At 66.5% G+C, this 57,671-nt stretch carries 48 protein-coding genes (2 of these 48 running past the window's edge); 30 read left to right on the plus strand and 18 right to left on the minus strand.

Going from position 1 to position 57,671, the window contains the following annotated elements; all coding sequences use genetic code 11:
• The 3 genes from leuA to RIT73_RS00265 all read left to right on the plus strand — a co-directional run.
• Positions 1–1,255 carry the 3' portion of a 2-isopropylmalate synthase gene (gene leuA / locus RIT73_RS00255; RefSeq protein ID WP_309130045.1) on the plus strand. 500 nt of this gene lie to the left of the window's left edge, so only the last 1,255 of its 1,755 coding nucleotides appear in the window; the start codon falls outside the window, past its left edge; its stop codon occupies positions 1,253–1,255.
• A 146-nt stretch (positions 1,256–1,401) separates the two neighbouring features.
• Positions 1,402–2,130 carry a DNA repair protein RecO gene (gene recO / locus RIT73_RS00260; RefSeq protein WP_309130046.1) on the plus strand — a complete coding sequence of 243 codons (729 nt, stop codon included), beginning with the start codon at positions 1,402–1,404 and terminating at the stop codon, positions 2,128–2,130.
• Positions 2,127–2,903 carry an isoprenyl transferase gene (locus tag RIT73_RS00265; protein WP_309130047.1) on the plus strand — a complete coding sequence of 259 codons (777 nt, stop codon included), beginning with the start codon at positions 2,127–2,129 and terminating at the stop codon, positions 2,901–2,903. Before recO ends, RIT73_RS00265 begins: the two co-directional genes overlap by 4 nt.
• Positions 2,904–3,218: 315 nt before the next feature.
• Here RIT73_RS00265 and RIT73_RS00270 read toward each other — a convergent pair whose 3' ends face one another.
• Positions 3,219–5,060, minus strand: a complete 1,842-nt coding sequence (locus RIT73_RS00270; protein ID WP_309130048.1) for a DEAD/DEAH box helicase — start codon at positions 5,058–5,060, stop codon at positions 3,219–3,221.
• Positions 5,061–5,414: 354 nt separating this feature from the next.
• Here RIT73_RS00270 and RIT73_RS00275 point away from each other — a divergent pair, with 354 nt between their 5' ends.
• Positions 5,415–6,797, plus strand: coding sequence for a glycine--tRNA ligase (locus RIT73_RS00275; RefSeq protein WP_309130049.1), 1,383 nt, complete (start codon positions 5,415–5,417; stop codon positions 6,795–6,797).
• Between the two features lie 114 nt (positions 6,798–6,911).
• On the plus strand, positions 6,912–8,285 hold the full coding sequence (locus RIT73_RS00280) for a YibE/F family protein (RefSeq protein WP_309130050.1): 1,374 nt from the start codon (positions 6,912–6,914) through the stop codon (positions 8,283–8,285).
• A 320-nt stretch (positions 8,286–8,605) separates the two neighbouring features.
• Here the strand turns inward: RIT73_RS00280 and RIT73_RS00285 are convergent, their stop codons facing one another.
• Both RIT73_RS00285 and RIT73_RS00290 read right to left on the minus strand, forming a co-directional pair.
• Positions 8,606–9,997, minus strand: coding sequence for an aspartate aminotransferase family protein (locus RIT73_RS00285; protein WP_309130051.1), 1,392 nt, complete (start codon positions 9,995–9,997; stop codon positions 8,606–8,608).
• Positions 9,994–10,479 (minus strand): Lrp/AsnC family transcriptional regulator, encoded by a 486-nt coding sequence (locus tag RIT73_RS00290; RefSeq protein ID WP_309130052.1) that lies wholly within the window; start codon positions 10,477–10,479, stop codon positions 9,994–9,996. Before RIT73_RS00290 ends, RIT73_RS00285 begins: the two co-directional genes overlap by 4 nt.
• 174 nt (positions 10,480–10,653) lie before the next feature.
• On the opposite strand from RIT73_RS00290, the gene RIT73_RS00295 reads away from it, so the two are divergent.
• Positions 10,654–11,982: a M24 family metallopeptidase gene (locus RIT73_RS00295; protein ID WP_309130053.1), complete on the plus strand. Its 1,329-nt coding sequence runs from the start codon at positions 10,654–10,656 to the stop codon at positions 11,980–11,982.
• Positions 11,983–12,023: 41 nt separating this feature from the next.
• Here the strand turns inward: RIT73_RS00295 and RIT73_RS00300 are convergent, their stop codons facing one another.
• On the minus strand, positions 12,024–13,412 hold the full coding sequence (locus RIT73_RS00300) for an L-lactate permease (protein WP_309130054.1): 1,389 nt from the start codon (positions 13,410–13,412) through the stop codon (positions 12,024–12,026).
• 61 nt (positions 13,413–13,473) lie between these two features.
• Between RIT73_RS00300 and RIT73_RS00305 the strand changes: the two genes are divergently transcribed.
• The 9 genes from RIT73_RS00305 to RIT73_RS00345 all read left to right on the plus strand — a co-directional run bounded on the left by RIT73_RS00305 (position 13,474) and on the right by RIT73_RS00345 (position 24,470).
• Positions 13,474–14,022 carry an XRE family transcriptional regulator gene (locus RIT73_RS00305; RefSeq protein WP_309130055.1) on the plus strand — a complete coding sequence of 183 codons (549 nt, stop codon included), beginning with the start codon at positions 13,474–13,476 and terminating at the stop codon, positions 14,020–14,022.
• Positions 14,023–14,191: 169 nt separating this feature from the next.
• On the plus strand, positions 14,192–15,919 hold the full coding sequence (locus RIT73_RS00310) for an ATP-binding cassette domain-containing protein (protein ID WP_309130056.1): 1,728 nt from the start codon (positions 14,192–14,194) through the stop codon (positions 15,917–15,919).
• A complete protein-coding gene (gene dusB, locus RIT73_RS00315) occupies positions 15,916–17,100 on the plus strand; it encodes a tRNA dihydrouridine synthase DusB (RefSeq protein ID WP_309130057.1) in 1,185 nt (394 codons plus the stop codon). Before RIT73_RS00310 ends, dusB begins: the two co-directional genes overlap by 4 nt.
• A 35-nt stretch (positions 17,101–17,135) precedes the next feature.
• Entirely contained in the window at positions 17,136–18,407 is a 1,272-nt protein-coding gene (locus tag RIT73_RS00320; RefSeq protein ID WP_309130365.1) for a deoxyguanosinetriphosphate triphosphohydrolase, read from the plus strand.
• A 3-nt stretch (positions 18,408–18,410) separates the two neighbouring features.
• Complete coding sequence (dnaG, locus tag RIT73_RS00325; protein ID WP_309130058.1) at positions 18,411–20,426, plus strand: DNA primase; 2,016 nt, start codon at positions 18,411–18,413, stop codon at positions 20,424–20,426.
• Positions 20,427–20,571: 145 nt separating this feature from the next.
• Positions 20,572–21,213, plus strand: a complete 642-nt coding sequence (locus RIT73_RS00330) for a TetR family transcriptional regulator (protein ID WP_309130059.1) — start codon at positions 20,572–20,574, stop codon at positions 21,211–21,213.
• A gap of 8 nt (positions 21,214–21,221) precedes the next feature.
• Positions 21,222–22,973, plus strand: coding sequence for an MDR family MFS transporter (locus RIT73_RS00335; RefSeq protein ID WP_309130060.1), 1,752 nt, complete (start codon positions 21,222–21,224; stop codon positions 22,971–22,973).
• Positions 22,915–23,880: a D-2-hydroxyacid dehydrogenase gene (locus RIT73_RS00340; protein ID WP_309130061.1), complete on the plus strand. Its 966-nt coding sequence runs from the start codon at positions 22,915–22,917 to the stop codon at positions 23,878–23,880. Before RIT73_RS00335 ends, RIT73_RS00340 begins: the two co-directional genes overlap by 59 nt.
• Positions 23,877–24,470, plus strand: coding sequence for a hypothetical protein (locus tag RIT73_RS00345; RefSeq protein WP_309130062.1), 594 nt, complete (start codon positions 23,877–23,879; stop codon positions 24,468–24,470). Before RIT73_RS00340 ends, RIT73_RS00345 begins: the two co-directional genes overlap by 4 nt.
• A gap of 175 nt (positions 24,471–24,645) precedes the next feature.
• Here RIT73_RS00345 and RIT73_RS00350 read toward each other — a convergent pair whose 3' ends face one another.
• Genes RIT73_RS00350 through RIT73_RS00360 form a run of 3 tightly spaced genes read right to left on the minus strand, consistent with a single transcriptional unit; the run spans position 24,646 to position 27,874 of the window.
• Entirely contained in the window at positions 24,646–26,073 is a 1,428-nt protein-coding gene (locus RIT73_RS00350; RefSeq protein WP_309130063.1) for a glyceraldehyde-3-phosphate dehydrogenase, read from the minus strand.
• A complete protein-coding gene (locus RIT73_RS00355) occupies positions 26,070–26,843 on the minus strand; it encodes a DNA-3-methyladenine glycosylase (RefSeq protein ID WP_309130064.1) in 774 nt (257 codons plus the stop codon). The genes RIT73_RS00350 and RIT73_RS00355 overlap by 4 nt, the downstream gene beginning before the upstream one ends.
• Entirely contained in the window at positions 26,840–27,874 is a 1,035-nt protein-coding gene (locus tag RIT73_RS00360; protein WP_309130065.1) for a YhjD/YihY/BrkB family envelope integrity protein, read from the minus strand. Before RIT73_RS00360 ends, RIT73_RS00355 begins: the two co-directional genes overlap by 4 nt.
• Positions 27,875–28,010: 136 nt before the next feature.
• Between RIT73_RS00360 and RIT73_RS00365 the strand changes: the two genes are divergently transcribed.
• The gene (locus tag RIT73_RS00365) at positions 28,011–28,757 is read left to right on the plus strand and encodes a DedA family protein (protein ID WP_309130066.1); all 747 of its coding nucleotides are present in this window, start codon (positions 28,011–28,013) and stop codon (positions 28,755–28,757) included.
• Between the two features lie 66 nt (positions 28,758–28,823).
• Here the strand turns inward: RIT73_RS00365 and RIT73_RS00370 are convergent, their stop codons facing one another.
• Together RIT73_RS00370 and RIT73_RS00375 are read right to left on the minus strand one after the other, a co-directional pair.
• Complete coding sequence (locus RIT73_RS00370) at positions 28,824–29,858, minus strand: glutathione S-transferase C-terminal domain-containing protein (RefSeq protein WP_309130067.1); 1,035 nt, start codon at positions 29,856–29,858, stop codon at positions 28,824–28,826.
• Between the two features lie 16 nt (positions 29,859–29,874).
• On the minus strand, positions 29,875–31,683 hold the full coding sequence (locus tag RIT73_RS00375; protein WP_309130068.1) for a long-chain fatty acid--CoA ligase: 1,809 nt from the start codon (positions 31,681–31,683) through the stop codon (positions 29,875–29,877).
• A 182-nt stretch (positions 31,684–31,865) separates the two neighbouring features.
• On the opposite strand from RIT73_RS00375, the gene leuS reads away from it, so the two are divergent.
• Positions 31,866–34,820 carry a leucine--tRNA ligase gene (gene leuS / locus RIT73_RS00380; protein ID WP_309130069.1) on the plus strand — a complete coding sequence of 985 codons (2,955 nt, stop codon included), beginning with the start codon at positions 31,866–31,868 and terminating at the stop codon, positions 34,818–34,820.
• Between the two features lie 30 nt (positions 34,821–34,850).
• On the plus strand, positions 34,851–35,678 hold the full coding sequence (gene nadE / locus RIT73_RS00385; RefSeq protein WP_309130366.1) for an ammonia-dependent NAD(+) synthetase: 828 nt from the start codon (positions 34,851–34,853) through the stop codon (positions 35,676–35,678).
• Positions 35,679–35,788: 110 nt separating this feature from the next.
• Here the strand turns inward: nadE and RIT73_RS00390 are convergent, their stop codons facing one another.
• The 3 genes from RIT73_RS00390 to RIT73_RS00400 all read right to left on the minus strand — a co-directional run bounded on the left by RIT73_RS00390 (position 35,789) and on the right by RIT73_RS00400 (position 37,757).
• Positions 35,789–36,484: a hypothetical protein gene (locus RIT73_RS00390; protein ID WP_309130070.1), complete on the minus strand. Its 696-nt coding sequence runs from the start codon at positions 36,482–36,484 to the stop codon at positions 35,789–35,791.
• A 283-nt stretch (positions 36,485–36,767) separates the two neighbouring features.
• A complete protein-coding gene (locus tag RIT73_RS00395) occupies positions 36,768–37,196 on the minus strand; it encodes a hypothetical protein (protein WP_309130071.1) in 429 nt (142 codons plus the stop codon).
• 27 nt (positions 37,197–37,223) lie between these two features.
• Positions 37,224–37,757 (minus strand): hypothetical protein, encoded by a 534-nt coding sequence (locus RIT73_RS00400; protein WP_309130072.1) that lies wholly within the window; start codon positions 37,755–37,757, stop codon positions 37,224–37,226.
• Positions 37,758–38,296: 539 nt separating this feature from the next.
• Here RIT73_RS00400 and RIT73_RS00405 point away from each other — a divergent pair.
• From RIT73_RS00405 to holA, 6 genes are all read left to right on the plus strand, one after another.
• Positions 38,297–38,599 carry a hypothetical protein gene (locus tag RIT73_RS00405; RefSeq protein ID WP_309130073.1) on the plus strand — a complete coding sequence of 101 codons (303 nt, stop codon included), beginning with the start codon at positions 38,297–38,299 and terminating at the stop codon, positions 38,597–38,599.
• A gap of 466 nt (positions 38,600–39,065) precedes the next feature.
• Positions 39,066–40,373 (plus strand): UDP-glucose/GDP-mannose dehydrogenase family protein, encoded by a 1,308-nt coding sequence (locus RIT73_RS00410; RefSeq protein WP_309130074.1) that lies wholly within the window; start codon positions 39,066–39,068, stop codon positions 40,371–40,373.
• A complete protein-coding gene (locus RIT73_RS00415) occupies positions 40,370–41,239 on the plus strand; it encodes a DegV family protein (protein ID WP_309130075.1) in 870 nt (289 codons plus the stop codon). The genes RIT73_RS00410 and RIT73_RS00415 overlap by 4 nt, the downstream gene beginning before the upstream one ends.
• 176 nt (positions 41,240–41,415) lie before the next feature.
• Entirely contained in the window at positions 41,416–42,351 is a 936-nt protein-coding gene (locus RIT73_RS00420; RefSeq protein WP_309130076.1) for a ComEA family DNA-binding protein, read from the plus strand.
• A gap of 37 nt (positions 42,352–42,388) precedes the next feature.
• The gene (locus RIT73_RS00425) at positions 42,389–44,656 is read left to right on the plus strand and encodes a ComEC/Rec2 family competence protein (protein WP_309130077.1); all 2,268 of its coding nucleotides are present in this window, start codon (positions 42,389–42,391) and stop codon (positions 44,654–44,656) included.
• 122 nt (positions 44,657–44,778) lie between these two features.
• Entirely contained in the window at positions 44,779–45,762 is a 984-nt protein-coding gene (gene holA / locus RIT73_RS00430; RefSeq protein ID WP_309130078.1) for a DNA polymerase III subunit delta, read from the plus strand.
• A 105-nt stretch (positions 45,763–45,867) separates the two neighbouring features.
• On the opposite strand, the gene rpsT is transcribed toward holA, so the two are convergent.
• Together rpsT and RIT73_RS00440 are read right to left on the minus strand one after the other, a co-directional pair.
• Positions 45,868–46,128: a 30S ribosomal protein S20 gene (gene rpsT / locus RIT73_RS00435; protein WP_113904578.1), complete on the minus strand. Its 261-nt coding sequence runs from the start codon at positions 46,126–46,128 to the stop codon at positions 45,868–45,870.
• Between the two features lie 190 nt (positions 46,129–46,318).
• Complete coding sequence (locus RIT73_RS00440; protein WP_309130079.1) at positions 46,319–47,278, minus strand: helix-turn-helix domain-containing protein; 960 nt, start codon at positions 47,276–47,278, stop codon at positions 46,319–46,321.
• A gap of 52 nt (positions 47,279–47,330) precedes the next feature.
• Between RIT73_RS00440 and RIT73_RS00445 the strand changes: the two genes are divergently transcribed.
• A complete protein-coding gene (locus tag RIT73_RS00445; protein WP_309130080.1) occupies positions 47,331–48,611 on the plus strand; it encodes an amino acid permease in 1,281 nt (426 codons plus the stop codon).
• On the opposite strand, the gene RIT73_RS00450 is transcribed toward RIT73_RS00445, so the two are convergent.
• Both RIT73_RS00450 and RIT73_RS00455 read right to left on the minus strand, forming a co-directional pair.
• A complete protein-coding gene (locus tag RIT73_RS00450; protein ID WP_309130081.1) occupies positions 48,583–49,200 on the minus strand; it encodes a type II toxin-antitoxin system PemK/MazF family toxin in 618 nt (205 codons plus the stop codon). The genes RIT73_RS00445 and RIT73_RS00450 overlap by 29 nt on opposite strands.
• Positions 49,201–49,211: 11 nt before the next feature.
• Positions 49,212–49,979: an endonuclease/exonuclease/phosphatase family protein gene (locus tag RIT73_RS00455; protein WP_309130082.1), complete on the minus strand. Its 768-nt coding sequence runs from the start codon at positions 49,977–49,979 to the stop codon at positions 49,212–49,214.
• Positions 49,980–50,076: 97 nt separating this feature from the next.
• On the opposite strand from RIT73_RS00455, the gene lepA reads away from it, so the two are divergent.
• Entirely contained in the window at positions 50,077–51,930 is a 1,854-nt protein-coding gene (lepA, locus tag RIT73_RS00460; protein WP_375294954.1) for a translation elongation factor 4, read from the plus strand.
• Positions 51,931–53,163, plus strand: coding sequence for a radical SAM family heme chaperone HemW (hemW, locus tag RIT73_RS00465; protein ID WP_309130084.1), 1,233 nt, complete (start codon positions 51,931–51,933; stop codon positions 53,161–53,163).
• A gap of 152 nt (positions 53,164–53,315) precedes the next feature.
• Here hemW and RIT73_RS00470 read toward each other — a convergent pair whose 3' ends face one another.
• Both RIT73_RS00470 and RIT73_RS00475 read right to left on the minus strand, forming a co-directional pair.
• On the minus strand, positions 53,316–54,197 hold the full coding sequence (locus tag RIT73_RS00470; RefSeq protein ID WP_309130085.1) for a DUF4870 domain-containing protein: 882 nt from the start codon (positions 54,195–54,197) through the stop codon (positions 53,316–53,318).
• 120 nt (positions 54,198–54,317) lie between these two features.
• Positions 54,318–55,175, minus strand: coding sequence for a DUF3097 domain-containing protein (locus RIT73_RS00475; RefSeq protein ID WP_309130086.1), 858 nt, complete (start codon positions 55,173–55,175; stop codon positions 54,318–54,320).
• A 162-nt stretch (positions 55,176–55,337) separates the two neighbouring features.
• On the opposite strand from RIT73_RS00475, the gene hrcA reads away from it, so the two are divergent.
• The 3 genes from hrcA to RIT73_RS00490 all read left to right on the plus strand — a co-directional run.
• The gene (gene hrcA, locus RIT73_RS00480; protein ID WP_309130087.1) at positions 55,338–56,390 is read left to right on the plus strand and encodes a heat-inducible transcriptional repressor HrcA; all 1,053 of its coding nucleotides are present in this window, start codon (positions 55,338–55,340) and stop codon (positions 56,388–56,390) included.
• Positions 56,391–56,483: 93 nt separating this feature from the next.
• Positions 56,484–57,596 carry a molecular chaperone DnaJ gene (gene dnaJ, locus RIT73_RS00485; RefSeq protein ID WP_309130088.1) on the plus strand — a complete coding sequence of 371 codons (1,113 nt, stop codon included), beginning with the start codon at positions 56,484–56,486 and terminating at the stop codon, positions 57,594–57,596.
• A protein-coding gene (locus RIT73_RS00490; protein WP_309130089.1) for a 16S rRNA (uracil(1498)-N(3))-methyltransferase crosses the window boundary here: on the plus strand, positions 57,593–57,671 show its 5' end (the start). 737 nt of this gene lie beyond the right edge of the window; only the first 79 of its 816 coding nucleotides appear in the window; its start codon is at positions 57,593–57,595; its stop codon lies off the right edge, out of view. Before dnaJ ends, RIT73_RS00490 begins: the two co-directional genes overlap by 4 nt.

The raw sequence follows: 57,671 nt of genomic DNA on the forward strand, positions 1-57,671 counted from the left end.
GGCGGTCATGAAGCACGCGGAGACGCTGCTGTCCGACTCTGACTTCGGCTACCAGTACTCGCCGGAGATCTTCGTCGACACCGAGCCGGAGTTCGCGCTCGACATCGTCGGCAGCGTGCTCGACACCTGGCAGCCGGCGGCCGGACGCGAGACCGTGGTCAACCTGCCCGCCACGGTGGAGCGCGGCACCCCGAACACCTACGCCGACCAGATCGAATGGTTCTGCCGGAACATGCCCTACCGCGACGATGTGGCAGTGTCCCTGCACCCTCACAATGACCGGGGAACCGGTGTGGCCGCGGCAGAGCTCGGGATCATGGCCGGCGCCGATCGCATCGAAGGCTGCCTGTTCGGCAACGGCGAGCGGACCGGCAACCTCGACCTGGTGACCATCGCCCTCAACCTCTACACCCAGGGAATCGACCCGGAACTCGACTTCTCCGACATCGACGAGGTCATCCGCACCGTCACCGAATGCAACCAGATCGGCGTTCACGAACGCCACCCCTACGGCGGGGACCTGGTCTTCACCTCCTTCTCCGGCTCTCACCAGGACGCCATCAACAAGGCCTTCGCCGACCGGGAGCGGAAAGCCAAGGCGCAGGGCGTTCCGGTCGATCTGATGGAATGGGACATGCCGTACCTGCCCGTCGACCCGAAGGACCTCGGGCGCTCGTACGAGGCGATCATCCGCGTGAACTCGCAGTCCGGCAAGGGCGGTGTGACCTACCTGCTCAAGAGCGAGTACGGTCTGGACCTGCCGCGGCGGATGCAGGTGGAGTTCTCCCGCGCCGTGCAGCAGCACACCGAGGCGGGGGGAGAGGTCTCGGCCGAGGAAATCCGTCGGATCTTCAACCACGAATACCTGCCCAGCGACGATCCCGACCACGTCTGGGGCCGGTTCCAGATCGTGGGCCTGCGGACCGAATCGGGTGCCGTCGATGACAGCGGCGAGTCCGAACGCGTCGAGGTCGACCTCATCGTCGACGGCCAGGAACGGACCTATGAAGGGATCGGCAAAGGTCCCATCGACGCTCTCGTCGGCGTCCTCAACAACAACTTCGACCTCGACGTGAGGCTGCAGGACTACACCGAGCACGCCATCGGCTCCGGCGCTGACACGATGGCGGCGGCTTACGTCGAGCTGGCCTACGAGGACCGCGTGGTCTGGGGCGCGGGACTGCACTCGAACATCACGAAGGCCTCGCTCAAGGCAGTCGTCTCCGCCGTCAACCGCGCAGTGCGCGACCGCTGACGTCGTTCGGGCGGTGCATCGGGTACCGGGAACCGCCTCGGCGCCTCCCTTCCGATCTGAGTGAGAGGTGCGCCGAGGCCGATCTCACGACCGCGATGTGAGCGCGGCGGGGAGCCGTCCCCGCCGCGCTCTGCGATAATGGACGGGTGCACAGTTATCGTGATGAAGGCATCGTCCTCGGCGGGCACAAGCTCGGCGAAGCCGACCGCATCGTCACTGTTCTCACCCGCAGCCATGGGCTGATCCGAGCAGTGGCGAAGGGCGTGCGGCGCACCAAGTCGCGCTTCGGATCCCGGCTCGAACCGTTCATGTTCGTCGACATTCAGTGTCATGTCGGTCGCAGCCTCGACATCGTCACCCAGGTCGAGCTCATCGAACCCTTCGCCCGCGGAATCGGCGCCGACTACGACGCGTACTCCGCCGCCACGGTGATGGCTGAGACCGCCTCCCGGATCACCGAGGCAGAACCCCAGTCCCGCACGCAGTTCCTGCTTCTCGTGTCCGCGATCCGGTCCCTGTGCAAGGGTGAGCACCCACCGAGGCTGGCCCTCGACGCCTATCTGCTGCGGGCGATGTCGGTGGCCGGGTGGGCGCCGAGCCTGCTCGACTGCGCGCAATGCGGACGACCGGGCCCCCACCGTGCCTTCTCGGCTTCCCTCGGCGGAGCCGTGTGCACCAACTGTCGTCCGTCCGGCGCCGCCCTGCCCGACACGGATGCGCTCGACCATCTGGCGGCGCTGCTCTCCGGGGACTGGGAGCGGGCGGAGGCCTCGGATCTCCATGACCAGATGGACGGGTCGAAAATGGCGTCGGACTGGGTGTCGTGGCATCTGGAGCGCAATATCCGATCCCTGAGAGTCCTGGAGCGCACATGAGCTATCCTGCACCACCGCCCCACCCCAGTGGGGCTCGTCCGCCGCAGATCGACCGGAAGTTCGTCCCGCGCCACGTCGCCGTCGTCATGGACGGCAACGGCCGGTGGGCCAATCAGCGCGGACTGCCCCGCACCGAGGGGCACAAAGCAGGGGAGGCGTCCCTCCTCGACGTCATCCACGGAGCCATCGAGGCCGGCGTGGAGTACCTCTCGGCCTACGCCTTCTCCACCGAGAACTGGAAGCGCTCTCCCGAAGAGGTCCGGTTCCTCATGGGCTTCAATCGCGACGTCATCCGTCGCCGCCGGGACGAGCTCCATGCCCTGGGGGTGCGGATCGTGTGGTCGGGCCGGCGCGGCAGATTGTGGCGCTCGGTCATTGACGAGCTGGAGACCGCGGCCGAGATGACGAAGCACAACACCGGTCTCATGCTCCAGTTCTGCGTCAACTACGGGGGACGCTCCGAGATCATCGACGCCGTCAATGAGATCACCGCCGAGGTGGCCGCCGGGAAGCGTCGCCCGGGCAAGATCACAGAGAAGACGCTGCGGTCGCGGCTCTACGCCCCGGAGGTGCCCGATGTGGACCTGTTCCTGCGCTCGTCGGGGGAGCAGCGGATCTCGAACTTCCTGCTGTGGCAGACCGCCTACGCGGAGATGGTCTTCCAGGACGTGCTGTGGCCGGACGTCGACCGGCGGACCCTGTGGGCCGCGATCGAGGAATACGCTCGCCGGGACCGCCGCTTCGGCGGAGCTGTCGACAAGCCCAGCGCCTGAGCGATCAGTTCGGGTCGGGCGCCGAGCGCTGACGCTCACCGCCCCACTTCGCCGCATGAGCCCCAGTTGCTCCCGTCCGTTTCCCCACTTGACAGCGTGGGACCCACATATATGTGGGGCCACCGTGGCGAAATGGCGCAATGGCGCAATGGCCAAGTGGGGCCATGGCCAAATGGGGCCACCGTGGCCAAGTGGGGCAGTGGTAGGGCTGGCCGGGCACAGAAACGGGCCCGCATCCACGTGGGATGCGGGCCCGTTCTTGCGTGTCAGGGACTCAGCACGGATCAGCCGTCAATGAGTCGCGCCGTCGGCGTCTCAGTAGCGGTCGCGGGGGCGGTCACTGCCGAAGCGGTCCTCGCTGAACCTCTTGTTGCCACCGGAGCGACGGTCGCCGCGGAAGCTCTTCCCGGCGCCGGGCTGCTTGTCGAAGTTGCGCTTCTTGGTGAAGGTGCGACCTGAGCTCGAACCCGGGCGTCCGTTGTCCGGACGGATGTCGATGGGACGACCCTGGATCTCGGTGTACTGCAGCTTCCTGAGCACGGAGGGATCGAGATCCTGCGGCAGATCGACGAGGGTGTGGTTCGAGCGGATGTCGATGTGACCGATCTGCTTCGAGGTGATCCCACCTTCGTTGGCGATGGCGCCGACGATCGAACCCGGCTGGATGCGCTCGTTGCGCCCCACGGCCAGACGGTAGGTGACCATGCCCTCGCGGCTGCGCGGAGTGCGTTCACGGCGAGCACCGTCACGACCGGCCGGACCGGAATCGCGACCGCCATCGCGCTCACGACCTTTGCCGGGCACCGGCATCGGCTCGGCCTGCAGCGAGTTGCCGTCGAGGACAATCGAGGCCAGGGCGGCGGCGATGTCGGTGGCGGGAACGTTGCGGCTCAGCTCGTACTGCTCGATGATCGTGGCGAGCTCGGTCAGCTCGGTGCTGGCCAGAACGTCGTCGATGCGCTTGGTGAACTTCTCGACCCGGGTGTTCGTCAGCTCCTCGACGCTGGGCATGACGAGCTGTTCGACCTTCTGCTTGGTCGCACGCTCGATCGAGCCGAGCAGACGCTGCTCACGCGGGGTGATGAAGAGGATCGCCTCACCGGAGCGTCCGGCACGACCGGTGCGGCCGATGCGGTGGACGTAGGACTCGGTGTCGTGCGGGATGTCGAAGTTGACGACAAGTGAGATGCGCTCGACGTCAAGGCCACGCGCTGCGACGTCGGTGGCGACGAGGATGTCGATCTTGCCCTCACGCAGCATCTCGACCGTGCGCTCACGGGCCTGCTGCGGAATGTCGCCGTTGATGGCCGAGGCCTTGAAGCCGCGGGCGCGCAGCTTCTCCGCGAGCTCCTCGGTGGCCTGTTTGGTGCGGACGAACATGATGATGCCGTCGTACTGCTCGACCTCGAGGATGCGGGTGAGCGCATCGAGCTTGTGGGAGTGCTGGACCATGAAGAAGCGCTGGCGGATGTTCGAACCCGTCTGCGACTTCGAAGCGACCCGGACTTCCTTCGGGTTGTTGAGGTACTTGCCCGTGATCCGGTGGATCGAGGACGGCATGGTGGCGGAGAACAGAGCCACCTGACGCGAATCGCCGGTCTGCTTGAAGATCTCTTCGATGTCCTCGGCGAAGCCCATCTTGAGCATCTCGTCGGCTTCGTCGAGCACGAGGTGCTCGAGGCTTGAGAGCTTGAGCGAGCCCTTCTTCAGGTGGTCGATGATGCGACCGGGGGTGCCGACGACGACCTGCGCACCGCGCTTGAGGCCGGCCAGCTGCGGGCCGTAGGACTGACCGCCGTAGATCGGCAGGACGGAGAAGTCGTCGAGGTTCGTCGCATACGCGGTGAACGCCTCGGCGACCTGGAGCGCGAGCTCACGGGTGGGGGTGAGCACGAGGGCGAACGGGCCATCGAGAGCACGACCCGACTCGGCGAGGTGAGACAGGACCGGCAGCGCGAACGCTGCGGTCTTGCCGGTGCCGGTCTGGGCCAGGCCGATGACGTCGCGTCCCTCGACGAGGGCGGGAATGGTCTCCGCCTGAATCGGGGAGGGGGTCTCGTAGCCGAGGGATTCGACGGCCGCGAGGACGGAGGCGTGGAGGCCGAGCTCGGAGAATGCCGGGATTTCGGCGGTGACGGACTGTGCTGTTTCGGTCATGAGTTTTTCTCTCTCACGTTGACACACACTTGATCGCAGATGACTGTAGTGGCGATCTACCCTGCGGCCGCTTGTGCAATCATCGTGAGCAATCCGGGCCGAAACCGTACAACGTCCAAGCGCGGCTTGGACGTGACCATCCGGTGTGAACCAGGGACAGTCGTGACGGAGAAAGGTTTGGGTGTACCCCTAAGTCTACATGGCCGACCCGCGCCGAGGTGGCTGCAGGGTGGATCCGGGATGTGAGTTCCGTCGCCTGCCGCACTGACGGCAGGGGAGCGGCGCAGACGCTAGGCTTGGCTACGCGCGCCACGGCAGCCGGCCGTCGGCGATCTACCCCAAGGAGCAGCACAAGTGGCACAGTCCAAACTCGACGCCGTCATCGCCCTCGCCAAGCGCAGGGGATTCGTCTTCCAAGCCGGAGAGATCTACGGCGGTTCCCGGTCGGCCTGGGATTACGGACCGTTGGGAGTGGAGCTCAAGGACAACATCAAGACCGAGTGGTGGCAGACCTTCGTGCGCGGACGCGAGGACGTCGTCGGACTCGACTCCTCGATCATCCTCCCCAAGCGTGTGTGGGAGGCGTCGGGTCACGTCGAGACATTCGTCGACCCGCTCGTCGAATGCCTCAGCTGCCACAAGCGCCATCGCGAGGACCACCTCATCGAAGCGTACGAGGCGAAGAACAAGAAGGCGCCCGAGAACGGGATGGCCGACGTCGTCTGCCCCGACTGCGGCACCCGCGGTCAGTGGACCGAGCCGCAGCAGTTCTCCGGACTCGTCAAGACCTTCCTCGGCCCCGTCGACTCCGAGGCGGGCCTGCACTACCTGCGCCCCGAGACCGCGCAGGGCATCTTCGTCAACTTCAACAACGTCGTCACCGCGGCGCGCAAGAAGCCGCCGTTCGGCATCGGGCAGATCGGCAAGGCCTTCCGCAACGAGATCACCCCGGGCAACTTCATCTTCCGCACCCGCGAGTTCGAGCAGATGGAGATCGAGTACTTCGTCCATCCCGACGAGGCGGACAGGTTCTACCGGGAATGGGTCGAGGACTGCTGGAACTGGTTCATCGACCTCGGCATCTCCGAGGACAACGTCCGTCGCCTCGACGTTCCGGAAGAGGACCGGGCTCACTACTCCTCCGGCACGATCGACGTCGAATACCGCTTCGGATTCCAGGGTTCGGAATGGGGCGAGCTGATGGGCGTCGCGAACCGGACCGACTACGACCTCGGCACCCACACCGAGTCCTCCGGCGCGAAGCTGCAGTACTTCGATCAGGCCAGCGGCGAACGCTACACCCCCTATGTGATCGAACCGTCCTTCGGACTCACCCGGTCGATGATGGCGTTCCTCGTCGATGCCTACACCGAGGACGAGGCCCCGAACACCAAGGGCGGAACCGACAAGCGCATCGTCCTCAAGCTCGACCCGCGTCTGGCCCCCGTCAAGGCCGCCGTCCTGCCGCTGAGCCGCAACGAGAAGCTCTCCCCGCAGGCGCGTGAGCTCGCGGCTCGACTGCGCAAACGCTGGAACATCGACTTCGACGACGCCGGAGCGATCGGCCGCCGCTACCGCCGCCAGGATGAGATCGGCACGCCCCTGTGCATCACCTTCGACTTCGACTCGCTCGATGACCAGGCCGTGACGATCCGCAAGCGCGACGACATGAGCCAGGAGAGGGTGAGCCTCGACCGCGTCGAGGACTACCTCGCCGCGGCGCTCAGCGGAGCCTGATCCGAACCCGCGCGGAATCGCCTCGGCGAGGGCCTGCCTCTCCGCCGCACCGGTTCCGCGCGGAACCGCCTCGGCGGGAGTGATCGCCTTTTCGCACTCGACAATGGAGCCGACATGCATATGACATTGCACCAGGCGCCCAGGGCCTCGGCCCGGGTGCGACTGATCATGACCGTCTGCCTCGTGCCGCTGTTCGGGCTCACGCTCGTCGGGCTCTTCCTCCTGTGGCCGGGCGGTCCGGACAAGGATCTGCCCGGAGGCGGTCCGACGACGAACTCGGCGGAGGGCGTCTCGGACACCGTTGCGACGGTGACGGCCGTCGACGCCTCGAAGTGCGCCGAGGCGGGGGACGACCCGATGCTGCTCGCCGAGTGCACGACGTTCAAGGCCGAGGCCAACGGCGTCACGGGCAGCCTCTACGTGACTCCCGATGCGATCGAAGCCGGAGTCGGCGTCGGCGACTCCGTCAAGGTCCTCGACTTCACCAAATCGCCGGACCGGGCGGAGACGGGCACCGACTACGTCTTCATCGACTACGATCGCGAAGTCCCGCTGCTGGTGCTGGCGATCCTCTACGCGGTCGTGGTGCTCGCCGTCGCCGGCTTCCGCGGACTCCGGGCGCTGGTCGGCCTCGGTTTCGCTGGGGTCGTGCTGCTCGTCTTCATGCTCCCGGCGATCCTCGACTCGAAGCCCCCGGTCCTCGTCGCCATGGTCTCGGCGAGTGCGATCATGATGATCGCGCTCTATCTGGCCCACGGGATCTCGACGCGGACGACGACCGCACTGTTCGGCACCGTGCTCGGGATCGTCCTCACGGGAGTGCTGGGAGCGTGGATGACGTCCTGGGCGAACCTTGGGATCGCCTACACCGAGGACGGGTTCCTGCTGGCCGACACCACGGACCTGGCAATGGCCGACCTCATTGTCTGCGCGATCCTCATCACCGGCCTCGGCGTGCTCAACGACGTCACCATCACTCAGGCCTCGGCGGTGTGGGAGCTGGCGACGGTCGCGCCCGATCTGCGGGCCAGCCAGCTGTTCGCCCGCGCGATGCGCATCGGAAGCGACCACATCGCCTCGACGGTGTACACGATCACCTTCGCCTACGTCGGGTCGGCGCTGATGACGCTGATCATCGTCTCGGCCTACGACCAGTCGTTCTTCGAGACGCTGACGCTGGGGGAGATGTCGATCGAGGTCGTCAGCATCCTCGTCTGTTCGATCGGGCTGGTCATCGCCATCCCGCTGACGACCGGGCTGGGCGTGCTCGTGGTCCGCTCGGGAGTGCGGCCGCCGCGAGACACACCGCAGACTGCCGACCCGGATGAGGCCGAGCACTTGGCCGTCGCCGCAGCGGCGGGCCTCACCGCGACCGAGACCGCACCGGGGCAGCCCAGGAGTCAGCGTCCCGACGCACCGGGGCAGCCTGCGGGACAGCCGTTGACCCGCAGGGAGCGCCGTCACCGCGAGGAGAACAGCGGACGCTGACGGAATGAGCCATGGTTTCTGCTCGGAGGTTCGCGCTCGGGCGCGAGAACTTATTTCGGCAAGGACTTGTTCCTGCTGATTTCATCCCTTCCTGTCGGATGGGGCGCGGCTGGAACTTCTCATTGCAGAAACGACTTCCGACTGTCGTTCAGGTGGTGCACACGCCGAAGGCGGCTGCACCACCTCAGTGATGCAGCCGCCTTCGTGGCTGTTGTCGGTCGGAGCCGACGCCATGGCCGCAGCCGCAACTGGCGCCATTCAAAGCTGGCGCCATTCGCAGCCAATTCCGAACGGAGTCGAAGCTCAGTTCCCGAACGGGGTCAGAGCTTGGTCCAGGCCTCTTCGAGGACTCCGCGGATGGTCTGCTCCATGAAGTCGAAGTCCTCCTGGCCGACGGTCAGCGGGGGCGAGAGCTGGATGACTGGGTCTCCCCGATCGTCCGCACGGCAGTACAGACCGTTCTCGTACATCTTCGCGGACACGAAGTTCTTGAGGATGCGCTCCGACTCCTCCTCGGTGAAGGACTCCTTGGTGTCGCGATCCTTGACCAGCTCGATGCCGTAGAAGAATCCCTCACCGCGGACGTCGCCGACGATCGGGAGGTCCTTGAGCTTCTCGAGCGTGAACTTGAACGCGGCGGCGTTCTCGTGCACGTGGTCGTTGAGCTTCTCCTTCTCGAAGACGTCGAAGTTCGCCATGGCCGCGGCACAGGCGACGGGGTGTCCACCGAAGGTGTAGCCGTGGTAGTAGGTCTCGTCGCCGCCGGGGCCGAAGGGCTCGAACAGGCGATCGTGGGCGATCATCGCACCGAGCGGAGCATAACCGGAGGTGATGCCCTTGGCGCTGGTGATGATGTCGGGGACGTAGCCGAAGTCGTTGCAGGCGAACATGTCGCCGATACGACCGTAGGCGCAGATCGTCTCGTCCGAGACCATGAGCACGTCGTACTCGTCGCAGATCTCGCGCACACGCTCGAAGTATCCGGGAGGCGGCGGGAAGCAGCCGCCGGAGTTCTGCACAGGCTCGAGGAACACAGCGGCGACCGAGTCGGCGCCCTCGAACTCGATCACTTCGGCGATGCGGTCGGCGGCCCAGCGGCCGAAGACCTTCTCATCGTGGGCGTAGGCCTCGGGCGCACGGTAGAAGTTGGTGTTGGGCACCTTGTGGGCACCGGGGACCAAGGGAGCGAACTGCTCGCGGAGGCCGGGCAGCGAGGTCACGGACAGGGCGCCGTGCGGGGTGCCGTGATAGGCGGTGGCACGGGAGATGATCTTGTGCTTGCCGGGCTTGCCGGTGACCTTGAAGTAGTTCTTGGCGAGCTTCATCGCCGACTCGACCGAGTCGCCGCCGCCGGAGGTGAGGAAGACGCGGTTGAGGTCCTTCGGTGCGTAGCTGGCCAGTCGCTCGGAGACCTCGATGGCCTGCGGGTGGGCGAACGACCACAGAGGCATGAAGGGCAGCTTCAGGGTCTGGTCGTACATCGCCTTGGCGATCTCCTCACGACCGTGCCCGACCTGGACGGTGAAGAGTCCGGCGAGACCGTCGAGGTAGCGCTTGCCCTTGTCGTCGAAGATGTAGTGGCCTTCGCCGCGAGTGATGATCGGCGCCTCGCCGCCCTGGAACAGGGCCTGGTGCGGGCTCATGTGCATCCACACGTTGTTGCGAATGGCATCCTGATAAGGCGTGCCGGCTCTGGTGACATTCTCTGTCATCTGGTCCCCCAATTGTATTTTTGCTTTTCCAGTGAGAGGTACATGAAGAGTTCCGTATCGACGACCGCGTCGATCGATCGGAGTTCCTCGTTGACGAACTCGATCAGGTGTCGATCGGATTCGCAGACGATCTCGACCAGGATGTCGAACGAGCCCGCGGTGACGACGAGATAGTCGATCTCGTCATAGCCGTGGAGTCGGTCAGCCACCTTGGAGATGTCGCCGCGAACCTTCAGTCCCACCATGGCCTGACGGGCGAACCCCAGGCTCAGCGGATCGGTGACCGCGACGATTTCCATCACGCCCGATTCGATGAGCCTGGAGACCCGCTGACGCACGGCGGCCTCCGACAGCCCGACAGTCTTGCCGATGGCGGAGTAGGACTTGCGTCCGTCGTGTTGCAGTTCGACGATGATCGCCTTGGACTTCTCATCGAGGTTGCCCAGGCGGTGCTCGCCGCCGCTTGGCAGCGGTTGGGCCATTCTTCACCTCCGTGATTTGAGTCTCACGCCAATCTATCATCGATTTCGTCGGAATGCGTACTTTTGAGTGCGGAATCAGTCGAATGTGAAAAATCTTGGTTCCGGATCCGTCATCTCTCGGGATGCTTCCGGAGCCCATTGACACTCTGTGATTTCGGTCACCAGACTGGAGCCATGAATGAAGGTGAGCTGTTCTCCACCTCCGCCGAGGCGCGTCCCGAGGTGCAGGGAATGCGGCCCGGAGCGGAACAGGGCCGGGCCGGCAGCGACGTGCGTTCGCGGCCCGAACCCCGGCCCGGCGAGGTGGACACGATCGGTGCGAGGTCGCTGACGTTCTCGCCCGAGGAGTATCTGGGGCGGATCGCGGCGGTGCGCGGGCGCATGCGCGATCAGGGCCTGTCGGCGCTCATCGTCACCGACCCCGCCAACCTCTTCTACCTGACCGGATACAACGCCTGGTCGTTCTACACCCCGCAGCTGCTCTTCGTCCCGTCGGCGGGCCCGCTCACGCTGTTCATGCGCGACATGGACGCGCGCGGGGCGTCCCACACCTCCTGGCTCCCGCCCGAGGACATCGTCGGCTACCCCGAACGCTACGTCCAGCGCCCGCACATCCACCCGTTCGACTGGGTGGCGTTCGCGCTGCGTCAGCGCTGGGAGGTCGCCCGCGCCTCGGCGTCCCCGGTGGGCGTGGAGATGGATTCCCATTTCTTCTCCCCGCGCGCATTTCGGGCGCTGGTCAACGGGGTGCCCGAGTGGCGCCTCGTCGATTCCTTCGAACTCGTCAACTGGATCCGCGCGATCAAGTCCCCGACCGAGATCTCGCTGATGCGCCGGGCCGCCGAGGTGACGACGGCAGCGATGGACGCCGCGCTCGGCACGCTGGGGGTCGGGGTCGGTCAGAACGAGGTGGCCGCCGCGATCGCCGCGGCCCAGGCCCGCGGGAGCGGCGACTCCTGGGGCGACTATCCGGCGATCGTGCCGATGCTGCCCACCGGGGAGAGCGCCGACACCCCGCACCTGACCTGGACGGATCGCAGGTTCCGGGCCGACGAGGCGGTGAGCATCGAACTCGCGGGCGTGTGCCGGCGCTATCACGTGCCACTGGCGCGGACGGCGGTCGTCGGGCAGCCGCGGCAGGAGCTGGTGCGCCTCGAGGCCGTCGTCGCCGAGGCGCTGGCGGCGGTTCTCGACGTCGCCGCTCCCGAGGTGGCGACGGCGGAGCTGGCCCGGACGTGGAACCGGGTGCTGGCGCTGGCAGGACTGGAGAAGCCGAGCCGGCTGGGCTACTCGATCGGCATCGGCTATCCGCCCGACTGGGGAGAGCGGACGATCTCCATCCGCACCGAGGACGAGCAGGTCCTCGAGGCGGGAATGACCTTCCACCTCATCTGCGGCATGTGGATGAACGGCTACGGCTACGAGCTCTCGGAGTCGATCCTCATCACCGACACCGGCTGCGAAGCCTTCACCTCCTTCCCGCGCGAGGTGATCCGCCTCTGAATCGCTGTACCCGCTGCGTCCGATCGCAGGGGGTGACTGACTCAGAGCGTGACCTGGATCCAGAGGCCGATGGCCAGGGTGCTGACCGCGCTGATGATGAGTGCACGTGACTGCACCCAAGCGATGTCGCGTCTCGAGGCGGGGTTGTCCGCATCCGCCAACTGCACAGCCATCACCACCCGTGGGGGAGCGGCGAGGGCCGCGAGCGAGCCGGCCGCATTTCCTGCGGCGACGATGCCCATCGTCGACACCCCTGCCGCCGCCGCGGCGGCGTCGAGGGTTCCGGTGAACATCGAATTGGCTCCCGTGTTGGATCCGGTGAGGATCGAGCCGGCGGTGGTCAGCCACGGAGTTAGGAGGATCAGGCCGGTGGGCAGCAGGGCGCCGATGGAGGTGCTCATGTCGGTGGTCGTCATGATCCAGCCCAAGAGCATGAACGCGGCGGTCGCCGTGCCGATCGGCACCCAGGAACGGGTGGCGGCGAGCGCGATCGCGTGAGAGCCGTCGACCCGCAGGGCGGCGACAGCGCACGCGACCGCGAGCCACACCGGCGGTGAGGCCGTGAGGTGGGTGAGGGTGGAGGGCAGCGCATCCGCGACCGCTCGGGCAGCCAGCAGGCCGAGAGTGAGGACGGCATAGGGAAGGAGCGCGCCGCGCAGCGAAGCGTCGAGGCCGCCGGATCGGGTGCGCACCGCGAAGACCAGCCCCATCACAGCGATGACGATGAGTGAGCCGATGATCCCTGCCGGAGCCATGCCGACCACCGCGTTCGCCCCGAGGATCCCGCCCCACAGCAGTCCCGCCGCGGCGACGGTTCCGAGCAGACCGCCGAGGCGAGGGCGGGTGAGGAGGAGCACGGTGGCGGTGACGACGAGCACGGGGATCAGGTTGATCCACGCCGTGGTCAGGCCGAGGGCGTCGACGTCGAGGCCGGCCAGCGCCGCTGCGACCGTGGTGCCGGGGCCGAGGGCACCCCAGGGGACGGCGTTGAGTCCGAGCAGTCCGAGCAGGGCCGATTGCCGGAGCGTGCACCCGAGGTGGACGAGGATCGGCACTCCGATCGTGACGCCGATGCCGAAGCCGGTGACCGATTCGGCGAACGGCACGATCCCGAACACGACGAGCGCGACTCCGAGCGGGCGACTGGGCGCCAGGGTCTCGACTCGGGCGGAGATCGCCTGCATCGCGCCGCTGGCCTCGAGGAGCCGGGCCAAGATCATGCCGAAGAGCAGGATGAGAGCGACCTCGAGGATCAGGGGGAAGTAGTCGAGGGCAGAGGAGCGCAGCGTCGACCAGGCTGTCGGGAAGGCGAGCAGTGCGACGAGGCCCGCCGCGATGACACCGGCGGTGGCCGCCACCCATGCGCTCTGGCGCAGGAGGAGGAGGAGTGCGAGGGCGAGGAGAAGCGGAGCCAGCGCGAGGGCAGCCATACGACTATGCGTCCTTTGTCAGAAGCGAGTCCATTATTCGAGAATCAACTATAGTGGAAGCATGTCGAACCCAGAAGAACTCGGGGCCAGAGTCTTCGGCGCACGCATCAGGGCCCGCCGGAAGTTCAACGGACTCACGCTCAACGAGCTTGCCGTGCGCGCCGGTATCTCCCGGGCCGCTCTGTCGAAGATCGAGCGCGGCGAACAGGACACCTCGGTGTCGAATGCGATGGCGCTGTCCCGCGCGCTCGGCGTCGATGTCGGCGAGCTCCTGGCCACTCCGGAGGTGGTCGTCACGCCGAGTGCCTCCATCGTCGGACACAGCACCTATGGCGCGGGCACCTGGCGCCGCGATCTTCCGGCTCCGATCGAGAACATGGAGGTCGTCCACTACAGACTCGACCCCCACTGTGAAACCGCCTCATTCAGCGCCCACCGCAGCGGTGCCCGGGAGACGTTCTTCGTCCTCGCCGGAGTGGTGGAGATCGTCACCATCGACCGGACCACGACCCTGCGCGCAGGGGACTGCGCTCAGGCGCCCGGCGACGTCCCGCATCAGCTGTCGAACCCGGGCGACCGTCCCGCCGAGCTGATGCTCATCATCGTCTGAGCGCCCGTGCACGGCGGGGGCGGGCCGGGGTCTTGACGATCCGTCCTCCGCCGGGCACCATGAATCCGGAACACTGTCGAACGAAGGACTCCTCTGACGTGAAGTAGTACCTCATTTCCGCTCATGCGGGTGCCACGGGCCCGCAGCTGCGCCAGAAATGAGGTCACGCATGTCCTTCGCCGTCTCCATCTCCTCTCTCACCTGCCGCCTCGGCGACGACACCGAAGTCTTCACGGATCTCACCGCGACGATCCCCGCCGGACTGGTCGGCCTCGTCGGCGACAACGGAGTGGGCAAATCCACCCTGGCCGCGATCATCGCCGGCAATCCTCCGGCCGCGCCGGCAACCGTGACGGGAACCGTCAGCGGCGCCGAGGGCGCTGTCCACATCGATCAGCTCCTGCCCCACACCGACCAGAGCGTGGCAGCCGCGCTCGGCATCGATTCCCTGAGATCCGCGGTTCTGCGGGCGCTGCGGGGAGAAGCGGGCCCGGACGACTTCGAGACCATCGGCGACGACTGGGACATCGAGGAGCGGGCAGTGGGCGCGCTCGCCGACGTGGGGCTCGAACTCGCGGCCGCCGAGCTCGATCGCCCGGCCCGGACCTTCTCCGGCGGCGAGGCGATGCGGATCGGCCTGGCCCGGGCGGCGCTGGCGGGCGGCCGCTGGCTGATCCTCGACGAGCCCAGCAACAACCTCGACGAGGCGGGGCGTGCGCAGCTGACAGCGCTGCTGCAGTCGCGCAGCTCTCCCACACTCGTGATCTCCCACGATCGTGCCCTCCTCGAGACGATGGAGACGATCGTGGAGATGACCGAGCAGCTGCGCGTCTACGGCGGGAACTTCAGCGCCTATGAGGAGATGGTCGCCGCGGAGGAGGCCGCGAAGCGCCAGGACCTCGTCGACGCCAAGAGGGCTCTGACCGTCGAGAAGCGGCAGCGGATCGAACTTGAGACTAAGCTCGCCCGAGCCGACCGCAAGGCGGCCAAGGACAACGCGAACAAGCGCCGCCCGAAGATCGTGATGAACGGGCTCACCGACTTCGCGCAGAAGAGCGCCGCGAAGAGACGCGGAGACAAAGCGGCGGACGAAGCCCGAGCCCGCACCTCGGTGCAAACGGCCCGGGACGAGCTGCGCCGGGATACGCCCATCTCCATCCACCTGCCCGACACTCTGGTCCATCCCGGCAAACGCGTCCTCGAGGTCGACTGCGGGCCGCGTGAACGGCCCGCCACCGTCGTCGGCCCCGAGAGGATCCGACTGACCGGTCCCAACGGGTCGGGGAAGTCGACGCTGCTGGCCGCGATCGTGCGGGCCGCCACCGAGACGGCCCCCGATTCCGCGCGTGCCCCGGATCCCGGCCTTCCTCCACAGGCTCCCGCCGCGGCTGCCCGTTCGCGGTCGGTCCCGCCTGTGGTGGGCAGACTCTTCCCCGGCCTGCGGATCCGCGTCCCGGTGCCGGTCGCTCACCTCGACCAGCAGTACCGGCTGCCCGGGGGACTGAGCGTGATGGGCGCGGTCCGGCAGCACAACCCGGACCTCGAGCCGCACCGGGTCCACGAGGTGATGGCCGCGATGGGGCTGCGGGCGAGCCGGACCGATCAGCTCTGCGGAACCCTCTCCGGCGGGGAGCGGTTCCGGGTGGCGCTCGCCAGGGCGCTGCTGCAGAACCCGGCACCCCGGCTCCTCGTCCTCGACGAGCCGGGGAACAACCTCGACCTGAACTCGCTCGCCGCCCTGGTCTCCGCCCTCGACGGGTACCGCGGCGCGATGATCGTCGTCACCCACGACGACCGTCTCGCCGCCGACCTGCGGCTGTCGTCGATCTGGGACGTGGGGGAGTTCTCCGCGAGCGGAATGTCCGATTTGGACGGCTTTGGGATAATGGAACGGTGAGTGTCATCAGTCCCAGCCCCGAGTCCGTGTCCCCGGCCGTCGAACCACTGCGCATCGGCCCGATCGAGTTGTCCTCGCCCGTGGTGCTCGCGCCGATGGCGGGCATCACCAACACCGCATTCCGGCGCCTGTGCCGCGAATACGGCGCCGGCCTCTACGTGACCGAGATGGTCACCTCCCGTGCCCTGGTCGAGCGCAGCCCCAAGAGCATGCGCATCATCCACCACGAACCGTACGAGACGCCGCGCTCGGTCCAGCTCTACGGAGTGGACCCGGTGACGGTCTCCGCGGCCGTGCGGATGCTCGTCGAGGAAGACCGGGCCGATCACATCGACCTCAACTTCGGCTGCCCCGTGCCCAAGGTCACCCGGAAGGGAGGCGGCTCGGCGCTGCCGTGGAAGCGGGATCTGTTCGAGGCCATCGTCACCTCGGCGGTGCGTGAGGCCTCTCGCGGCGGGATCCCGCTGACGGTGAAGATGCGCAAGGGCATCGACAAGGACCACCTCACCTACCTCGAGGCCGGCGAGATGGCTCGCAACGCCGGTGTCGCCGCGGTCGCCCTGCACGGGCGCACCACTGCCGATCTCTATTCCGGGCAGGCGGACTGGGACGCGATCGCCCAGCTCAAGGACCACCTCGGCGACACGGTTCCGGTGCTCGGCAACGGCGACATCTTCGCCGCCGAGGACGCCCTGGAGATGATGAGCCGGACCGGCTGCGACGGGGTCGTCATCGGGCGCGGCTGCCAGGGGCGGCCGTGGCTGTTCGGCGATCTCGCGAACGCGCTGAACGGGAGCCCCGAACGTCATCGTCCCGGCCTCGCCGAGGTGGGGCAGGCCGTGCGCAAGCACGGTGAGTACCTCGTCGACTACTACGAGGACGAGTTCTACGGCGTCCGCGACCTGCGCAAGCACATCGCCTGGTATTTCAAGGGCTACCCGGTCGGGGGAGACCTGCGCAGCCGATTGGCCATGGTCTCGTCCCTGGCCGAGCTCGACGAGCTGCTCGCCCAGCTCGACCACGATGCGCCGTACCCGGGGGAGGCGGCAGAGGGATCACGCGGTCGCACGACCCGCCCGAAGAAGCCGCACCTGCCCGATGGGTGGCTGGACAGCCGCGTCTTCGACGCCTCCGGGAAGTCGCTCCTCTCCGAGGCCGAGCTCGACATCTCGGGAGGTTGAGCGTGTCTTCGAACCCGTACCCGCCGGCAGCGACGATGTCGGGGACGGTCGCGGTGTACTCCGCCTGGGACGAAGCCCGCTGGGTGGCCGAGCCCGCGAAGAACCCGCGCCGCTCGGCCTTCCAACGCGACCGCGCCCGGGTCCTGCACTCCTCCGGGCTGCGCCGCCTCGGCGCCAAGACGCAGGTGGTCGAACCCGGCACCGACGACTTCGTCCGCACCCGGCTCACCCATTCCCTCGAGGTCGCGCAGGTGGGGCGCGAGCTCGCGCGCTACCTCGGCTGCGACCCCGACATCGTCGACACCGCCTGTCTCAGTCATGACCTCGGCCATCCGCCGTTCGGCCACCATGGGGAGACGATCCTCGACGAGGTGTGCGCCGACATCGGCGGCTTCGAGGGCAACGCGCAGACGCTGCGCCTGGTCACCCGGATCGAACCCAAGGTCCTCGCCCCCGACGGGCGACCGGCCGGGCTCAATCTCACCCGGGCGAGCCTCGACGCCCTGACCAAGTACCCCTGGCCCCGCTCCGAGGCCGTGGCCAAACGCGACTCCGGGGTGCGGAAGTTCGGCGTCTACGACGATGACGCCGACGTGTTCGAGTTCTACCGCGAGGGCATCCCGAACGGGAGGAAGTGCCTCGAGGCGCAGGTGATGGACCTCGCCGACGACATCTCCTACTCGGTCCACGACGTCGAGGACGCGATCGTCGCCGGTCACCTCCGGCTGCCCGAATTCGCCTCCGAGGCGAGGCGGGCCGAGCTGTTCGCGATCACCCGGCAGTGGTACCTGCCGGGAGTCGCCGACGCCGACATGGACCGAGCCCTCGAACGCCTGCAGGCCGCGTCCTACTGGCCGACGGAGGTCTACGACGGGTCCCGCCGGGCGCAGGCCGCACTCAAGCACATGACGAGTCAGCTCATCGGCCGGTTCGTCGCCGCAGCCGAAGCCGCAACGCGGGAGGAGTACGGCTGGGAGCCGCTGGCCCGCTACGCCGCCTCCCTCGTCGTGCCCGATGCCACTGTCGTCGAGATCGCCGTGCTCAAGGGAATGGCGACTCTGACGGTGATGGTCGCCGAGGACCGACTGCGCCTGCACGACATCCAATCCACGGTGCTGACCTCGCTGGCGGAGTGGTACTCGCAGGCTCCGGAGAAACTCGACCCGATGTTCAGGGCCGACTACCTCGAAGCCGCCGATGACAGCTCCCGCCTGCGCGTCGTCGTCGACCAGATCGCCTCCCTGACCGACCATTCCGCGTGGACCCTCTACCACCGGATCCAAGCCGGAGTGGGGGATCGACTCTAACCGATGGCAGGTCTGATCAAGCGTGAGGACATCGACGAGCTCCGCACCCGCGTCCGCATCGACGAGGTGGTGGGCGAGTTCGTCACGCTCAAGACCGCCGGCATCGGCTCCCTCAAGGGACTGTGCCCATTTCATGACGAGAAGACCCCGTCCTTCCACGTCAGGCCTCAGGTCGGGATGTACCACTGCTTCGGCTGCGGGGAATCCGGCGACGTCTTCTCCTTCCTGCAGAAGGTCGAGCAGCTCAGCTTCGTCGAGGCCGTCGAGGCGCTCGCCTCCAAGGCCGGCATGCACCTGCGCTACGAGGACGGCAAGGGCCCGGACAGGGAGCAGGCCAGCCGCCGGCAGCGGCTGCTGGAGATGCATGAGGTGGCGGAGCGGTTCTTCGCCCAGGCGCTCGAGACCGACGCCGGGCAGATCGCCCGCGAGTTCCTCACCGGACGCGGCTTCCCCAGCCAGTCGAGCAGGGACTTCGGACTCGGGTTCGCCCCGAAGTCCTGGGACGCCCTGACGACTGCGCTGCGGCGTGCCGGTTTCAGCGACGAGGAGATCCTTGGCGGTGGGTTGGCCAGCGAAGGCGGCAGAGGAATCTACGACCGGTTCCGGGGGCGGCTGGTCTGGCCGATCAAGGACATGACCGCACGGACGATCGGCTTCGGCGCCCGTCGCCTCTTCGACGACGATCAGGGCCCCAAGTACCTCAACACCCCGGAGACCGCCCTCTATCACAAGAACCAGGTCCTCTACGGACTCGATCTGGCGAAGAAGGACATCGCGAAGACCAAGCGCGTGGTCATCGTCGAGGGGTACACGGACGTCATGGCCGCCCATCTGGCGGGAGTCACCCAGGCGGTGGCGACCTGTGGCACCGCGTTCGGGGCCGAGCACGTGAAGATCGTGCGGCGCCTGCTCGGCGATGACTCCAGCGGAGAGGTGATCTTCACCTTCGACGGCGACGCGGCGGGACAGAAGGCGGCGCTCAAGGCGTTCGAGTTCGAGACCGAGTTCACCGCCCAGACCTTCGTCGCCGTTGAGCCCGACGGCCTCGACCCCTGTGATCTGCGGATGCAGAAGGGAGATGCCGCCCTGCGCGAGCTCGTCGATGAGCGCCGGCCGCTCTTCGAGTTCGTCATCACGACCTCGATCGCCCGCTACGACCTCGATTCGGTCGAAGGCCGGATCTCTGCGATCAAGGCCGCCGCCGAGGTGCTCACCGGGATTCGGGACCGCACCAGCCTCAGCCACTACTACCGCTTCGTGGCCGGACGGATCGGAGTCGACATCTCCGAGGTCGAGTCGGCGGTCAAGGTCGCCAGACGACACTCCAGGACTCAGCCGTCGCAGCCTGCCCGCAGCAATGCCCCGGCGCGGCCAGGGCAGTCGCAGGCGGGTTCCGCCCGACCGCAGGCCCGTCCCGGACAGGCAGGGGGCGCAGCACCGGCCTCGGTTCCCCCTGCCGCCTCGGCGCCGGAACCTGGGCCCGGAGCCGAGGACGTCGCGCTCGAATACGTCTACGACGAACGTCCCGACGTCTCGAACCTGTCGGCTCCGATCAGTCCAGCGCGGCTGAAGACGGAGAAGGGCGTCCTCATGGTTGCCCTCCAGCACCCGGAGTACGTCAACGGCAAACTCTTCGACTCGCTGTCGGCCAAGGCCTTCGAACACCCCGGCTACCGACGGATCCAGGCGGCCATGAAGCAGGCCGGCGGTCTGCAGGCGGGAGGCGGCGACCAAGGCAGATGGGCGGAGAAGGTCCTGGAGGCCAGTGCCGAGGACCTGCGGCCCTACGTCACTCAGCTGCTCGTCTCGCCGCTGCCGGTGGCGGAGGGAGTCAGCGCCGAGAGATTCGCGCAGGGGATCGTCGCGCGCCTCTTCGACTACGACCTCGAGCGGATCGCCAAGGAACTCCACTCCCGCCTGCAGCGTCTCGACTCCGTCGACATCCAGGCCCAGACGAACCTGCTCGGTCAGCTGCAGGTCCTCGAACAGCATCGGGCCCGTCTGCGCGCCCTCATGTGAGGGTCAGGCGGTTCCGCGTAAGCGGGCCGCGGTCTGCCGGCCCCGACCCGAATGGGTGTGAGCGGTCGTCGACCACCGACGTGAAATAGTGCACAGATGCATTTTTGCACTTGATGCAAACTTGCAGAAGGTGCAAACTGGATGCATGGCCGACAACGAATCCCTGCGCGCGAAGAAGGCGCGTCTGACACGCAACGCTCTTCATGAGGCGGCGATCACGCGTGTGCTCGAGGAGGGTTTGGACGGAGCGACCGTGGCGAACATCGCTGCGGCCGCCGGGGTCTCCACCCGCACCTTCTTCAACTATTACGCGACGAAGGAGGATGCGATCGTCGGGCTCGATGAGTCCAACATCGACGCAGCCCTTGTCGCTGACTACGTGCACTCCGACTCCGGGCTCGACACCCTGGCCGAGGACACCTCCCGCTTCATCCGTGAGGCACTGCTGATGGGGTCGCTCGATCCCGACACCCCGGCCCGACGCCGGAAGCTGTTCGCGCTCTACCCGGAGCTCGTGAGCAAGCGCTTCGACCGTGCCGAAGCTCTCGAAGAGCTGATCGCCGAGCATGTGCTCGCCCGGCTGCGGGTCCTGGGTCAGGAGTTCTCGAGCGAGGACTCCGCCTGGCGCAGCGCCAGGATGCTCACCCAGCTGTGCATGGTTCCCCTGCACCATGCCGGACGGACGCTCAAGACCAGCCCCGAGCTCGTCGAGGAGCGCGGAGGTTCACAGGCGATCTACGAAGAGTCCCTCGGGCTCTTCCTCAAAGTACTTAAACGACTGCGATGAAGGATGATATGAGAAGTTCTGACGGACCGCGCGCCGGCGACACGATGCCTACCGGCGACGCGACGCCGGCAGGCCGGACGGCGAAGGCCGGCACCGCCGACGGAGAGCAGATGAAGACCTCCGCGATCATCCTGCTCTTCGTGGGCCTGATGATCGCGATGTTCATGTTCTCCCTCAACCAGACGGTGCTCGCCACTGCGCTGCCGACCATCGTGGGCGAACTCGACGGCGTCGACCAGATGCTCTGGGTCTCCACTGCGTTCATGCTCGCTTCGACGATCATGATGCCCATCTACGGCAAGGTCGGCGACCTGTTCGGGCGCAAGCCGCTGTTCATGTTCGCGATCTGCTGCTTCCTCGCCGGTTCGGCCTTCGCGCTCATCGCCGAGGGGATGGGAACCCTCATCTTCGGTCGCGTGCTCCAGGGCATCGGCGGCGGCGGCATGATGATCCTCTCGCAGTCGATCATCGCCTCGGTGGTCCCTGCCCGGGAACGCGGCAAGTACATGGGAATCATGGGCTCGGCATTCGCAGTGTCCTCTGTCGCGGGACCGCTGATCGGCGGCTGGCTGACCGAAGGGCCCGGTTGGCGCTGGGCCTTCGCCATCAACTTCCCACTCGGCATCCTCGCGCTCATCGCTGCCGCGGTGTTCCTCAAGGTGCCCAAGCGGGCGCAGGGACCACGCCCGAAGGTCGACGTCGCCGGCATGCTGCTCATCTCCATCGTCACCAGCTCCATCGTGCTGACCTCCGCCTGGGGCGGGCACGACTACGAGTGGGGCTCGTGGCAGATCAACTCGCTCATCGTCGTCGGCGCCCTGGCCGTGATCGCGTTCATCCTCGTCGAGCTCAAGGTCAGCGAGCCGGTGATCCCGCTGTTCCTGTTCAAGAACAGAGACTTCCTGCTCTGCACGACCGCCGGCCTCTTCATCGGCGTCGCCATGTTCGGAGTCCTGTCCTACATGCCGACCTACCTGCAGATGGTGCACGGCATCGACGCGACCGTGGCCGGACTGATGATGGTGCCGATGATGGGCACCATGCTCATCTCCTCGACGCTGGTCGGCTTCGTCGTGGCCCGGACTGGTCGCTACAAGACGTATCCGCTCATCGGCATCCTGCTCATCGCCGCGGCGCTGGCACTGATGTCGCAGCTGAAGGCCGACAGCCCTGCATGGGAGACGATCGCGTTCCTGGCGCTGCTGGGCCTGGGCCTCGGGCTGAGCATGCAGACCCTGGTCCTGGTGGTCCAGAATGCGTTCCCCGTGGCGATGGTCGGCACGGCCACCGCGTCGAACAACTACTTCCGGCAGGTCGGCGCAACCCTGGGCATGGCGCTCATCGGCTCCGTCTTCACCCAGCGCCTGCTCGAGAACATCGAATCGGGTCTGGCCGGCCTCGCGGCGAAGGCTCCGACGCACTCAGCGCCCCAGATGTCGTCGACCGGGCTGACGCCGCAGATCGTCGCCGACATGCCCGAGCCCCTGCATTCGCTGATCGTCAATTCCTACAACGACGCTTTGGTTCCGCTGTTCCTCTGGGTGGCGCCCCTGGCCGTTCTCGGTTTCGTCTTCCTCATCTTCCTCCCGAACACTCCGCTGGCGAAGAGCCTGGCCGCTGACCCGGCGAAACGCTCGCGGGTGGAGATCGACGAACCATCCGATAACCTGGCAGGGCAGACTACGCCGAAGGGGTCGATGGATGACAGCACTGACGATTCTCAACTCACGCGGAACCGAGGTTCCCGCCCAGCTCACTGACCTCGCTCGACGACCCGGAGTCGAACTCCGGGTCGTCGACGCCGAGGCCCTCGGCTCCGCACTTCCCGGCACCGAGGTGCTCCTGCTCTGGGACTTCTTCTCCACCGCTCTGGAGTCGGAGTTCGACCGCGCCGATTCGCTCAGGTGGATCCACGCGGCAAGCGCCGGAGTCGATTCGCTCCTGTTCGACGCCCTCGTCGAATCGGATGTCGTCGTCACCAATGCGCGGGGGACCTTCGATCGGCCGATCGCCGAGTTCGTCCTCGGCTTCATGCTCATGCACGCCAAGGACACGCGCGGGTCGCTCGGCGACCAGCGCCACAGGAACTGGAACCGCCGGTCGACGAAGGACCTGGCCGGGTCCCGCGCGCTCATCGTGGGCACCGGGGCCATCGGGCGGGAGATCGCGCGGGTGCTGCGCGCACTCGACGTCGAGATCAGCGGTGCCGGCAGCCATGCGCGTGGCGGGGACCCGGACTTCGGGGACGTCATCGACTCGGCGGACCTGGCCTCCCACCTCGGCGGCGTCGATTGGGTGATCGACATCGCCCCGCTGACGGCCGCGACGACGAAGCTCATCGACGCCGAGGTGTTCGCCGCGATGGAGCCGCACTCCTGCTTCATCAACGTCGGACGGGGAGCCACGGTCGACACGGACGCCCTCGTCGCCGCTCTCGAGGACAACCGGATCGCGGGAGCCTACCTCGACGTCTTCGACGTGGAGCCGCTGCCCGCCGACCACCCGCTCTGGGCTCGGGACGATGTCGTCATCACCCCGCACATGAGCGGAGACACCGACGGCTGGCGGGATCGACTGGCCACCCAGTTCGTCGACCTGTTCTGCCGCCACCTCGCCGGTGAGCCCTTCGCGCACACCGTCGACAAGCGCGCGGGCTACGTCCGATGAGCGAGCACTCGAGCGCGGGGCATTCGAGAAGGTCCGAACGCGGGTTCCTGGCGCAGATCCTCGCCGAGGTGATCGCGATCCGTCGTGCTCGACTGCTCAGTCTGCTCGTGCTGGCAGCGGCGATGCTGGTCGCCGGGCTCGGAGCCGCGCTGCAGGCGCAGGGGGAGCGGGTCGACGCCGTGCTGCTGTTCTCCGCGTTCAGCCTGATCATGATCGGCATCGTCTGCGCACTCGCGGCCATCGTCGCCTGGACCCGCATCAATCGTGATGTCCTCGATGCGGTCGCGGCTCGTCGGCCGGCGAGGGCCAGGGCGCCCCGGTCGCGGACCGGAGGGATGGCGATCGCGATCGGGTTCGCGGTGCTCGGTCTGCTCTGCGGCGCGATGCTGTGGGCGGCCACGCCGATCCTCGCGATCGGCGTCGTCCTCGCCTGTGCCCTGCTCGCCTGCCTGGGCCCGATCTGGGCGAATGAGCTCAGCGCTGCCGATGACCGCTTCGCCGCGATCCTCGACAGCGACGACGAGCTCGCCGCGCGGTTCGCCGACTTCACCCCGATCTGGCTCCACGAGGCGATGGCCCGGGAGGACTGACCGGCTGCAGGAAGGCTGGGCCAGGACCGGCCTGCTGCAAGGGGCGCCGGCTCACGGCTCAGCAACCCAGGACGACGAAGGCGCCCGCAGCGATGTGCTGCGGGCGCCTTCGTCGACGTCAGCGATCAGATGACACAGTGACCGTTTCCCATTCGCCGCAGGGGAAGGACGAGCCTCAGGGGAAGGACGGCGTGTCGATCTCGGCCATCTTGGCCACGCACCTGACCACCTGGCAGCTGTAGCCGAACTCGTTGTCGTACCAGACGTAGACGACTGCACGGTCCTCGTCGACGATGGTCGCGAGACCGTCGACGACTCCCGCACGCTTCGAACCGACGAGGTCGGAGGAGACGAGCTCGGGGGAGGCGACGTAATCGACCTGGTTGCGCAGCGGGGAGTCCATCGAGGTCTGGCGGAGGAACTCGTTGAGCTCGTCCACGCTGGTGGACTTCTCCAGGTTGAGGTTGAGGATCGCCATCGACACGTTCGGGGTGGGAACGCGGATCGCATTGCCCGACAGCTTGCCCTTGAGCTCGGGCAGAGCCTTCGCCACCGCTTTCGCGGCACCGGTCTCGGTGAGGACCATGTTCAGTCCGGCAGCGCGGCCGCGGCGTGAACCCTTGTGGAAGTTGTCGATGAGGTTCTGGTCGTTGGTGAACGAGTGCACCGTCTCGACGTGTCCGTTGCGCACTCCGAACTTGTCGTTGAGCGCCTTGAGCACCGGGGTGATGGCGTTCGTGGTGCACGACGCCGCGGAGACGATGGTGTCCGAATCGAGGATGTCGGAGTCGTTGACGCCGAAGACGATGTTCTTGACGTCGCCCTTGCCTGGAGCGGTGAGGATGACCTTGGCCGCGCCCGGGCACGCCAGGTGCTTGGCGAGACCCTCCTCGTCGCGCCATTTTCCGGTGTTGTCGACGATGATCGCATCGTCGATCCCGTAGGCGGTGTAGTCGACCTCCGAGGGATCGTTGGAGTAGATGACCTGGATCAGGGTGCCGTTGGCCTGGATCGTGTTGGCCTCTTCGTCGACGACGATGCTGCCGTCGAACTTCCCGTGCACCGAGTCACGGCGCAGGAGGGAGGCGCGCTTGATGAGGTCGTCCTCGCCGCCCTTGCGCACGACGATCGCGCGCAGACGCATGCCCGATCCGCCGGCGCGGTCGAGGAGGATCCGGGCGAGCAGGCGGCCGATGCGTCCGAAACCGTAGAGCACGATGTCGCGCACGGGCTGGTCCTCACCCTTGGCGCCGACGACTGGTGCGAGCTCGGCACGCAGGAATTCGATGAGGTCACCGGATTCGGAGGCCGCCTTCTCGAGCAGGCGCCCAACGTCGATCCGAGCCGCCCCGAGGTCGAGCTCCGAGAGCCCGCGCACCAGTTCGAGGGTCGTCTCGACGTCGAGATCCTCGCCGAGGAAGTGGCGGGCGTAGCGATGAGCCTTGAGAATCCCGGTCACGGATTTGTTCAGCAGCGAACGGCCGAATACGGTCAGCAGCACATCGTTCTCGCGGTACAGCCGGCCGACGAGCGGAATCAGCTCTTCCGCCGCGGTCTGCTTCGTCGCCCAATTCTCCAGGCGAGCCGTCGTTGCATCAGTCAAAGGTCGTGTCCCCTCAAATCAATTGACGAATTCCCGCCCAAGTCTAACCTGTCGGTCGACTTCCTGGCCGACACGCTCGGCTCCCCGCCGAGGTGGAATCTCCAAGCGAAACGGTGCGGATCCGCACCCTCGCCCTTGACCCCGATCCGAGGGCCGAAACGGATGTCCGTGCTCAGTGTCGCGGGAGGGGCGAATGACCAGCTGCCGCCGATGAGCGAGGCCCCGTCCTGGCTGAGATCAGCATCGAAACAGCTGGCCACACAGCCGGGCCCACGCGCCAGGGCCGCATCCGGGAGGGGATGCTTGCGCGGTTTCGCCTCCCGCCTCCGGCGTGCCAGGTCGATGCCCTCGACCACCTCCCCGGCACGGACGAGGAGACCCGTCGGTGTGCCGATGGGACCACAGACGAGGTTGAGACTGTGATGAATGCCATAGATGAAGTAGCAGTAGAGGCGCGCAGGGGCACCGAACATCGAGGAGTTGCGGGCCGTCTGTCCGCGGAAGGCATGGGACGCGGGATCGGTGCGTCCGTCGTAGGCCTCCACCTCGGTGATCCTGATCGCCACCGTCCCCTCCGGGGTGGACCGCGACAGGACGCCGCCCAGCACCTGCGGTGCGACCTCGAGCACCGGGCGGTCGAAGAAGTCGGTCAGCTGCTGGGCGGAGAGCCCGCTGTCCACGGTGGGGGTGGCTGAGCGGGAGCTGACGGAGAATCCGCCGCGGGAGGCTCCCGATGCGATGCGAGTGTCCGAACCGCGGGGCGCGGTCATGAACGGTCCTCCCTTTCGTCGAAGCGCTTGAACCCGAGGAGGGTCAGGGCGATGAGACCCGCTGCGGCAATGAGCGCGCCGAGGGTCTGGGCCTGGGAACGGGGGATGACGATCCGACCGTCGGGCTCCGGGGCCTCGGGGAGCCGGGCAGGGGCGGCGGTGCCGACCCAGGCGGCGACGAAGAGGATGATGCGGGCGAAGACATTCATCGTCAGCATCACCGCGATGATGGATCCGAAGATCGACGCTGCTTGATTGTCCGAGAACACGTCGATGAGGATCGCGGCGAGATTGAGCAGGATGACGAACGAGACGGCTCCGGCCACCGAGCCTCGGACCTTGGGGCCGTGTGCCACCGGTGTCTGCGGCAGCACGGTGAAGAGGAACATGAAGATCAGCCAGCCGGCGCCGAGGCTGAACAGAGGAGGTCCCACAACCAGCAGCGCGGACGCCCATCCGGACAGGTCGAGGAAGTCGACGATGAGCGAGGCCAATCCGGTCCCGACGACAGTCACGGCGACGGCGAGGAGAATGAGCGTGACGAGAGCGAAGAGGATGAGCAGATTGACCAGGAAGTTCTTCACGATCGGTTCCTGCTTGATCTCGCTGAATTCGTCGGCGAGCTGGGCGCGGACCGCCGATTTGAGGGTCTCGATGAAACCCTGACCTGAGTACAGCCCCGCCAGGACGCCGAATATGCCGACTGCCTGCCAGTTGTTGAGGACGCTCTCCAAGGAGTTGCTCAGTGCGGGACTTCCCGGTGCCACTCGGTCGAGTTCCGCGGCGATGATCGGGACCAGATCTGGGCGGAGGACGTCGAGGACGAAGCCGAGACCCGCGAAGGTGAACATGGCGACGGGGATGACCGCGAGGACGAGGAAGTACGTGATCGAACCGGCCAGCTGACTGCCCATGCGAGTGAGATATCGACCGAGGCTGCGGATGAGATGTGCCGGACCCGGGTGGGCGATGGCGCTGTGTCCCGCTGCGGAGACGGAGTTGCGAGAGGCCAGGACCTTGGCTGGGGTCACACTGTGCTCCTTGTCGGTACGGTCATGTCCCACCTTAACCGTTGGGCGGTGAGGGTGAGCAGGCGGGACGCTCCGCGCGAGCGGCTCTGGGCGCGGACTGGGAGCGACGCTCGGGTTCCGTCCCTAGACTGCACTCATGTCTCTTGCCTCCGCTCCGACTGTCCTCGCCGCTCTTCCTCCGGCCGGGGTCGGAATCGTCGGGTCCTCGGCCGCCGAGGACCTCAGCGGCTTCTCCGCCTGGGCGGTGCGACTGATGGAGGCGCTGGGACCGGTCGGCGTCGGCTTCCTCGTGTTCCTCGACAACATCTTCCCGCCGGTCCCCAGCGAGCTGGTCCTGCCCCTGGCCGGATTCACCGCGAGCAGGGGCGAGATGAGTCTGGTCATCGCCATCGTCTTCGCCACGATCGGCTCGCTCGTCGGAGCCGTGCTGCTGTGGGCGTTGGGCAAATGGATCGGTCTGGACCGCATCAGCCGGATCGCACTGAAGATGCCCCTCGTCGACGTCGACGACATCCACAAGACCGTTGCCTGGTTCGACAGGCATGGCGCCAAGGCCGTCTTCTTCGGTCGGATGATTCCGATCTTCCGGTCCCTGATCTCGATCCCGGCGGGAATGCGCGACATGTCACTGATCACGTTCGCGCTTCTGACGACGGCAGGCAGCGCCATCTGGAACACGATCTTCGTCGTCGCCGGATTCTGGTTGGGGGAGAACTGGGCCGTCGTGGAGTCCTACGCCGGTTGGTTCCAGAAGCTCGTCATCGTCGCCGTCATCGTGTTCGTCGCCATGTGGGCCGTGCTCAAGATCCGCAAGCATCGGGGCCGCCCCGGTGCGAGCCCAGAATCGAACCCCAGCCCGGGTCCGGACCCGAGAACGGACTGAGCCGACACCTGAGCCGACACCTGAGCTGCCTGACCTCAGGGCGCAGGCGACTCGAGTCGGTTCGCCTCAGCGCGCCCAGGCCGCCGGTGTGTGAGCGGCCGGCACTTCCTCCCCGGACCTGACCGGTCCTGGCGCGGTGCCCGTCCCGAAGGGTGAACCGCCGAGCGCCTCCCGACCGTGCGGGGTCAGCCAGGCCGAGAGATCCGGTCCCTTCGGCACGATCCCGGTCGGATTCACATCCTTGTGCACGAGGTAGTAGTGCTGCTTGATCTGGACGAAGTCGACCGTGTCCCCGAATCCGGGGGTCTGGAAGAGGTCGCGCGCATAGCCCCACAGGTTCTCGAAGTCCTTGAGCGCCTGCCGGTTGCACTTGAAATGGCCGAAGTACACCGGATCGAACCGGGCCAGGGTCGTGAACAGACGGACATCCGCCTCGGTGATGGAGTCGCCCATCAGGAACCGCTTCGAGGCCAGACGCTCCTCGAGGACGTCGAGGGCGGAGAACAGACGGTCGAAGGCCGCATCGTAGGCGTCCTGGGAGCCCGCGAAGCCGCACCGATAGACGCCGTTGTTCACCTCGGTGTAGATGAAGTGCATGACGTCCTCCATCTCCGCTCGGCTCTCCTCCGGCCACAGGTCCGGCGCGCCCTCCCGGTGGTATCTCCTCCACTGGGTGCTGAAGTCCTCGGTGATCTGCGGGAAGTCATTCGTCACTACCTGACCCGAGGGGACGTCGACGACCGCGGGCACCGTGATGCCTCGTGGATAGTCGGGGAACCGGGCGAAGAACGCCTGCTGCAGTCGCTCGATTCCGAGCACGGGGTCGACCCCGCCGGGATCGAGGTCGAACGTCCACGAACGAGCATCGTGGGTGGGCCCGGGCATCCCGAGGGAGATGACGTCCTCGAGGCCGAGCAGCCTGCGCACGATGATCGCGCGGTTCGCCCACGGACAGGCGCGGGCGGCGATCAGCCGGTAACGGCCCGGCTCCACCGGCCACGGTGCGTGCGGATCATCGAGGATCCGGTCCTCGATGTAGTTGGTGTCGCGATCGAACTCGGACCCCTCGGTGACGTAGCTGGCCTGCGTCTCGTTCGACATCTCTTCCTCCTTGGTCTCAGCCGGCGTACATCGTCTCGATCTCCGCCGCGAAGTCCTTCGCGACGATGTGCCTCTTCACGGACTGCTTGGCGGAGAGGTAGCCGTTGGACTCGCTGAGCTCAACGGGCATGATCGTGAACTTCTTGATCCCCTCGGCGCGCGACACCGTCCGGTTGACCTTGTCGACGGCCTTCTCGATCGCCTGGTGGACGGTCTGATCCGCAGCCGCCTGCTCGACCGTCATCGTCGGCAGTCCTTGGTTCTCCAGCCACACCGGCAGCATCTCGGAATCGAGGAAGATCAGGGCCGAGATGAAGTTCCGGTTGTCGCCGAGGACGACCGGCTGGCCGATGATGGGATGGCGCCGCAGGGCGTCCTCGAGAGGAGCGGGAGCGATGTTCTTACCGCTCGAGGTGACGATGATCTCCTTCTTCCGGCCGTTGATCGTCAGGTACCCGTCCTCGTCGAGAGCGCCCAGGTCACCGGTGGCGAACCACCCGTCGTGGAACTCCTTCGCAGTGGCCTCTGGGTTGTTCCAGTACTCCCGGAAGACGCAGACGCCCTTCGCCAGCACCTCGCCATCGGGGGCGATCGCCACGGAGCAGCCCGGCAGGGGCACGCCTACGCTGCCGATCTTCGCCCTCTCCGGCACATTGACGGTGATCGGCGCCGTCGTCTCGGTCAGCCCGTAGCCTTCGAGCACGATCAGCCCGACCCCGCGGTAGAAGTGGCCGAGGTGGGCGCCGAGGGGACCGCCGCCGGAGACGGCATGGGTGACGTGGCCGCCCATGATCGCGCGCAGCTTCGAGTACACGAGCTTGTCGAACAGCGCATGCTGGAGTTTGAGGGTCAGCGGTACGATGCCCTGATCGAGGGCCTTGGAATAGGCGACGGCGACCTGCTCGGCGCGACGGAAGATTCCCTCCTTGCCGCCGGCCTCGGCCTTCGCCAGGGCGGAGTTGAAGACCTTCTCGAACACCCGGGGCACGCCGAGGATGAAGGTCGGTCTGAAACTGCCGAGCGCGTCCGTGAGCTTGGCCAGATCCGACTGATGTGCCAGCAGCGAGCCGCAGGTCAGCGACAGGACCTCGATGAAGCGGGCGAAGACGTGGGCCTGGGGGAGGAACAGGAGGCAGCGGGCATCGTCGGTGAACACCTCGGGGATCTGCATCCGGGCAGCCTGTGCGGTTTGGACGAAGTTGGCGTGGGTGAGCACGCACCCCTTCGGCCTGCCCGTGGTGCCCGACGTGTAGATGAGGGTGGCCACTGATTCGCCGGTGACCTGCGTCCGCTGGGCTTCGAGGGCATCGTCGTCGATGTCTGCTCCGGCGGCCTCGAGATCGGAGAACGCTCCGTCCTCCCAGACCCACAGGCGCGGCGGTTCGACTCCCGCAGAGGCGGCGGCTGCGCGCACCCGCTCCGCATGCTCCGGGCTCCGGACCAGGCCCCGCTCGACGGCGGCGTCGGTGATCATCCACGCCAGCTGGTCCTGGGACGAGGTGTCGTAGAAGGGCACGGAGATCCCGCCTGCGTACCAGACGGCGTAGTCGCTGAGCGTCCATTCATAGGACGTCGGTCCGAAGATGGCGATCCGGTCCCCGACCTCGACCCCGTCTGCGAGCAGGCCCTTGGCCGCCGACTTCACCTCAGCGACGAACTCACCGGCGGTGACGTACTCCCAGTCGCCGCCGACGGCTCGAGCCAGCGCGGGCTTGTCGGGATTGTCCGCCGCGCGCTCGAGGAAGGCGTCGATCGTCGACGAAGTGGTGTCCACCTCGAAACCGACCACCGGAGTGGAGGACTGGGGCATGGTCGATGGGCTCATGAGAACTCCTTTTCGGGCGACATTGCCCCGCTATCTTACTGCTCAGTCACTAAGAGGTGAAATCGCTCACGTTTCTTCGAGCGCAGACCCTCGTGGGACGACTTTGTGCCAGTCTAGCCAAGACGTCGCCCGGATTGTTCAGAGTACGATGGTCAAAACCCACAGAGCTGCGAAGGAAGGTAATGACGACGAACCCTGAGGAAGCCGGTTTCCGCTATGACGCGTCGCTGGCCGAGAAGATCGAGGAATCGTGGCAGCAGCGGTGGGAAGAGGCGGGGACGTACCACACCCCGAACCCCACCGGTGATCTGAGCCCGAGCGGAGATCTCGGCAGGCTCGACACCGCTTCCCCCTACGGGCCGCCGGAGGACCTGTCCGAACGTGACTCCCTCTACATCATGGACATGTTCCCCTACCCTTCGGGAGCGGGACTCCACGTCGGCCACCCGCTGGGCTATCTGGCCACCGACGTCTATGGGCGCTATCAGCGGATGCGCGGTCGCAACGTCATGCACGCCCTGTCCTATGACGCCTTCGGCCTGCCCGCCGACCTCTACGCGGTGCAGACGGGTCAGCACCCGCGGATCACCACGAACGCCAACATCGCGAACATGAAGAAGCAGCTGCGCCGCCTGGGTCTGGCCCATGACGCCCGCCGCAGCTTCGCGACCACCGACGACGAGTACGTGAAGTGGACGCAGTGGGTCTTCCTGCAGATCTTCAACTCGTGGTACGACCCCGAAGCCACTGCCGACGGCGAGTCCGCCACCGGCGCCGCCCGCCCCATCAGCACTCTGATCGAGCAGTTCGCCTCCGGCGCCCGCCCGACCCCGGACGGCCGCGACTGGTCGCAGCTGTCCCGGGCCGAGCAGGAGCGCATCCTCCAGGACTACCGCCTCGCCTACGTCTCCGAGTCCCCGGTCAACTGGTGCCCGGGACTGGGCACGGTGCTGGCGAACGAGGAGGTCACCGCCGAGGGACTGTCCGAACGCGGCAACTTCCCGGTGTACACGCGCCGGCTGCGCCAGTGGAACATGCGCATCACCGCCTACGCCGACCGTCTCATCGACGACCTGGATGCCCTCGACTGGCCCTCGGCCGTGCGCACCATGCAGGTCAACTGGATCGGCCGTTCGAAGGGCGCTCTGCTGCGCCTGCCCGTCGTGCCGGCTGCGGCCACCGCGGCGGAGGCGGATTCGACCGCCGACGAGTTCATCGAGGTTTACACCACCCGTCCCGACACCCTGTTCGGCGCCACGTACCTGGTGCTCAGCCCCGAGCACCCGCAGGTCGCCGAACTCACCGGTGAGCACTGGGACGACGAAGTGCCCCAGCGGTGGCGCGGGGGAGGAGCCACCCCCGCCGAGGCGATCGCCGCCTACCAGCGCGAAGCCGCGGCGAAGACCGACGCGGACCGCCAGCAGAGTCGGGAGAAGACCGGAATCTTCACCGGTTCGTACGCCGTGAACCCGGCCACCGGCCAGGAGATCCCGATCTTCGTCGCCGACTACGTGCTCATGGGCTACGGCACCGGGGCGATCATGGCCGTTCCCGCCGAGGACGCCCGCGACTGGGAGTTCGCCAAGGAGTTCGGCCTGCCCTACATCCGGACGGTGCAACCGCCTGCCGACCATGACGAGGATTCGCCGTACACGGGTATCGGACGGATGATCAACTCCGCCAACGAATCCATCGACATCAACGGTCTCGAGATCGACGAGGCGAAGGCGAAGATCACGCAGTGGCTGGCCGATCAGGGCATGGCCCGGGAATCGACCCAGTACCGGCTGCGGGACTGGCTGTTCTCCCGGCAGCGCTACTGGGGAGAGCCGTTCCCCATCGTCTACGACGAAGCCGGCACCCCCATCGCTCTTCCTGATGAGATGCTGCCCGTCGAACTCCCCGAGGTCGACGACTTCGCACCGCGCACCTTCGCCGCCGATGACGCCGACAGCCAGCCCGAACCGGCGCTGGGACGCAACCGTGACTGGGTGGAAGTTGAACTCGACCTCGGCGACGGACCGAAGAAGTACCACCGCGAGACGAACACGATGCCCAACTGGGCGGGATCGTCGTGGTATCAGCTGCGCTACGCCGATCCCCACAACGACGCGCTCGTCGTCGACCCGGAGAACGAGGCGTACTGGATGGGACCGCGGGAGTCCAAGCCCCGCGGCGGCGCCGACCTCTACGTCGGTGGTGCCGAGCACTCGGTGCTCCACCTCCTCTACGCCCGGTTCTGGCACAAGGTGCTCCACGACCTCGGGCACGTCTCCTCATCCGAGCCCTTCCACCGTCTGGTCAACCAGGGCTACATCCAGGCCTACGCCTACACGGACTCCCGCGGTGTCTACGTCCCCGCCGCCGAGGTGGAGGAGCGTACGGAGGAGAACGGCGAGCTGACGTTCTGGTACCAGGGCGAGCAGGTGAATCGGGAGTACGGCAAGATCGGCAAGTCCCTGAAGAACTCCGTGCTGCCCGACGAGATGTACGACGCCTATGGCGCCGACACCTTCCGGGTCTACGAGATGTCGATGGGCCCGATCGAACAGGCCCGGCCCTGGGAGACCCGCGCCGTCGTCGGCGCGCACCGCTTCCTGCAGCGGGTGTGGCGCCTGGCCGTCGACGAGACCACCGGAGAATCCGTGATCAGGGAGGGCTCCGCCGACTCAGTGACCCTGAAGGTGCTCAACCAGGTCATCGACGGGGTCCGCGACGACATGGAGAACCTGCGGTTCAACACGGCGATCTCGAAGCTCATCGTGCTGACCAACCATGCGACAAAGCAGGGCGGAGCGACCCGGGATGTGCTCGAACCGCTGACGATCATGCTCTCGCCCTTCGCCCCGCACATGGCCGAAGAGCTGTGGGCGAAGCTCGGCCACGATTCGACAGTGACCTACGCCGCCTTCCCTGAGGCGGACCCGCAGTACCTGGTCGCCGACCAGGTCACGTGCGTGATTCAGGTCAAGGGCAAGGTGCGGGCGCGCCTCGAGGTCGACCCCGAGATCTCGGAGGCCGAACTCGAGCGGCTCGCCCTGGAGTCGCCGAACGCGATCAAGGCTCTGGATGGGGCAGGCGTGCGCAAGATCATCGTGCGCGCACCCAAGCTGGTCAACATCGTCCCCGACGCCTGAACGAGGAACGACAGGAGTTCGAACATGACAATGGAAGACGTGCAGGACGAGATCCGACACACGCTGGGTGTGCGGCCGACGATCGATCCGGCCACCGAGGTGGTCCGACGCGTCGAGTTCCTCGCCGACTACATCCTCACCACCGGCGCCAAGGGGCTGACCCTGGGGATCAGCGGCGGTCAGGATTCGACCCTGGCGGGCAGGCTGTGCCAGCTGGCGGTCGAGGAGCTGCGACGCCGCGGCGCCGACGCCCAGTTCTGGGCGCTCCGCCTTCCGCACAAGGTGCAGGCCGACGAGACCGACGCCAGGGACGCGGTCGCGTTCATCCAGCCCGACCATGAGGCCGTGTTCAACATCGGTCCGGCCACCTCGGCGTTCGCCGAGGAGTATCGGGACGCAGTGGGCGAAGCGATCACGGACTTCGGCAAGGGCAACGTCAAGGCGCGGCTGCGGATGATGGCGCAGTTCGCGCTGGCGGGGGAGAAGCGCCTCCTCGTGGTCGGCACCGACCACGCCGCCGAGGCGGTGACCGGCTTCTTCACGAAGTACGGTGACGGAGCTGCCGACGTGGTTCCGCTCGAAGGGCTGAACAAGCGCCAGGGCAAGGCCCTGCTCGAGCACCTCGGCGCACCCGCGCATCTGATCAGCAAGGCGCCGACTGCGGATCTCCTCGACGACTCTCCGGGGCAGACCGATGAGACGGAGCTGGGACTGAGCTACCAGCAGATCGATGACTTCCTCGAGGGCAAGGAGATCGATCCTGCGGCCACCGAGCGCCTCGTCGACAAGTATCGGTCGAGTGAGCACAAGCGACGCACTCCGGTGACGCCGACGGACACGTGGTGGATCAGGCACTGAGTCTGATGTGACCCGCCTGACGCGGCGCTGCAGGTGAGAAAGGGCCGGTGGATCTCCACCGGCCCTTTCTCACCTGCTGCGCGTTGACGCTCTCAGGCCAACGACTCTGCTCAGACCACGAGGCCGAGTTCGAGGGCCGTCTGGTTGAATTCCCACCGGGCGGCGAGGAACTCGTCGCCGAGGCGCTCCCCGCGGGTCCGCGCCTCCGTGTACTCGCGCCATCCGCCCTCGCGGCTGTCGCCGGGACGGATCTCCCGCTGCGTCTTGTCCGACGGCAGGACCCGGGTCTCCTCCTTCACCCAGATGGACAGCGCCTCGGCGGCCCGGTAGAGGTTCATGAACGCCGTGTGTGAGCGAGGGTTGTCGAAGCTCGCCTTCTTGAAGTCGGCGCGGAACGAGTGCAGGGGCTCGAGCTCGTCGACGGCCAGGGTGCCGAAGGTGGCGTCCAGCCGCAGCGACTGGATCAGCCCACTCGAGTCGGGGAACAGGGCCAGGATCTTCTGGGCGGCGATCTCATCGGGAATCTGGGCGACCTCGTCGTCGATCGGTGTCAGTCCGACACTGTCGAGGCGTCCCCGTTCGACGCTGAGCTCCTGCCGGAGGCGGTCGACCTGCTGCTGGGCGCGACGCCATTCGCCGTGGAACATCAGCAGAGCGCCGATGATGCCCAGGCACAGGAGGAGACCGATGATCCAGGCGACAGTATGCAGACCGGGGATCGCGAACAGGACCACGCCGATCACGGTCAGCACAGCGAGAGTCACCGCAGCCGGTGAGTTGGTGAGGAAATCCAGGAAACGCTTCACAGCTCCAAGCGTACTGTTTCATCCTGCAGATATCGTGCACCTCGGTGGCATATAGTGTGCCGTCACGCTGAGCTACGACAAGCTCGGCGTCGCCCTCATCCCGGTAGTCCGCAAGCTGCGCGACCGAATCGAATCCCTCGAAGCTCAATTATCCAAGTAGCCGATACGCAGACGGCCACCCGATCCACACTGAAAACATTCGGTGTGGAAAGGGTGGCCGAACTGGGTGAGCTGTGGAGCCCTCGCCGGCTAGCTGAGTTTACGAAGTCGGCAATTGACCTACTTACTCACTGATCGTCTCCCAGTCGCTTGGTACTGAGATGGTCGGAAAGTCGCCTCCGAGACGAATGTCGCCAACAGTCATGACCTGGATGTCTCCTACGTCCAGCATTTTCTGGGCGTTCTCCTTCTGGTACATGACATCCTCGACTGCCGCATCCGTCAGCAGGTCAAGGATTTTTCCTGCAGGCGTCTCCCTGACCATAGCCATATAGAAGTACGCATATAGAGTATCTCCCGTCGCAATCTGATGCCCTTCGGCATCGTTGACGAACCGATCCTCCCAGCTGACTTCGAGGTCTTTGTGCTCCGCCTCGAAGCGTTCGCATTCGCTCTCGTCGGCAAGAATTCCGACCAAAGGATCGATGATTTCGTCAGGTTCGAATGGCGAGGGCCTCTTGACGAAAAGGAGATGGACAATTTGAGCCTCCATGTCGGACCCCATTTCGATCGGCGGGAATCAGTGCGGACCACATGCGAAAGTGAGCACTGGAGCCGCGACGCGTGCCCACATGGTGTGCCCTTGGTAGCGGAGCCGTCCTATGATGTCCGCGGACCATTTGTGGCTCTTCTTTCCGTTGCACTTATAGTTCATATTCTTTTGCTCGAACTTCACAGTATAGTGCTTCTTCTTATAGACGCCACCGGTTTTGAGGTCGTGATCAGTGGCGGTCTGTGGGATCTGAGCGCCAGTCTTTACCCACATAAGCAAATTCTTGACCCTCAACTGAGAGGCCATTTTGATTCCCGTGACGTGCTTCGTGCAGACGGTGACCGGTTTCACCCCTCCATATTTGTATCCGCTCGACTTTCGGAGATGAAAACCTGCTGGATACAGCACGCATGGCCCGAAGTTAACGCCGGTAGTACTCACTGAGACTCCGCCGGAACGCTCGCGATCGATCTGGTCCAACTTTTTCATAGCCTCCTCTTCGGTCTTTGCTTCCACGTAAGGGGAGGGGGCTTGGAGACTCGTCATTTCATCGTTGGTCATCGTATCGGGGGATGTCGTTGACGCTGCTGCAGGCGACACGAATGCGGCCGTCATAAGTACGGCAGCTACGCCGACACCGGCTAATCGTTTGAGCAATCTTCTATCCGTTCTCTGGATTGGGTATTCGAGGGGAGGAGAGGCGGGCTACCAGCAAGTAGCTAACTCACCTCGCTAATTATCGTCTCACCAGTCGTGACTGTCCAACCGATAACCCCGTGAAGTCAATGCGAACACATGGGCTTCCAGAGATAACTCGAACAATAATTGCATATTCAATCAGATGCCCCGCTCGGTCTAATGCCGCGGGGCACCATTTATTCACTCAAAAGGAAAGACTTATGACAGAACTGAACGCAGAACAGACTCTGATCCTCCAGGCCCTGTACCAGGAGTACATGTCCGAGAACGTGCGGTGCCATTAGCAGAACGTCGTCCTGCGGCTGCGCATCCAGGAGCTCGAAGCCCTCGTGCCCGAGGAGGGTGAGGATGCCAATGAGAATCAGTGAGTTTCCACCGGGAGGTGCGCTGGAGGTGGTGCGTTGATCCCAGGGCCCATCGCTAACCACCTCGACGGCTTCCGGGGAGCCTTCCTCCTCGTGCTCTCGATTCCGTGGGTGTTCGTCGGCTGGTCATATCTTGCTGTCCAGACCGCCGCGCGTGCTCGCGCATTCGCCTACCTGCCCGACTACCTCAACGAGAATCAACTCGGTTGGGTGTGGGTGATTGCCGCTCTGTTCATCGTTGCCTGCGCCGCGCTCGTCCGGCGACACCCGAGGTGGACGACGCTCGTTGGCTTCGACCTGTTCCACCCACGCTTGCGTGCTCCGGACAATGAACTCTGAGGGCATCTCCTCGCCTTGCGGGAGTCGGTGCGCGAAGTTCACCACTGCCGAGGCACAAGTTGGCGTGGGCCGGTCGGATTCACCTCGGCGCAAATCGCCAGTCGGGGCGATTGTTGTCAGGGAGCCGTTTCTTCTCTCCGTTGACGATGGTGTGATGCGCTGAAGCTGGACTCTGAACGTCTCGGCGATCTCGGCATTCGCCTTACCCTGGAAGACGCATTACTTCGGAAGCCTTTTGGGCTCAGGCATCCGCCGTCCAGAAGTTCGTGCTCTTGCAGAGTAAGTGCATAGGTTTGAGGGGTGCGGCAATCCCGCGAGGCGCGGTCCCCCAGCGGTTCCCGCGAGCGAATCTCGCCTCCTGAAGGAACTCTTCTGACCTGAGATTCCGCCATTTCTTGCGGAGAACGGTCACATTTGTGGCATATAGTTTGCTCGGACAGCTGGTCGTCTGGAGGAAGAGCACAGGTTGAGGATTTCAGTCATTGGATGCGGATATCTGGGTGCTGTGCATGCGGCGGCCATGGCCTCTCTCGGCCATGACGTGGTGGGCATCGATGTCGACGAGGACAAGATCGCCGCACTCAATGCGGGTCGGCCTCCGTTCTTCGAGCCCGGCCTCGGCGACCTCCTGATCCGGGGGCGGGAGCGTGGCGGCCTCGAGTTCACCTCCGATGTCTCCCGTGTCAGTGAGGCCGAGGTCCATTTCGTGTGCGTCGGCACTCCGCAGAAGCCCGGCGAGTTCGCCGCCGACGTCACCTATGTCGATGCGGCGTTCGAGTCGCTGGTCCCGCACCTGACTTCGTCGTCGGTGGTTGTGGGCAAGTCGACGGTTCCCGTCGGCACCGCGCAGCGTCTGGCGGTGGTTCTCGCCGAGTCCGGCGCCGCGGTGATGTGGAATCCGGAGTTCCTGCGCGAGGGTCATGCCGTCGACGACACCCTGCACCCCAACCGGTTGGTCTACGGCGTCGGTACGGGTGCGGACGGGCAGAGGGCCGCCGATGTCCTCGATGCTGTGTATGAGACGATCCTCGCCGATGGCACCCCGCGCATGATCACCGATTATGCGACGGCGGAGTTGGTCAAGACCGCGGCGAATTCGTTCCTGGCGACGAAGATCTCGTTCATCAATGCGATGGCCGAGCTGTGCGAGGCTTCGGGCGCTGATGTGACTCTGCTGGCGGACGCGATCGGGATGGATGATCGGATCGGGCGGAAGTTCCTCAATGCGGGCCTCGGTTTCGGTGGGGGATGCCTGCCCAAGGACATCCGGGCGTTCATGGCGCGGGCCGGTGAGCTCGGCGCGGATCAGGCGGTGGCGTTCCTCAAGGAGATCGATGCGATCAACATGCGGCGGCGGGTGCGGATGGTCGACATCGCTCGGGAAGCGCTTGACGGGTCGTTCATCGGCAAGCGGATCACCATTCTCGGGGCGGCGTTCAAGCCCGACAGCGATGATGTGCGTGATTCCCCGGCGCTGGCCGTGGCGCGGCTGATCGCGACGCAGGGCGGGGTGGTGACGGTGACCGATCCCGAGGCGATCGAGAATGCTTCGCGCATGTTCCCGGAGCTGCGGTTCGTCGCCGACACGGCTGAGGCCCTGACGGGGGCGGATGCGGTGCTGCTGCTGACGGAATGGAATGAGTACCGGAACCTCGACCCGCAGGAGACGGCGTCGGTGGTGGCCGGCAAGGTCCTCGTCGATGGGCGCAATGTCCTCGATCCGGTGGTCTGGCGGGATGCCGGGTGGACGTATCGGGCGTTGGGTCGGCCATGAGGATCGGGCTGGTCACCGACTCCACGGCGCAGCTGTCCTCGGAGGAACTCAAGTCCCTGGAGGAGCTCACCGGCGGCCTCATCGCGGTCGTCCCCTTGACGGTGATCGTCGGCGGAGTCGAATTCACCGATGGCGAACTCAGCGCCGCCGAGCTCTGCTCCGCGATGAGCGAGGGCACCCCGGTGAGCACGTCCCTGGCCACTCCTGCGCAGTTCACGAACGCCTTCTCCACCCTGATCGACCGCGGGGCCGAGGCCATCATCACCGTGACCATGTCGGGTGAGCTCTCGGGAACCCGGGATTCGGCGGTGTCCGCCGCCGAGGCGCAGCCGATCTTCATCGACGTCGTCGACTCCCGCACCACCTCGGCGGGACTGGCCGGAGCAGTGTTCATCGCCGCCGCGGGCATCTCCCACGGTCGTGACGCCGAATCGATCGCCGGGGTCGTCGCGGACTGGTGCGCGACGGAGACGCAGACGATGTTCGCCCCCGCCACCCTCGAGCACCTGCGCCGAGGCGGTCGCATCGGCGCCGCGTCATCCCTGCTCGGCCGGGCCCTGCAGATCGTCCCCGTGCTCGGGCTCAGATCCGGGGTTGTCGTGCCCCTGGCTCGGGTAAGGACCTGGTCCAAGGCGATCGACCGGATGACCCAGCTGACGGTCGCCGCCGCCGGTGAGCTCGGCGAGGACGGCGTCCGGGTCGAGATCCAGCAGGCCGGCGGCGACTGCGAACACGATGACGTGGTCGTGCTGCAGGAGAAATTCGCCGAACTCGGTCTCGAGACGTCCCTGCGGACACTGTCACCCGTGATCACCGCTCACGTCGGCCCCGGGGCGATCGGAATCACCGTGCAGACGACGCCCTGACCGCCACTGGCGATCGGGTTCACCGGACAGACGACGCCCTGATCGCCACTCGGGTGCGTCGAGCGTGTGGATACGCAGCCGACTCGTGCCCGATTCCCCTGTGGAACGAGAGCCTCTCTCCACAGGCCCGTCTTCGGGCCTGGGCCACTCGGCAGCGCGCACCGTAGCCTGCGGGCATGGCCGTGTCTCCCGATGATCGCTTCGCCGGGCTCATCAGCGCCGGCACCGAACGCGGCGGCTGGGTGCCGGGAGACGTCTTCGTCGCCGACTCCCAGGGCGAGGAGGAACCCGTCCCGGCGAGGCGGACGCGATTGCCCATCCTTCTCACTCTGGCGGTGCTCACGGCGGCTGCACTGGTGGCGGCGTTCCTGCTCTTCCGGCCCGTCGAAGAGCACTCTCCGGCAGGGCACTCGACCGCGGACGGAACCGGACAGCCCGAATCCGGACAGCCCGAATCCGGGCAGACCGGAACTGGACAGACGGGAACTGCAGGACCCGTACCGACGGGCGCTCCTGCGGGCTCTGGCGGTTCTGCGGGTCCTGCGGCGCCGGAAGGCGGCGATGTCGTCGTCCACGTGACGGGGCAGGTGCGCAATCCCGGGGTGGTGACCTTGGCCGCGGGATCACGGATCCAGGACGCGGTGGACGCGGCCGGCGGGCTGAAGAGCGCAGCCGACGCCGAAGCCGTCAACCTCGCCCGGGTGCTCGTCGACGGGGAGCAGGTCCACATTCCCGCCGAGGGGGAGGAGAGGACGGGAGAGCCGGGGCCGGCTCCCGCAGGCGAAGGAACGGCACCCGGCGGTCAGGGGCCCGGGGGCTCGACCGCCGGAGGTTCCTCGACTGCCGGAGGTTCCTCGACGGCGAGCGGTTCCGCCGGCGGCGGGGCAGACGGGACGAGCGCCGCGGAGGGGAGCGGCGGTGCGAAGGTGGACCTCAACACCGCTGACTCGACTGACCTGCAGACCCTTCCCGGCGTCGGCCCGGTCACCGCCGAGGCGATCATCGCCCATCGCCGGGCGCAGCCTTTCACCCGTGTCGAGGATCTCCTCCTCGTCCACGGCATCGGACCCAAGACGTACGAGAGGCTGAAGGACCTTGTCACGGTGGGGTGATGCGACTGCGCGCCGGGGAGCGCGGTGTGCCTCTTGGGTGCGGACCACGACCCTGCTCTGGCCGGGATCGACTCGGCTGCTCCTGTGCGCTGCCGGGCTGTGGGCAGTGGCCCTGGTCGCACCAGGGCCGGGAGCGCTCCTCCTCACCCCTGTGCTGGCTGCGGCAGGGTTCGTCTGTCTGCGAGCCCACCACCACCTCGGCGTCGGGCTGATCCTGTTCGCGTGCCTCGTCACGGTCGAGATCACGATGCTCGCCTCGGCGCGTGGGCCCAGCGGTCACGAGGAGATGAGCGGAACGGTCGTCGGGCACAGCCGGCCCGGCGCTGCGGGCTGGACCCGGCTGACGGTGGTGACGGGGACCGGGTTCGCCGAGGTCCTCGCTCCCTCGGCTCTGCGGGACGGGTCTGCGGTGACGATGACGACGCAGCGCCTCGGCGACATCAGGGTCAGCCGGCAGGAGCCCAGGATCATCCGGGAGCCGGGCCCACTGTGGCAGTGGCGCAACGATCTGCGCGCGGGACTGCGGGAGGACGCTGTGGCCGCCGGTCATGCGGGCGGCCGGCTGCTGCCGGGGCTCGTCATCGGCGACACCGAGCCGCAGGACGCGAGGATGCTCGACGATATGCGGGTCGTCTCACTGACGCATGTCTCCGCGGTGTCGGGGACCAATGTCTCGATCGTCGCCCTCGGTGCGGGAATTCTGGCCGGGGCGTGCCGGGCCGGTCCGCGGACGCGCGTCGGCGTCGGGGTGCTCACCTGCCTGTTCTACCTCTTCATCGTCGGCTTCGAACCGAGTGCGATCCGGGCGGCGGCGATGGCGACCGCCGTGGCCATCGTGTTCCTGCGCGGCGGCGGGATCTCACCGGTGGCCGTGATCTGCACGTGCGTGTGCGTGCTGCTGGCGTTCGTCCCGGTCCTGGCGAGCTCTCTGGGCTTTGTGCTCTCCGTCGTGTCCACCGCGGCGATCATGTTCGTCATCCCGGTCCTCGTCCGGGCCCTGACCGTTCGCCTCCCGCTCGTCCCTGCGGTCGTCATCGGGGCACTGGTCGTCCCGCTCGTCGCGCAGGTCGCCTGCACCCCGGTACTGGTGGCGATCGACCCGCGGGTGGGTCTGTGGTCGGTGCTGGCCAATGCGGTGGCCGCACCCGCGATCCTGCCGGCCACGATCCTCGGATTCGTGTCGCTGGTCAGCGGAGGGCTCGGACTCCTCGGTGTGCCCGGTCTGCTGTGGGGCGCCGAGGTCTGCGCCTGGTTCGGGTCGCTGTTCGCCTGGTGGATCGCGGCCGTGGCCCGAGTCGGGGCCGGCCTGCCGGGAGCCTCGCTCGACTGGCCGGCACCGCCGTGGGGAACAGTCATCGCGCTCGCCCTCCTCCTCGTCCTGTCCGTGGGGGTCTGGCTGCTCCTGCGCTGGAAGCAGTGGGGCCTTCCAGTGGTCGCCGCCTGCCTGGCTCTGACCGCGCTGATCGTCATCGCCCAGCGCAGCCGACCGCCGGCCGCGGACTGGGCGGTGATGATCTGCGACGTCGGACAGGGGTCGGCGACCGTGGTCAACCTGGGGCAGGGTCGCGGGCTCGTCGTCGACACCGGAGAGGAGCCGAAGCCGATCGACGAGTGCCTCGATTCCTCCGGCGTCGACGACGTCGAGCTGTTCATCTCCCATTTCGACGCCGACCACAGCGCCGGCTGGGAGGCCACGATGTGGTCGCGGTCGGTCGAGAAGCTGTGGGTGTCGCCGAACGCGGTCGGCCCCGAGTCCGAACGGATCGTCGCGAGCTCCCGGGCCGAACTGCTGACCGCGGAGCGTGGGCAGCAGGTGCGGATCGGCCCGGCAGCCATCGACGTGCTCTGGCCGATCGCAGCGAACCCGCCTCCGGGGGCAGCCGGATCCCTCGCTGCGGGGACGGCGGCGGGAGGCGCAGAATCGGGGGCGGCGGCGATGCGTCCGCGGCAGGAGTCGGCCGAGCGCAACAGGGATTCCCTGGTGCTGCGCGTCGAACTGGCAGGGCTGAGCATTCTGCTGCCCGGTGACATCGGGGAGGACGAGCAGTTTCTCGTCGCGCAGGGCATTGAGCCCGTCGACGTCCTGGTCGCACCCCACCATGGGTCGAGCGACTTGTCGGAGGACTTCTACTCGGCCGCTGCGGCGCGGCTCGGCGCTGTGTCGGTGGGGGAGAACCGCTACGGGCATCCCTCCCCGCGATCTCTGCGAGCGTTCGGGCCCGTCCCGGTGCTGCGGACTGACCGCTGTGGGACCATCGCCCTCTACCCCGATGCGCGGTACTCCACAGACCGCTCGTGCAGTTGAGGCGCAGATCGCGCATGCGGTTGCGGCGGTTGAGGCGGGTGAGGACAGCCCACACGTGTGGGAGAGGCCCAACCCGCAACGTGCGGCTGAGGCGCGTCCGGGCCTCGCGATAGGCTGGAGGCATGGCAGTGAAGAAGACCCTGATTCCGTGGAGCTCGGCGAAGCCGGCTCCGGTCGTGATGATCTCCGGCAGCGAGCAGGTGCTGATCCGCATGGCCAAGGATCGGATCGTCGCAGCCGTCCGGAAGAAGGACCCGGAGGAGATCGACCTCGATGCCGCCGGGTATCAGGGCGGGGAGTTGGCGATGGCGGCCTCGCCCTCACTGTTCTCCACCTCGAAGCTCATCGTCGTCGAGGCGGTCGAGAAGTGCTCGGAGGCCTTCCTCACCGACGCGCTCGCCTACCTCGACGACCCAAATGACGACACGGTCGTGCTGCTCCTCCACGGCGGCGGCAACCGCGGGGCGAAACTGGTCAAAGCCCTCGACACTGTCGGATTCCCTCGGATCGATGCGGCGCCTCTGAAGAATGAGAGCGACCGCGCGAAGTTCGCTCAGGCCCGGTTCAAGACCGCGAAGAGGCAGATCGACGAAGCCGGAATGGCAGCACTCATGTCCGCTCTCGGTTCCGACCTCGCCGAGCTCAACGCCGGGGTCGACCAGCTCATCGAGGACACGAGCGGAACGATCACCGCGGAGATCGTCGACAAGTACTACGGCGGTCGGGTCGAAGCCACCGGATTCAAGGTCGCCGACGCCGCCGTCAGCGGAGATGCGGGGAGCGCGCTCAGTCTGCTCCGCCATGCCCTGTCGACCGGGTCGGACCCGGTGCCCCTGGTGGCGGCGGTCGCGATGAAGCTGCGGTCGATGGCCAAGGTGCAGGGGTTCTCAGGATCGAGTGGTGAGCTCGCCGCCGAACTGAAGATGGCCCCGTGGCAGGTCGACCGCGCCAGGCGCGAGGTCCGGCGCTGGAACGAGGTCGCCCTGGGCCAGTCGCTGATCGCCGCCGCCGAGGCGGATGAGGCCGTCAAGGGCGGAGGCCGCGATCCCGTCTACGCCGTCGAGTGGTTCGTCACCGAGGTCTGTCGCCTCGCCCGAGCGCGGTGACTGACCAAGGGCCCGATCCACGAATAGAGCGCGGTGAATGACCAAGGGCCCGATCCACGAATGGATCGGGCCCTTGACGACTCATCGTCGCAGTGATCGCGTCTGTCAGAGAGCGTTGATCTGCTTGGCGAGCTTCGACTTGCGGTTCGCAGCGTTGTTCTTGTGCAGAACACCCTTCGACACAGCCTTGTCGAGCTTGCGGGCGGCCACAGCATAAGCCTGCTGTGCCTCGTCCTTGTTTCCTGCAGCAATGCTCTCGCGGACGGCGCGGACGAGTCCACGAACCTCGGTCCGCACTGCCTTGTTGCGCAGGCGAGCCTTCTCGTTGGTCTTGATCCGCTTGATCTGTGACTTGATATTAGCCAATTTCAACACTCTTTCGTGTTAGTGGTACATGGTCGTGAGGGCGCATCAGAGACGATGTGCTCGCCTCGGCGGGGAAACACTCCGGCGAATCGCAACTGATGGCATCTTCACCCGACCTCGGCGAGACACACGCCTTGATGAAGACACAGCTACCGATATTACCAGGACTCGCTCGTGCGGCAGAAATCGTTCAGGCCGCCCAGGTCTTCCGATACTGACTGGGGGAGACATGGAGATGCTGGACGAACGCCGCACGCAGCCCGGCCGCCGTTCCGAAGCCGCTCATCGAGGCGATTCGCTCGATCGTATCGTCGCTGACCTCGAGCAGCTCCTGCGCCCGCCGCAGCCGTTCCCGCAGCAGCCACTCGCCGGGATTGCAGCCGAGCAGATCGAGGAACTTCCGAGACAGCTGGCGTTCGCTCAGATGGGCGAGGCGGGCCAGGTCCCGGACCCGGATCGGTTCGTCGAGATGCTCCCTGGCCCACTGCAGTGTGGCTTCCAGGGGCGAATCCGCCGCCTCGACGATGGGCGAGAGGATGAACTGGGCTTGGTCGGCGTTCCTGTGCGGGGGAGTCACGAGCCTCCGGGCCAGGGCGTTCGCCGCAGCCGTCCCATGATCCTGACGCACCAGTTCCAGACACAGATCGATGCCCGCCGCAGTTCCGGCGGAGGTGAGGACTCCGCCGTCCTGGGTGTAGATGACATTGGGGTCGACGTGGACACGGGGATAGCGGCGGGACAGGAGCTCGGCATGCATCCAATGGGTCGTCGCCTTCCGTCCGTCGAGGATCCCGGCCTCGGCGAGGACGAACGCACCCGAGCAGATCGACGCGATCCGGGCACCCCTGCGATGGGCGTCGGCGATCGCCTCGACGAGCTCCTGCGGGGGAGCTGCGTGCACGTTCGAACAGGCCGGGACGACGATCGTGTCGGCCTCGGCCAGACCATCCAGTCCGCGTGCGCCGACCGCCGAGAATCCGCCGGAGACGATCGTATCCGGCTCGGTGGCGCAGACGTCGAAGCGATACCAGGGATCGGCGATCTCCGGCCGCTCGATGCCGAACACCTCGCACGGGACGGCGAGCTCGAAGATTGGAGCGCCAGGCATGAGCGCGAGCGCCACTCGATGAATGTCGGAATTCTTGCGCATGCCGTCCATTATGACACTGGGCGGACTGCCCGGTCGAGAGTGGAATGGACGCATGACCGCAGAACCCGCTTCGTCCACCCGTCACTCGACCCCGCCGGCGCGGATCGGCCTCGTTCAGGGAACGGCTCTCTACACCTGCGCGATTCTGGGAGCGGGGGTGCTCGTCCTGCCTGGCCAGGTCGCTTCCCTGGCCGGGCCGGCGTCACTCGTGGCCTGGGCGCTCAGCGCTCTTCTCGGGGTGCCGCTGGCGTTCACCTTCGCCGCTCTGGCGTCGCGGATGCCCGATGCGGGCGGGGTGGCGACCTATGCGACCCGGGCATTCGGCCGGGCGGCCGGCGCCATCGCCGGGTGGTGGTACTTCATCGCGGTCGCCGTCGGGCATGTCGTGGTGCCGCTCACGGCCGGACACTACCTGTGCTCGGCCATGGACCTCGGCAGAGGCTGGGCGCCGGTCTTCGGGCTCCTCATCCTCGCCGTGTCCATCGCCGCCAATCTGGCAGGCGTCGCAGTGGGGTCGAGGCTGCAGATCGGTCTGGCGCTCGGAGTCGCAGCGATTCTGACCACGGTCATCGTCGTCGCCATCCCGCAGATGCGCGGCACCGAATTCGCTCCCTTCGCCCCTGCCGGAATCGGTGGAATCGGTCAGGCGGTCGTGGTGCTCTTCTTCGCCTTCGCCGGCTGGGAGGCGATCGCCCACCTGTCGGGGGAGTTCCGCGACGTGCGCCGGACACTTCCGCAGGCGACGCTGCTCACGGTGTTCATCGTCACGGTCCTCTACCTCGGCGTCGCCGCTGCTGTGGTCGGAACGGGGACCTACGGAGATCCCGGAACCGACCGGATCTCGCTGGGCCTGATCGTCGCAGGTGGATGGGGTGTGGCCGCCTCGGGGACGATCGCCGTCGCCGCCGTCGTCATCTGCCTGGGCACGACCCACGCCTTCATGCACTCGGTCTCGCGACTCGGCTCGGCTCTCGGCCGCGACGGCTGGGCGCCCAAAGCACTGGCCCATGAGAACAGCGAGTCGGTTCCCGTGGTCTCGGTGCTCACCGTCGGCGGCATCGGGGCGCTCGGGCATGTGGGATCGCTCATCTTCGGGTGGCAGACCGAGGATCTCGTCCTGATCCCGGCCGTGCTGGTGCTGGCCACCTACCTCGTCGGCACCGCGGCTGCAGTGCGCCTGTTCTCCGGTCGTGATCGGATCGTCGCAGTGATCGCGCTGGGGTTCCTGCTGCTGACGGTCCCATTCACCGGGTGGCACATCATCATCCCGATCGGCATGGCTCTCGTGATCGCTCTGGCCGCGTTCAGTGCGCGCCGATATTCTCCGCGATGAGTTCGAACACCTCACGGTCCATGATCGCGCCCTCCCGGCGAATCGCCTCCGGGTCCAGCCGGATCACGCGGTCGAGGCGCACCTCGGAGGGCCGGCCCTGGCTGTCCCAGGCTCCGCTGCCGATGTTCATCCACCGCGACCTCCCCTCGGAGTGGATCTCTCCGAAGCCGCCGGGCACATGATCCCTGCTCGTGAGCATGAGCGCGAGAACCCAGCGGCCGTCCCTGCCGACGACGAGCGAGGGACGGTCCTTGCCCTGACTGTGGTCCTCCTCATAGGGAACCCATCCCCAGACGACCTCACCCGGGTCGGCGTCCCCGTCGAGGCTGGGAGAGTAGGAGGGGCGGACTTCCCCGAGGTAGTCGCCGGGGTAGCTCACCGAGGTGGGCCCGCTGCGAACGTCGCCTCTTCGGCCCGCCGGAGTGGGGCGGTCCGTCGAGGTGGGCCGCGGTGGGCGCTGACCCTCCCGAGGACTCGGCTCCCCAGGCCCTGGTCCCCGCCTGTCCTTCGCCTGCGATTCCTTGAGGAACTTCAGTCCTTCGTTGATTCCGATCTTGACAGCGCGGTTCACCAGTGATTTCCAACTCATGGGCGCCAAGCCTAATCGACGTAGTCGAGAACCGCCTCGATCGGGAAGTGGTCGGAGGGGTACTCGCCGTCCCGCGAGTGAGTGTTGATCCTCGTCGATCGCGCCCGGAGGCCCGCGCCGGTGAGGATCCAGTCGATCCGCGGTGCGCCCGCCTGCGGACCGCGGTAGCGGTGGAAGGTTCCGATGTCCTCGCCGGGGGCGTCGACGGCGGAATCGCGCAGTCCGAGCTCGGTGCAGAAGAAGGCGTACACGGGGGAGCCTGTGGCGACGTTGAAGTCTCCCGTGACGAGCACCCGATCACTCGCCTCGGCGATCTTCGCGGCCATGATCCTCCCCGACTCCAATCGGGCGCGCTCGGACTTGTGGTCGAGGTGGGTGTTGAGCAGCCGCACGCCATGACCGGTGGCCAGGTCGGTGAAGTCGACGGTGGTCAGGGTCCGGGCATGGGAGACGCCCCAGGACTCCGAGGCGACGGTCTCCGGGGATTCCGAGAGCCAGGAGATGTCGACGGCCTGGACCTCGAACCGCGAGGAGTCGGCGATGACGGCGGTGAACTCTCCGGAGTTCCCGCCGGAATGGCCCTCACCGAGCCAGATGTACTCGTCGGGGAGAAGTTCGATGAGCTGCTCCATCTGATCGAGTTCGCCCTCCTGGGTGCCGATGAGATGGGGATGGGCGGCGGTGATGAGTTCGGCGGCGATCGGCAGTCTCACACCCACCGGATGGCCGTCCCTGGCGGGGTACCTGAGGTTGAAGCTCATGACGGAGAAATCACTCATGACTCCATCCTGCGGATTCCGGGCTGGTAAGCAACTCATGGAACAATGGAGATTCTGGTTTGTCGATGAAAGGGCGTTCATGTCACCTCAGGTGAATATGCAAGCACTGCAGCGGATCTCACCCTCCGCCACCTCACCCGAGCTGATTCGCAATTTCTGCATCATCGCTCATATCGACCATGGCAAGTCGACCCTGGCCGACCGGATGCTCCAGATCACCGGTGTGGTCCAGCCGCGCGACATGCGCGCCCAGTACCTCGACCGGATGGACATCGAGCGCGAACGCGGCATCACCATCAAGTCGCAGGCCGTGCGCATGCCCTGGGACACCGACGGCACTCCCTACGCCCTGAATATGATCGACACCCCGGGTCACGTCGACTTCAGCTACGAGGTCTCCCGCTCGCTCGCCGCCTGCGAAGGCACCCTGCTGCTCGTCGACGCCGCCCAGGGCATCGAAGCCCAGACCTTGGCCAACCTCTACATGGCCATGGAGAATGAGCTCACGATCATCCCCGTGCTCAACAAGATCGACCTGCCCGCAGCCCAGCCCGACAAGTACGCCGAGGAGCTCGCGAACCTCATCGGCTGCGAACCCGAGGACTGCCTCCGGGTCTCCGGGAAGACCGGCGAGGGCGTCGAGGCGGTCCTCGACCGCATCATCACCGACATCCCGGCGCCCGTCGGCGATGCCGACGCCCCGGCCCGTGCGATGATCTTCGACTCCGTCTACGACACCTACCGCGGTGTCGTCACCTACGTCCGCCTCATCGACGGTGCCCTGGCTCCCCGCGAGAAGATCACCATGATGTCGACGGGAACCACACACGAACTGCTCGAGATCGGTGTGTCTTCACCCGAACCGCACGCCTCCAAGGGCCTCGGCGTCGGCGAGGTCGGCTACCTCATCACCGGCGTCAAGGACGTGAGGCAGTCCAAGGTCGGTGACACGGTGACCCTGGCCGGCCGCTCGGCGACCCAAGCGCTGCCCGGGTACCAAGAGCCGAAGCCGATGGTCTTCTCCGGCCTGTTCCCGATCGACGGCTCGGACTATCCGGTCCTGCGCGACGCCCTCGACAAGCTCAAGCTCAACGACGCCGCCCTCGTCTACGAACCCGAGACCTCGACGGCTCTGGGCTTCGGCTTCCGCTGCGGGTTCCTCGGCCTGCTCCACCTCGAGATCGTGCGCGAGCGGCTCGAACGCGAATTCGACCTCGACCTCATCTCCACCGCACCCAGTGTGATCTACGAGGTGACGATGGAGGACAAGTCCGAGACCACCGTGACGAACCCGAGTGAGTACCCGACGGGCAAGATCAAGGAAGTCCGCGAACCGATGGTCAAGGCCACGATCCTCACGCCGAGTGACTACATCGGCGCGGTGATGGAGCTGTGCCAGACCAAGCGCGGCAAGCTCCAGGGCATGGACTATCTGTCCTCGGACCGGGTGGAGATCCGCTACCGCCTGCCGCTGGCCGAGATCGTCTTCGACTTCTTCGACCAGCTCAAGTCGCGGACCAAGGGCTACGCCTCGCTCGATTACCAGGACGACGGTCAGGACGCCGCCGATCTCGTCAAGGTCGACATCCTCCTCCACGGCGACACCGTCGATGCGTTCTCGGCCATCGTCCACCGCGACAACGCCTATTCCTACGGAGTGCTCATGGCCGGGAAGCTGCGCAAGCTCATCCCGCGCCAGCAGTTCGAGGTCCCGATCCAGGCCGCGATCGGTTCCCGCATCATCGCCCGCGAGACGATCCGGGCCATCCGCAAGGACGTCCTCTCCAAGTGCTACGGCGGCGACATCAGCCGCAAGCGCAAACTGCTCGAGAAGCAGAAGGAGGGCAAGAAGCGGATGAAGATGGTCGGCAGCGTCGAGGTCCCGCAGGAGGCGTTCATCGCCGCCCTGTCCTCGGACGAGCCCGACCCGAAGAAGGACGCCAAGAAGTAAGTGCCCGCCCAACCAGCAGGTGAGGTCCCGCCCCTCGACGGTGCACTTCCGCCGTCCGCGGGCCGGGGCGCCGAGCACAGGGGCCTGAGCCTCTACGTTCACGTTCCGTACTGCCGCGTGCGCTGCGGCTACTGCGACTTCAACACGTACACCGCCGAGGATCTGGGGCCGGGAGCCTCGCGCTCCGACTACCGGGCGAACCTCGCCCTCGAGCTCGACCTGTCCATCCGCACCCTCGCCGAGGTGGGAGCAGGGGACCGGGAGATCGCGACGATCTTCTTCGGCGGGGGCACCCCGACTCTGCTCGAGGCCCCGGTGCTGGCCGGAGTCATGGACGACATCCGTGCCCGCTGCCGGCTCGCCCCCGACGTCGAGGTGACGACCGAGGCCAACCCGGACACGCTCACTCCCGCATACATCGAGACCCTGGCGAAGGCGGGCTTCACCCGCATCTCCCTGGGGATGCAGTCGGCGGTCCCGCATGTGCTCGCAACCCTCGAGAGGACTCACGACCCCGCGAAGATCCCGGATGTCTCGCGATGGATCAAGGAGGCCGGGTTGGAGCTCAGCCTCGACCTCATCTATGGCACTCCGGGGGAGTCGATCGACGATTGGCGCCGGTCGCTCGACGTCGCGCTGAGCAACGAGGTCGACCACATCTCTGCCTATTCGCTCATCGTCGAACCCGGGACGAAGATGGGGGCCATGGTCCGACGTGGGGAACTGCCGATGCCCGACGAAGACGACCTGGCCGACAAGTACGAGATCGCCGACGCCGCGATGACGGCGGCGGGGCTGTCCTGGTACGAGGTGAGCAACTGGTCGACGTCGGCTGACACCCGCTGCGAGCACAACCTCGCCTATTGGAGGAACGCCGACTGGTGGGGCTTCGGGCCCGGTGCCCATTCCCACATCGGCGGCGTCCGGTTCTGGAACGCCAAGCACCCGCGGGCCTGGGCGGATCGGCTGCTGGCAGGGAACTCTCCGGCCGTGGGCCGTGAGGTGCTCGGGGAGACGACGCGGGAGATCGAGCGGATCATGCTGGCTGCTCGAATCGATTCCGAGCTGCGCATCGATTCGCTTCCGCACGGCAGTGAGGCCGCGGTGAGGATGTTCGTCAGCCAGGGGCTCCTCGATCCTGCGGGCGCCGAGGTGGGTCAGTTCCGGCCGACCCTGCAGGGCAGGCTGCTCGCCGACCATATGGTGCGGGTCCTCACCGAATACGTCGACTGAGACGAATACGTCAGCTGAGACGAACACGTCAGCTGAGACGACTGTGCCCCTCGGTCCGGGAGAATTCCTGGGCCGAGGGGCACGGTCGCGAGTTCGTTGTCGCGAGTTCAGTGTCGAGCGTTCACCATTGTCGTGAGTTCAGTGTCGCAAACTCATTTGACGAAGCTGAAGGTGAGCGGGAACTTGTAGCCCTCACCCTTGTTCGCTGCGACCGCGGCGATGATGTAGAGCACGGCGTAGACGAGCGGGATGAGGAACGCCAGGTAGACGATGAGCATCCCGAACCCCATGGTCACGAGCGCCAGGAGGAAGCCGAGGATGCCGAGCACGACCGAGGCGCCGAACGTGATGATGACATTGGTGATCATCGCGTTGAGGCCCTGCCGCGTGTGCTCCCTGACGAACGGCGATTCGTCCTTCTTCACGAGGAACATGATGAGGGGGAGGAACCAGATGAAGATTGACCCGATGTGGGTCCACAACGCCGTCGAGCGCTCCGACTCGTTGGAGTTCCAGAACTGCTGGGAACCCGGCCCATAGGCCTGCTCGGGCAGGGCCTGGGAATTGAAGAGGGCAGGATTGGCGTCGCCGTAGCCCGACACCCCATAGTTCTGCGCACCCTGATACTGCTGCTGCGAGCCATAACTCTGCTGCGCGCCATACTGCGGCTGAGAACCGTACTGCGGCTGAGAACCGTACTGGGGCTGAGAACCGTAACTGGGCTGGCCCTGCTGGGATCCGTAGTTCTGCTGCGACCCGTAGTTCTGCTGGTTCTGCTGCGATCCGTAGCCCTGCTGGTTCTGCTGCGATCCGTACTGGGGCTGAGAACCATAACCGGGCTGGCCCTGCTGCGCGCCGTACTGCGGACCGGAGCCGTAGCCGGGCTGTCCCTGCTGCGAGCCGGAGTTCTGCTGCGAACCGTAGTTGTGCTGTCCGCCGTTGGCATAGGGCTGCTGGGGTCCAGAAGCCTGAGAGTAGTTGGGAGGCATCGGACGAGATTGGCCGGAGTCCGGGTGCTGGGGGTTGTGAGACATGGGATTCCTTTCAGAGCTTCTGGCCATTCACACTAGCTCACCCGTCAGCGCCTGAGCCATGTTCGCTGTGCCGAAACGGTCACATGTCCTCTCGCCCGGCCTCGCGCAGCCCGACCGCGATCAGTCGACGGTGACGAAGTCGATGAGCTCCTCGACCCGGCCCGACAGGGTCGGTTCGACATCGGCGATCGTCGTGACCTTGCCGAGGATGCGCACCCACCCCCGCGCGACGTCCTTGTGATCGGCGTGCGGCCAGCCGATCCGTCGCAGGATCCCCGTCTTCCAATCCTCGCCCCGGGGCACGACGGGCCACTGACTGATCCCCACGACGTGCGGTTTCACCGCCTGCCAGATGTCGACGTAGGGGTGACCGATGATGTGGACGACCTCGCGGTACCTCGGATCACGGCGCACCGCCTCGGCGATCTTCGACTCCTTGGTCCCCGTGACGAGATGGTCAGCGAGGATCCCGACTCGATGATTTTTGTCGGGGGAGAACTCGGCGAGCTTGTCGGCGACGTCGTCCAGGCCGCCCAGAGGTTCGACGACGACTCCCTCGATCCGCAGGTCATCGCCCCAGATCTTCTCCACGAGCTCCGCATCGTGCTTGCCCTCGACCCAGATCCGCGAACCGCGGGCCACTCGCGCCTTGGCTCCGGCCACCGCCCGCGAACCAGATGCGGTGCGCCCTGGTGCGGCCTTCTTCTTCGTCGGCAGACGCAGGTCGACGGGTTCGCCCTCGAGGAGGAAGCCCGGTCCCAGGGGGAACGCCCGCACCGATCCGCGCCGGTCCTCGAGGTTGACGACGACGCCGGCGGTGGTCTTCTGCGCGCCCACGACTGCGCCCACGTAGCCGCTCATCGCATCTTCGAGGACCATCCCGAGCTTGAGTTCGACGGGCACGGACTTCTTCGGGCGGTGGGAGGCCGACGAGGTCGCGGAGAGCACATCGGATCCATAGCGATCAAAGGTATTCACATCGGCTCACCCTAGCCAAGGCCCGAGCCGCGGCGACGCTGACCCGCGGGGGAAGCGCGAAAGTGAAATCGAAAACGAAGGAGAGTAGAATTGGCACTCAGGAATCGCGAGTGCCAGGCCGCGGGCATTGCGGCCGGGCGTCAATGAGGTGGGGAGGGACAGATGAACGAGAGCAGACGCGCACAGGTGCTGCGTGCGATCGTCGAGGACTTCGTCGCCACCAACGAGCCGGTCGGCTCGAAGGCGATCGTCCAGCGCCACACTCTCGGCGTCTCGCCCGCCACGATCCGCAACGACATGGCCGCCCTCGAACAGGAGGGCTACATCGCGCAGCCCCACACCTCGGCGGGCCGCATCCCGACGGATCTGGGCTACCGCACCTTCGTCGATCACCTCGAGGAGTTCAAGCCGCTGAGCCAGGCGGAACGACGAGCGATCTACCAGCTCATCGACGGCACCGCCGATCTCGACGACATGCTCGATCGCACCGTCCGCGTGCTCGCCGGCCTCACCCACCAGGTCGCACTGATCCAGTACCCGACCGTCTCGACGGCTCGGATCAAGCACATCGAGGTCGTCGGCTTGGCGCCGAATCGGGTCCTCGTCGTCCTCATCACGGATGCCGGCCAGGTCGAGCAGAAGATCGTCTCGACCTCCGACCATCTCGACGAGGACGAGCTGCGCGGCGTCCGCGACCGGATCAACTCCGAGTTCTCCGGGCAGAAGCTCTCCCGCGTCATGGACTCGGCGGGACCAGGCACCGGCGGCGGCGACTCCGCGGATGACGAGTCCGGGGGGCCGGACAGGGGCCTCGCCGAGGTGCTCTCCAGCGTCCGTGCGGCCGTCTCCGACCTCGTCGTCGCGACCAGGGAAGAGCGCATCATCATGGCAGGCACCGCGAACCTCGCTCGGTCGGGCCGGGAGTTCGGGGAGAAGATGGCCCCCATCCTCGAAGCCTTCGAGGAACAGGTCGTCCTGCTCAGGCTGCTCACCTCGATGGCGGAGGACCAGGCGGAGATCAGCGTCCGCATCGGTCGTGAGAATACTCACGAATCGTTCAGTTCGACATCCCTCGTGGCTGCGGAATATGGTCAGGATTCGGGTTCAACCGCCCGTTTGGCCGTGCTCGGCCCGACCCGGATGGACTATCCGACGACGATCTCCGCAGTCCGAGCGGTCGCGAAGTACGTGTCCTCGGTCCTCGACAAGGGCTGAGGCCGCCGATCCCTTTGCGGCCCTGCCGCACCTCATGCACCTCAATCACCACGCACATGAACCATCCACACCACCAGGGAGAGAGAAGTTTCTGTGGCCGATCACTATGAAACACTCGGAGTGTCCAAGGACGCTTCGGCGGCTGAAATCAAGAAGGCCTACCTGAAGCTGGCCAGGAAGTACCACCCTGACGTCAACCCTGGACACGGAGACGAGTTCAAGGCCATCTCGCTGGCCTACGACGTCCTCTCCGACCCGGAGAAGCGGCGCAACTACGACATGGGCGGCGGCGAGAACGGGCAGGGCTTCCCGTCCGGCGGCTTCGGCGGCTTCGGCGACATCTTCGAGACGTTCTTCGGTGGCGGCGCAGGCTCAGCCGGCGGTCCCATCCCACGCACGCAGCGAGGCAAGGATGCCCTCGTCGGCGTCAGCGTGGACCTCAAGACCGCGGCCTTCGGCGGCACCGTCGACCTCGATGTCACCACCGCCGTCGTGTGCGAGACCTGTCATGGCGGCGGTACCCAGGACGGCACCTCGGTCGAGACGTGTTCGCTGTGCCACGGCTCGGGCAGCATCCAGAGGATGACCCGCACCCTGCTCGGTCAGATGGTGACCAACCAGACCTGCAACAACTGCCACGGCTTCGGCACCGTCATCCCCAACCCCTGCCTCAACTGTCAGGGCGACGGCCGGGTCCGCAAGCAGCGCACGATGAAGATCCGCGTTCCCGCCGGCGTCTCCGACGGCACCCGGATCCAGCTCTCGTCCCAGGGCGAGGTCGGACCCGGCGGTGGGCCCGCCGGCGACCTCTATGTCGAGGTGATGGTCGCCCGTCACGACGTCTTCCAGCGCGACGGGGACAACCTGCGCGCGTCGATCTCCGTCCCGATGACGGCCGCGGCTCTGGGAGCGGAGATCCCGTTCGAGACCTTCGACGGCACTCAGAACCTCGCCATCGACCCCGGAACCCAGTCGGGAACCATCGTCAAGCTGGCCGGTCTCGGCGCCAAACGGCTGCGTTCGGACACCCGCGGGGACCTGCTCGTCACCGTCGAGGTTCTCACCCCGGAGAACCTCGGTGAGGAAGAGCGCGAGCTGCTCCTGCAGCTGGCGAAGCTGCGCGGCGAGGAGACTCCACGGGCTCAGATCACCTCCCACAACCGGGGCATGTTCTCCCGGATGCGTGAGAAGTTCGCAGGTCGGTGAGCCTCCCCGTCTTCTTCGCCCCGGAAGCCGCTCAGGCGGTGACCGGAGCGACGCTGACCCTCGGCGAGGAGGTGG

It is taken from the genome of Brevibacterium sp. (assembly GCF_031179145.1).
Classification (GTDB): domain Bacteria; phylum Actinomycetota; class Actinomycetes; order Actinomycetales; family Brevibacteriaceae; genus Brevibacterium.

Excerpts from the sequence above, each read along its gene's own strand:
- RIT73_RS00340 (WP_309130061.1), top strand. The coding sequence starts at position 22,915 with ATGACAGCACTGACGATTCTCAACTCACGCGGAACCGAGGTTCCCGCC.
- RIT73_RS00370 (WP_309130067.1), bottom strand. The coding sequence starts at position 29,858 with ATGTCGAACGAGACGCAGGCCAGCTACGTCACCGAGGGGTCCGAGTTC.
- RIT73_RS00285 (WP_309130051.1), bottom strand. The coding sequence starts at position 9,997 with ATGACAGAGAATGTCACCAGAGCCGGCACGCCTTATCAGGATGCCATT.
- RIT73_RS00395 (WP_309130071.1), bottom strand. The coding sequence starts at position 37,196 with ATGGAGGCTCAAATTGTCCATCTCCTTTTCGTCAAGAGGCCCTCGCCA.
- RIT73_RS00450 (WP_309130081.1), bottom strand. The coding sequence starts at position 49,200 with ATGAGTTGGAAATCACTGGTGAACCGCGCTGTCAAGATCGGAATCAAC.
- RIT73_RS00440 (WP_309130079.1), bottom strand. The coding sequence starts at position 47,278 with ATGCGCAAGAATTCCGACATTCATCGAGTGGCGCTCGCGCTCATGCCT.
- RIT73_RS00300 (WP_309130054.1), bottom strand. The coding sequence starts at position 13,412 with ATGGCTGCCCTCGCGCTGGCTCCGCTTCTCCTCGCCCTCGCACTCCTC.
- RIT73_RS00415 (WP_309130075.1), top strand. The coding sequence starts at position 40,370 with ATGAGGATCGGGCTGGTCACCGACTCCACGGCGCAGCTGTCCTCGGAG.
- leuS (WP_309130069.1), top strand. The coding sequence starts at position 31,866 with ATGACGACGAACCCTGAGGAAGCCGGTTTCCGCTATGACGCGTCGCTG.
- lepA (WP_375294954.1), top strand. The coding sequence starts at position 50,077 with ATGCAAGCACTGCAGCGGATCTCACCCTCCGCCACCTCACCCGAGCTG.
- nadE (WP_309130366.1), top strand. The coding sequence starts at position 34,851 with ATGGAAGACGTGCAGGACGAGATCCGACACACGCTGGGTGTGCGGCCG.
- RIT73_RS00330 (WP_309130059.1), top strand. The coding sequence starts at position 20,572 with ATGGCCGACAACGAATCCCTGCGCGCGAAGAAGGCGCGTCTGACACGC.
- RIT73_RS00295 (WP_309130053.1), top strand. The coding sequence starts at position 10,654 with ATGAATGAAGGTGAGCTGTTCTCCACCTCCGCCGAGGCGCGTCCCGAG.
- RIT73_RS00365 (WP_309130066.1), top strand. The coding sequence starts at position 28,011 with ATGTCTCTTGCCTCCGCTCCGACTGTCCTCGCCGCTCTTCCTCCGGCC.
- RIT73_RS00270 (WP_309130048.1), bottom strand. The coding sequence starts at position 5,060 with ATGACCGAAACAGCACAGTCCGTCACCGCCGAAATCCCGGCATTCTCC.
- RIT73_RS00280 (WP_309130050.1), top strand. The coding sequence starts at position 6,912 with ATGCATATGACATTGCACCAGGCGCCCAGGGCCTCGGCCCGGGTGCGA.
- RIT73_RS00470 (WP_309130085.1), bottom strand. The coding sequence starts at position 54,197 with ATGTCTCACAACCCCCAGCACCCGGACTCCGGCCAATCTCGTCCGATG.
- RIT73_RS00310 (WP_309130056.1), top strand. The coding sequence starts at position 14,192 with ATGTCCTTCGCCGTCTCCATCTCCTCTCTCACCTGCCGCCTCGGCGAC.
- RIT73_RS00400 (WP_309130072.1), bottom strand. The coding sequence starts at position 37,757 with ATGACCAACGATGAAATGACGAGTCTCCAAGCCCCCTCCCCTTACGTG.
- RIT73_RS00290 (WP_309130052.1), bottom strand. The coding sequence starts at position 10,479 with ATGGCCCAACCGCTGCCAAGCGGCGGCGAGCACCGCCTGGGCAACCTC.
- RIT73_RS00420 (WP_309130076.1), top strand. The coding sequence starts at position 41,416 with ATGGCCGTGTCTCCCGATGATCGCTTCGCCGGGCTCATCAGCGCCGGC.
- RIT73_RS00335 (WP_309130060.1), top strand. The coding sequence starts at position 21,222 with ATGAGAAGTTCTGACGGACCGCGCGCCGGCGACACGATGCCTACCGGC.
- RIT73_RS00305 (WP_309130055.1), top strand. The coding sequence starts at position 13,474 with ATGTCGAACCCAGAAGAACTCGGGGCCAGAGTCTTCGGCGCACGCATC.
- RIT73_RS00445 (WP_309130080.1), top strand. The coding sequence starts at position 47,331 with ATGACCGCAGAACCCGCTTCGTCCACCCGTCACTCGACCCCGCCGGCG.
- RIT73_RS00455 (WP_309130082.1), bottom strand. The coding sequence starts at position 49,979 with ATGAGTGATTTCTCCGTCATGAGCTTCAACCTCAGGTACCCCGCCAGG.
- dnaG (WP_309130058.1), top strand. The coding sequence starts at position 18,411 with ATGGCAGGTCTGATCAAGCGTGAGGACATCGACGAGCTCCGCACCCGC.
- hrcA (WP_309130087.1), top strand. The coding sequence starts at position 55,338 with ATGAACGAGAGCAGACGCGCACAGGTGCTGCGTGCGATCGTCGAGGAC.
- RIT73_RS00320 (WP_309130365.1), top strand. The coding sequence starts at position 17,136 with ATGTCGGGGACGGTCGCGGTGTACTCCGCCTGGGACGAAGCCCGCTGG.
- RIT73_RS00345 (WP_309130062.1), top strand. The coding sequence starts at position 23,877 with ATGAGCGAGCACTCGAGCGCGGGGCATTCGAGAAGGTCCGAACGCGGG.
- holA (WP_309130078.1), top strand. The coding sequence starts at position 44,779 with ATGGCAGTGAAGAAGACCCTGATTCCGTGGAGCTCGGCGAAGCCGGCT.
- RIT73_RS00375 (WP_309130068.1), bottom strand. The coding sequence starts at position 31,683 with ATGAGCCCATCGACCATGCCCCAGTCCTCCACTCCGGTGGTCGGTTTC.
- RIT73_RS00265 (WP_309130047.1), top strand. The coding sequence starts at position 2,127 with ATGAGCTATCCTGCACCACCGCCCCACCCCAGTGGGGCTCGTCCGCCG.
- RIT73_RS00355 (WP_309130064.1), bottom strand. The coding sequence starts at position 26,843 with ATGACCGCGCCCCGCGGTTCGGACACTCGCATCGCATCGGGAGCCTCC.